Raw genomic sequence first — 55493 nt, forward strand, 5'->3', positions numbered from 1 at the left:
ACAAGGACGGCGAGCGCGACCCGGAGATGCATCAGACCAAGAAGGGCAACCAGTATTACTTCGGCATGAAGGCTCACATCGGCGTCGATGCCGAGTCGGGCCTGGTGCACAGCGTGGTCGGGACGGCTGCCAACGTTGCAGACGTTACTCAGGTCGACAAACTGCTGCATGGCGAGGAAAACATGGTCGGTGCCGACGCGGGTTACACCGGTGTCGAGAAGCGTCCCGAGCATGAGGGCCGGGAAGTCATCTGGCAGATCGCCGCCCGCCGCAGTACCTACAAGAAGCTGGACAAGAGCAGCCCGCTGTACGAAGCCAAGCGCAAGATCGAGAAGGCCAAGGCGCAGGTTCGGGCTAAGGTCGAGCATCCGTTCCGGGTGATCAAGCGCCAGTTCGGCTACACCAAGGTGCGCTTCCGTGGCTTGGCCAAGAACACCGCGCAACTGGTGACGTTGTTTGCGCTATCGAACCTGTGGATGGTGCGCAAACATTTACTGACCACTGCAGGAGAGGTGCACCCGTAATATGGGCAATAGCCGCCGCGAGGTGCTTGCGGCGGCTAAAAACACAAAAATAAGTGGGTGATCTGATCGATTTTGATCGATTTTCCGCTTTCAAAATCAGCGGAGGCTGAAGTCAGCCAGAAATGCATGGCTACTTCAGAGGATCCTTAATTTCACGTTATGCACAACGAATTAGTCACAAGAACAAAACCATGAAAAATATTTTTTTTCTCCTCTTGATTTATGTGGCTTCAAATGCAGTCGCAATGGCATCCGAACTTGAAAGTCTTGCTGAACTTGTACCAGGCAGACTACTAGAAAACTCCCACCTTAAAGATACAGAATACGGAGTTTATATTGAAAATCCGAACAAAGAGTTGCGCTGGTATAGAAGCAAGTTTCCATCACATGAAAGAGAATATCTACTTGCCAGCAAAGAAGAAGGTGTGTATTACATAATAGGACTCAGCAGGGAAAAATCACCACCATCCAAAGACAGCATGGAAAAGATGATCAAAGGAGTCAGAGAAGAGGCGAGTCAAAATGGATTGACATTAGATGTTCTAAGTATTGAACGTACAAAGATACACCATAAAAATAGCTTTCTCTTTTCATCAGATTTCACGTCGAAATCTGGCGAGCTAGCGTATACAGCAAACTTCCACGTCACATATTCAAATGGCCTACTTATTTCAATTATTCAGTACCCACGAAAGCAACATGGGATAAGTGAGTTAAAAAGATTTACCCGCAACATTGCTTTTATTGAGTCCAGCCCCAAAATTACACAAAAAGCTGGCGAGAGCTATTACTTTAATCTTGGTCGATCCTTTGCAAAGTTTCTAATTGTTATCCTATTAATAGCCAGCCCAATACTGCTTGTCATCATAATTCTCAAGAGTCGCAGATAAATATTATCCGCTGAAAAATATTTAAACGTAGAGATTGCAGCACTCAATGCGGCGACAGTCATTTGATAAAATGCTTCATCCTGTCGTTGCTCTTTCAATGCAAGCAGAAGCGTAATAACTATTAAACTTTCTGCAGCCCAAATTGCTTTGATTGTAGGTCCTAAAAATCATAGCAATTGTGGCGCAAAGAGAAATTTAAAATAACTGGGGCTTACGCATAACAATTGTACATGGACTCTCCCCACAAGCAGTGAGGGCAGCTTTTTTCGATTCTGCCGTCAGCGCGGTTGCATTCGTATATCCGGCCTGTCACTGGGCATCGCCCTGGCCATCCTGTAGTTCGCGCAGCGGGGGCCAAGCGTTCAAGCGATCACGTAGATCATCATAGTTATCGGCCTTGTTCCGCTGCCGGATCGGCTATCCATCAGGTCCGCTCCTGGCCGTTATGTTCCAGTCAGGGCCACGAAGCATGCTGGGCAAATACGATGCAAGTGACTGGTCAGGTCGAATGCAAATGAGTGGGCAAGTCTGTGCAATTACTCAAGATGTATGGCGGCTTACCTTGGCGCGGCCCCGTTGGGCTTCGTCGCTGCGCTCTTCAGGCTGCGCGCACTGGCGCAATCTGCGGAGTTTCGGCGGCCAGCCGGCACGAGTGTCGTCATCGCAAATCATCTCTCTGCCGACCGTGCAGACTGGTGCCCTAAGCCTCGAACCGGTTAGGCTCAGCCCGCGCGGCAACGTGGCGCGTCCCATCGGGTCCATAGAATCCGAGGGTAAGGACTATCGGCGGGGGATATGCCATGAAACTGATTCTGGGGTTGGGCAAGGTGGTCGCCTTGCTGTTCTGGCTGGCACTGCTGGCCAATCTGTTCGCACCGTTCGCACGTCCTTTCGCACTGGTGCTCAATCTGCTGGGTGGGCTGATCCTGGTCGTTCACCTGATGGAACTGGCCTGGTTCACCGAGCGCCTCCGGGGGCGTCCACGGCCCTGGCTGGATCGTCTGCAACTGTTGCTGTTCGGCATCTTCCACGTACTCGCCCTGCCCAAACCGCGCCGCAAGTCGGCCGCGAAATCCAAGAAGCCAGCTGCCAAGCCGGCCGTGAAGGGGACCAAACATGCGTAACCTCGTACTGTTGCTGGCGCTGGCCAGCCCGCTGGCCCTGGCTGAATCGCTGCAGGTCGACTCCAACACCCTGGTGCGCCTGCCCAGCGGCACCGATGCATGGCATCTGGAGCGCCTGGACATCGCCGATCATGGGACCCTGTCCATTCCGGCAACGGTCACCGAACTGCACATCGACCGGCTGCACCTGGGCCGTGAGGCACGCCTTGAGGTCGCCCCCGGCGAGCAACCGCTGCGCCTGGTGGTGAACGACGGCCGGATCGATGCCGGCAGCCGCCTCGTCGCGCGCGGCGCGCCGGGGCAGGTGGGCCGGTCGGCCAGCGCGGGGCGTGATCTTGCCCTGCGTCTGGAGCGGGTCGAGGTCGCCGAACTCGTCGTGGATGTGCGCGGCGGTCGCGGTGCACCGGGGCATGAGGGGCTGCACGGTGCCGATGGTGCGGTCGGCGGTTGCCTGTGGGGCCAGTCCGAACCCGGTCAACCGGGCCTGGCCGGTGGCGACGGGGAAGATGGCGCGGCGGGTGGCCGGGTGCGGCTGGAAGTCCCGACGGGCTTCCCGCTCGAACGCATCCAGGTGCGCCTGGAAGGCGGCGCAGCCGGCCCGGCTGGAGCAGGCGGACAGGGTGGTGTAGGCGGGCGGGCCAAGGGCTGCCTGATGTACAAGGTCGAGGGCGCTTCGGGCGGTGCGTCCGGCCAGCCCGGTGCAGCGGGTGAGCCGGGAGCGGCGGGCAGCCTGGATATCCGGCAGTTCTGACTCAGCGAGCGGTCGTCTCGGGACGAGGCGACCCGTCGTCCACGGCCAGGCGGTTACGCCCCGAGCGCTTGGCGGTGTACATCGCGGCGTCGGCGCGCTGCAGCAATGCATCAAGGTCGGTGTCTTCGCGATAGGCGGCCAGACCGATGCTGACGGTGACGTGCAGGCCGGACCCATCCGGCAAGCGCACGCGCTTCGTCTCCACGGTCGAACGCAGGCGCTCGATCACCTCGGTGGCTTCCGGCAGATCGGCTCCGACCAGCAGGATGCCGAACTCTTCCCCGCCCAGCCGGCCGATGACATCCACTTCGCGCACCTGCTCACCGATGGTTTCGGCAATCTGTCGGATCACCTGATCCCCGGTGTGATGGCCGTGCTCGTCGTTGATCTGCTTGAAGCGGTCGATGTCCAGCAGCGCGCAGCACAACGGCTGGGGAAAGCGCCGGCAGCGCGCGAATTCGCGCTGACCCAGTTCGAAGAAGCGCCCGCGGTTGTTCAAGCCGGTGAGGTCATCATGGCTGGCGAGATACGACAGCCTGCGCTCCAGCTCGAACTCGCGACGGGCCAGGCGATAGAGCAGCCAGCCGAAGCCCAGCTGCAAGCCGAACATGGCCAGCAGGAAGATATTGGTATTGACGACTTCGTTGGCGGGGGTGCCACTCAACCACATCACCAGATTCGGCAGCAGGACGTAGGCCAGGCAACTGAGCAGGTACAGGTCGAACAGCGGGGCGAAGGCCATCATCGCCATGCCGCTGAGCATCAGCCCCGGCAGGCCATACAGAAAGCCCTGATCCAATTGCGCCAGCAGCCTTGACACCACCAGCACGCCGCACCACTGGGTCAGGGGAATGGCGAAGAACAGCCAGCGGCGCAGCGCATCCACATAGGTCAACCCCAGCGCCAGCGCCGAAAGCAGGCTGAAGCCCAGGCGCAGCCAAAGGCTTTCCGCCGGTGGTGTCGCGTCGACGAACTGGTCCCAGTAGTGAAACAGCGGTGTGGCCACCAGGCCGACCAGCAGGAAGGCGCGGATCAGCCAGAGCGAACGGGTGAGGCGAACTTCAGCGAAGACGGGATCGATGCGCAATGGGGGCATGGAGGCTCCAGGGACTGCGGGAGTGCCTGCTTAGAGCATAGTTCGCCGAGCATCCCGGTCCCTGTCCGATAGTCGTACTGCCCGCCGGGGGGCTCAGAGTCCCGGTCGCATAGCGGCGATCGCCACCAGGCTCAAGCCCAGCAACAGATTGATCCCGACCAACCGGCGGATGCCGCCCAGCACGCTGCCGCCGGTCGGCCAGTCCTGGGCCGTCACCGCGCGGCGCAGCGCCGGCAGCTGCAGCGCCTGGATGCGCAGGAAGATCGCCAGCATGGCGATGTACAGGCCGATCATCACATGCACGTAACGCGGCGCCTGGGCGAACGCGGCGAAGCGCAGATGCAGCAGCCCCAGGCCGCTGATCGGCAGGATCAAGACCGCGACCCATACCCAGAGGAAGAAGCGGCGGAACACCTCGACCCACAGCGTCAGCCGCGCCGGTGCTTCGAGCACGGCGACGGCGGCGGGACGCAGGATCATCCAGGCGAAGAACATGCCGCCGACCCAGACCAGGGCAGCGAGCAGGTGCAGGGCATAGAGCGGGGCGAAAACGGTCATTCGGCAATCTCCGGTGGCGGTCGGCGAAACGCGGGGTATCATAGCCAGCCATTCGAAATACTGAAAATTTATCCAGCCCTGCGCATGCTCAGCACCGAACTCAAGTCCCAGATTCAGGGCGCCTATTCCCGCTTTCTCGAAGCCAAGGGCCTCAAGGCCCGTTATGGCCAGCGGCTGATGATCGCCGAAGTGGCCAAGGTGCTCGGCACCATCAAGCACAACGACGAAGGCCAGCGCGACGGCGAGCCGGCGGTGGTTGCGGTGGAGGCTGGCACCGGCACCGGCAAGACCGTCGCCTACAGCCTGGCGGCGATTCCCGCGGCCAAGGCCGCTGGCAAGCGCCTGGTGATCGCCACCGCCACCGTCGCCCTGCAAGAGCAGATCGTGCACAAGGATCTGCCGGACCTGATGCGCAACTCGGGCCTCAACTTCAGCTTCGCCCTGGCCAAGGGCCGCGGCCGCTACCTGTGCCTGTCCAAGCTGGACATGCTGTTGCAGGAAGGCCAGGCGCAGAGCGCCACCGCCCAGCTGTTCGAGGAAGAGGGCTTCAAGCTGGACGTGGACGAGCGCAGCCAGAAGCTGTTCACCCAGATGATCGAGAAGCTGGCCGGCAATCGCTGGGACGGCGATCGCGACGCCTGGCCGGAGGCGCTGGAAGACGCCGACTGGGCGCGGCTGACCACCGACCACAGCCAGTGCACCAACCGCCATTGCCCGAACTTCGGCCAGTGCGCCTTCTACAAGGCGCGCGAGGGCATGACCAAGGTCGATGTCATCGTCACCAACCACGACATGGTGCTGGCCGACCTGGCGCTGGGCGGCGGCGCGGTGCTGCCTGATCCGCGGGAAACCCTCTACGTGTTCGACGAGGGGCATCACCTGCCGGACAAGGCCATCGGCCACTTCGCCCATTTCACCCGCTTGCGCAGTACCGCCGACTGGCTCGCCCAGGTGGAGAAAAATCTCACCAAGCTGCTCGCCCAGCATCCGTTGCCGGGCGACCTCGGCCGCTTGATCGAGGGCGTGCCGGAACTGGCGCGCGAGCTGCGCGCGCAGCAGCAGTTCATGTTCAGCGCTTGCGAGGAGATCGCCGACTTCCGCGCCGGCGAGGACATGGAAGGCCGCGAACGGCCGCGCCACCGCTTCGTCGGCGGCCTGGTGCCGGAGCACCTGCGGGAGATGGGCATCGAGCTGAAGAAGGGCTTCGCCAAGCTCACCGACCTGTTCACCCGCCTGACCGAGTTGCTCAAGGAGGCCATGGACGGCGAGGCCGGCGTCGGCATCGCCAGCCACCAGGCCGAGGAGTGGTACCCGCTGTTCGGCAGCCTGCTGGCCCGTGCCCAGGGCAACTGGGAGCTGTGGACGGCATTCACCGTCGAGGACCCGGAAGACAGCCCGCCGATGGCGCGCTGGTTGACCCTGGCCGAGAGTGGCGCGCTCTACGACATCGAGGTCAACGCCAGCCCGATCCTTGCCGCCGAGACCCTGCGCCGCAATCTGTGGAACGTGGCCTACGGCGCCTTGGTGACCTCCGCCACGCTGACCGCGTTGGGTACCTTCGACCGCTTCCGCATGCGTGCCGGGCTGCCCAAGGCGGCGGTCACCGCCGTGGTGCCCAGCCCGTTCCACCATGCCGACGCCGGCCTGCTGCGGGTGCCCGACCTGAAGGCCGACCCGCGCGACGCTGCCGCCCACACCGCCGCCATCGTGCGCGAGCTGCCGACGCTGGTGGAGGGCGCGCGCGGCACCCTGGTGCTGTTCTCCTCGCGCAAGCAGATGCAGGACGTGTTCGATGGCCTCGACCGCGACTGGCGCAAGCGCGTGTTCATCCAGGGCAACCTGTCCAAGCAGGAAACCCTGAACAAGCACAAGGCGCGGGTCGACGACGGTGAAGCCAGCGTACTGTTCGGCCTGGCCAGCTTCGCCGAAGGGGTGGACCTGCCCGGTGCCTACTGCGAGCACGTGGTGATCGCCAAGATTCCCTTCGCCGTGCCGGACGATCCGGTGGAGGCGGCGCTCTCGGAATGGATCGAAGCGCGCGGCGGCAACCCGTTCATGGAGATCGCCGTGCCGGATGCTTCGCTACGGCTGATCCAGGCCTGTGGCCGCCTGCTGCGCACCGAGGCCGACCGCGGCACCATCACCTTGCTGGATCGCCGCGTGGTGACCCAGCGCTACGGCAAGGCCATTCTCAACGCCTTGCCACCGTTCCGTCGCGAAATCGCCTGATTCAACCACCAGGGAGCTGGTTCATGCGCACCATCCTGATCACCGGCTGTTCCTCGGGCATCGGCCATGCCACGGCGCAGGCCTGCCGCACCGCCGGCTGGCGGGTTTTCGCCAGTGCGCGCAAGGCAGCCGACGTCGAGCGCCTGCAGGCCGAGGGCTTCGAGGCGGTACAGCTCGACCTGGATGACTCCGCCAGCATTGCCGCGGCATTGGCCTGGGTCCTGGAGCGTAGCGGCGGCACCCTCGACGCACTGTTCAACAACGCCGGCTACGGCCAGCCCGGCGCCATCGAGGACCTGCCCCGTGCGGCTTGGCGCGAGCAGTTCGAGAGCAACCTGTTCGGCCCCATCGAGCTGACCGCTGCGGTGCTGCCGGTCATGCGCCGCCAGGGTCATGGCCGTCTCCTGTTCAACAGCTCGGTGCTCGGCTACGCCGCGCTGCCGCTGCGCGGTGCCTACAACGCCTCCAAGTTCGCCCTGGAGGGACTGGTCGACACCCTGCGCCTGGAGCTGGAAGGCAGCGGCATCGAGGCCGTATTGCTCGAACCGGGCCCGATCATCGCGCGCTTTCGCGCCAACAGCCTGCTGGCCTTGCGCAAGCATGTGGACACCGGTCGCGGCGTCCATGCGGCCCGCTATGCGCTGATGGAAGAGCGCCTGGCCAAGGAGGGCGCGGCGGTGAAATACACGCTGCCGGCCGCCGCGGTGGCCGAGGCCGTACTGCATGCCCTGAACAGCCGCGTGCCGCGCACCCGCTATCCGGTCACGGTGCCGGCCAAGCTGTTCCGCGTGCTCAACCGCCTGCTGCCGGACCGCCTGCTCGATCGCATGAAGGCTGGCACCGTCTAATATCGCTGTGCGCTGGCGCAAGCCGGCGCGGCTGGCGGCCTGCTAGGCTGCCGCCAACGCTCATGGACTGGACAGAGGAACACGGATGACGCTTCACGATCTGGCCGCACGCACGGCCTTGGTACTGGAAACCAACAACCTGCGCGGCGGGGCCGATCTGGACAAGGTGGCCGGCAGCCTCGCCCGCCTGTTCGAACACCTCAAGGGCCAAAGCCTGGCGCTGGGCCACCTGGCCCAGGTGGTGGTGACCCACGACGGCTTGCCGGAACAGGTCTGCGCCGAGCTGCGAAACAGCGCCGGGCTGGCACTGCAGTTCGTGCTCATCGACGCCAGCACTGGCTACTACGCGGCGAAGAACCTCGGCTTCGCCGCTACCGACGCGGCGCGCTGCGACTACGTGGCGTTCGCCGACGCCGACTGCATTCCCGCCGCCGACTGGCTGGAGCACCTGCTGCTGCCGCTGTGCGCCGAGCAGCCACCCGCCGTAGTGGCCGGGCGTACCAGCTACAGCACCAGCCTGGCCGGCACGGCGCTGACCACCCTGGACTTCATGTATTTCCCCAGCCCATTGCAGCCGGGGGCTACCCGTAACTTCTATGCCAACAATGTGGTGTTCCGCCGCGAGGTGTTCGCCGAGCATGCCTACCAGGCGCTGGACGGGGTCTACCGTGCCCACTGCCAGGTGCTCGGCTTGCGCCTGCAGGCAGCCGGCATCGCCCTGCACTATGCCGCTGCCGCGCACACCGAGCACCGCCTGCCGGACAGCCGCGCCGAGGCGATCAAGCTGCGCTGGATGCGTGGCCAGGATTCGGTCGGCCTGACCCCCTACCTGGTGCGCGCCTACCTGCCGTCCCGGCTGCATTGGCTGGCTCGCAGCGGCCCGCTGGCGCCGCTGTGCATTCTCTGCGCCCGCCTGGGTTTCAGCCTGCGCGCGCTCAACCGGCAGGACCTGCCGCCGCTGCGTGGCTTGCGCCGGCTCGGCGCCCTGGGGCTGATCGTCGCTTTCTCCGCCATCGATATGGGCGGCGCCCTGGCCCGTGGCCTCGGCATCAACACCCTGGGCCGCACCGCGGCCGACGCCCAGGCGCTGTCCTACCACAAGCCCGCTACCCACTGAGGAACGACCATGGACGTGTCGAGCGCTCTACCGCGCTGCGCTTTGCTGCTGAGCCTGAGCCTGAGCGGCCTGGCGCAGGCCGAAACCGTCGACGGCCGCGGCGTGCATGCCTTTGCCAGTGGCAGCGGCTGCCCACTGGCGACCCTGACCGACTGCAACCGCATCGCCCTGGACGATGCCCACAGCCGCGTTGAACTGGACCGTGCCGCTGGCCGTATCCGTTTCCGCAACACCCAGGACTACGCCGACGACGCGGTGATCGGCGACGTGCTGCTGCATGGCCAGGCCAAGGCGGCGGATGGCCGCAGGGTGCCGGTCAGCCTGCACCTGCTGGTCAGCAAGGACGGCCAGCAGTGGAGCCACAGTGTGCATGCCCACGCGCCGGTGCGCGGCGACCTGACCGAGGTGAAGCTGGACGCCTACCACATCGAGGTCGAGGTCGGCGGCCAGCTTCAGACCCTGCTGACCCCCGAGCAAGCGTTGCAGACGCTGGCCTCACCGTCCACCGCTGCCAGGCTGGCCAAGCAGTTCGTGCAGGTGCGCGAAAACCCTGCCGGTGCGGAGAAGACCGACATCACCATCGCCCTCGGCCTGAAGAAGGCCGCCTTGCCGGCGGTCCGCGCCAGCCTGTACCTGCCGGACGGCCAGAGCGATCTGGCCAAGGCGCTGGAGGAGGGCAACTGGACCCTGGAGCTGCAGGCCCTGCGCAGCCGCCTGCCGCTGTCGGTGATCCGCCGCGACCTGTTCCTCTTCGGCATGGAGCAGGTCGAGCTGCTGCAGCCGCTGCGCGAAACGGGCTTCGCCAAGCACGACACGCTGCAGCTCGGCGCCCGCGACGGCAAGGGCTACCTCGGCTTTCGCGGCCAGCGGATCGACTATCCGCAGGCCGCGGCGGCAGCCCGCGACTTCCTGCAGGACAGCTTCATCGGCCTGGTGCTCAGCGGCCGGTGGCGCGCGACGCCATGACCGCCGTGCAGCTGGCGGCCTTCGCCGCACCGCGTCTTCGCGGCTGGCCGCGCCTGCAGGCCTGGTTGGTGGACCGCATCAAGCGTGCCGCCCTGCGCCATTTGCACGCCAGTCGGGAGGGCGAACTGCTGTTGCTGCGCGTCTACCTGATCGGCGAAGAGGCCACCGAGAAGTCCTTGCAGCATGAGCTGATGCCGACTGCCCCGGCCTGGCTGGAGCGGCAGGTCGACCAGCACCTGCGCGAGGAACAGGAGCACAGCGAGCTGTTCGCTGCCGCCCTGCGCGAGCGCGGCATGCAGCCGCCCGCCGAGCTGCGTCCGGACTGGCTGAGCCGGGCCAAGATCCGCCGTTGGCAGCGCATCGCCCGGCGCTATGCCCCGCATTTCCAGCAGGGCGTGTTGGTGCCGGCCTACGCCATCGGCCTGTGTGCCGAGCAGATGGCCGAGCGGGTGCTGACGCGTCATTGCGCCGTGCTGGCTGCCGACCACCCCTTGCAGCCGCTGCTGGCCCGCGTGCTGCACGACGAGCGCAAGCATGTGCGCCTGTGCATGCGCACCCTCGGCCTCAGCGTGGGCGAGGCGGAAATGCCGCACCTGCAGCGCCTGCTGGCCGAGGCGCGGGCAGTGGACCGCGCCTTCGGCGTCAGCGGCGCCCTGGGCATGTACCTGGCTGGTGCCTGGCTGCGGGCGAGGGCGTGCCTCGCCCGATGAAGACACGGATTCTCTACCTCGCCACCGCCGACGCCCGCGGCCATCTGATGCGTGCCCAGTTGCTGGCCCACGCCCTGGCCGAGCGCGGCGCCGAGGTGCAGGTGCTGACCACCTCGGATGAAGGGGCGGCCTTTCTCGGCGAGTTCGGCATTGCCGCCGAGGTGTTGTCGCGGCACTACGCGGTGCAGTTCGACGAGCGGCAGAACATGCAGCGCGGCGCCACCGACCGCAACGTCGCGCGCTATCTGTTCGACCCGCGGCATATGCTGCGGGACATCGGCCGCCTGCGTCGGCGGCTGGCCGACGTCGATCTGCTGGTCAACGACTCCTTCCATCCGGCGCTGCTGGTAATGGGTTGCCTACCCGGTTGGCGGCGCAAGATCGTGCACATCTATGGCGCCAGCCTGCGCCGGGCATTGCTGGAGAACTTCAGCGGGCGACTGCCGGACTGGCTGGCGCGGGCCTTCGCGGCGGCCATCCGCTTCGAGCTGGGGCGAGCCTGGGCCCGTCTGCAGCATGACTTCGCCTACGTCGAGGTCGAGTGCACCGGACTGCGCAGCTTCAACCTGCCGACGCCCGTGGCCCTGGCCACCCGCGCGCCAGGGGAGCAGGCGGCGCGGGCGGCCGTCTACCTCAATCCGCACTTTCGCGACCCGCGCCTGGCTGAGGGGCTGGAGCGGGGCCTGGCGGCGCTCGGCCTGGACAGCCTGAGAGTCGGCGAAGGTTATACCGGTCGCCCTGGCTGGCTGGCCCGTGATGCGCAGTGGATCGAAGCGGCGGCGAGCAGCGCCCTGATCGTCTCGGCGCCGGGCATGGCCGCGCTGTCCATCGCCAAGGTGTACGACCGGCCAATCCTGCTGCTGGTCACCGATCAGCCGGAGCAGCGCAGCAATGCGCAGCGCGCCGCCGAGCTGGGCCTGCGCCATGAAGTGCTGTGCTGGCAGGATGACGCGGAGGGCTTTGCCGCGCAGTTGCAGGGCGCGGTCCGGCGGCTGCTGGCGGGCGGGGACGCCGCCTCGGGCGATGGCACGGCCCGCGCCAGGCGGCGACTGGATGCCTGGGGCGATTGCCTGATGGAGCTGGCCAGGGAGCCGAAATAGCGCTGTTCCGGATGGCATTTTCGGGGCGGCCGGGTGTCTACCTGGCCATCTTCCGGAGTAGAAGTTCGATGATTCGCCGTTTTCTCCCGCTCGTTCTAGCCCTCCAGTTCTCCGTATCGGCTTTGGCCGCGCCCGAGGGCCGCCAGACCCTGTTCAGTTTCGTCAAACCCACCGATGTGGTGACGGTCGAGAGCCGGGCCGCCAGCTTTCCCGAGCTGACCGCCGAGCCCGCGAGCGACGGCGAGGTGCTGCGCCGCTTCACCTTCCATGCCGCCGACCGCCCGAGCCTACGCCTGAGCCCGCAGAGCGGCGACTGGGACTGGTCCCAGGCCAGCGCCCTGAGCCTGCGCCTGCAGAACGCCATGGACTGGGCCATCACCCTCGAGGTGCGTATCGAGAGCAGCGACAGCAAGGCGCTGACCAGCCATATCGCCCTGCCGGCCGGTCCGGCGCAGACCCTGCTGGTGCCGCTGGCCGCGACCTCGCCACGGACCCATGGCATGCGCGCCGCACCGCCCATGCCGGTGGACGTCGAGGGCCGTCGCGTGTTGCTGGCCGAGGCAGTGGAGGGCGAGCTGACGGCCGCTCAGGTCAGCGCCGTGACCCTGAGCATGAGCAAGCTCGACGTGCCGCAGAGCATCCTGCTCGGCCGTTTCGGCGTGCAGATCGGCGACGCTGTACAGACGGCGGTCTACACCGGCCTTGTCGATGCCTTTGGCCAGTACGGTCGCGGCCAATGGCCGGAGAAGGTCGATACGGATCGGCAACTGCGCGAGGCGGCTGCCCGCGAGCAGAAGCAACTCGAGGGCTGGCTGGCGGAGCGGCCGCCGCGCGACCGGTTCGGCGGCCTGCTGGGCGGGCCCACGTTCCAGGCCAAAGGCTTCTTCCGCCGCGAGAAATTCGGCGGCCGCTGGTACCTGGTGACGCCCGAGGGGCATCCGTTCTTTTCACTGGGCGTGAACGCGGTCACCGCGCAGCACAGCCAGACCTACACCGAAGGGCGCGAGTGGATGTTCGCCCAATTGCCCGCGGCGCAGGACCCGCTGGCCGTGCACTATGGGCAGGGCGACAATCGCCAGGCCATCGGTGCCAACCGGGGGCGCGGCTATGCCCATGGTCGCTGGTTCGATTTCTACGGCGCCAACCTGCAGCGCACCTACGGCACGCCCCCCTGCCAGACGAGCGAGTCCGACCCGCCGGCCTCCGCGCCTCAGGCCGGGGCAACTGCTCCCTGTGTGCCGCAGGCCATCGACCTGCCACGCTGGCGCCGGCACAGCCTGGATCGCCTGCAGGCCTGGGGCTTCAACACCCTCGGCAACTGGAGCAGCCCGGCCCTGATAGCCGAAGGGCGCATGGCCTACACCGTCGGGCTGGACATCCAGGGTGATTTCGCCACCATCAACAGCGGCTTCGACTGGTGGGGCGGCATGCCCGACCCGTTCGACCCGCGCTTCGCCATGGCCGCCGAGCGCGCCATTGCCATCGCCACCCGCGATCACCGCAACGACCCCTGGCTGATCGGCTATTTCGCCGGCAACGAGCTGGCCTGGGCCGGCCCCGGCAGCGATCCACAGAACCGCTACGGGCTGGCCTATGGCACCCTGCGCCTGAGTACCGACGTGCCGGCCAAGCGTGCCTTTCTCAAGCAGTTGCGCGACCGCTATCGCAACCACAAGCGCCTGTCCGATGCCTGGGGCATCGACCTCCAGGCCTGGGAATTGATGGAAGACCCCGGCTTCGAGGCGCCGCTGCCGAGTGCCGAACACCCGGCCATCGAAGAGGATTTGCAGCGCTTCCTGCGCCTCTACGCCGATACCTACTTCCAGACCATCGTCGATGCTTTGAAGTGGCATGCGCCCAACCACCTGCTGCTGGGTGGCCGCTTCGCTGTCAGCACGCCGGAAGCGGTGGCTTCCTGCGCACAGTACTGCGATGTGCTGAGTTTCAACTTCTATACCCCGGAACCACAGCAGGGCTACGACTTCGCCGCCTTGCGCAAGATCGACAAGCCGGTGCTGATCGGCGAATTCAGCGTCGGCTCGCGGGACCGCGGGCCGTTCTGGGCAGGCCCGATCGACGCGGGGAGCGAGCAGGCGCGGGGACCGGCCTATGCGCACTTCCTCGAGCAAGCGCTGAGCGAGCCGTTGATCGTCGGGGTGCATTGGTTCCAGTACCTCGACCAGCCGGCGACCGGGCGCCTGCTGGACGGCGAGAACGGCCACCTGGGTTTGGTGGGCATTACCGATCGGCCGTTCCAGGGGTTTGTCGAGGCGGTGCGTGCGGCCAACCTGAAGGTGGCGCAGCGTTGGCTGCCGGTTGCCGCCAGAGCGCCGCGGCCGTGGTCGGGCGCTTTCTCGAAAAAGCCCGCCGACGTAGTGGTGGCGGCCCCCGGAAGGTCGGATGAGTCGCCGATGGTTCCCATCCCGGTGCTGGACTGAAACAATGCCGACACGCCACGTCATCACCAAGGAGTCAGTGTGCAGATCCAGGGCTATTTCGATCTGAAGTTCGAAACCGTGCGCGATGCCTTTGCCGCGCTGTTCGACAGTCCCCAGGAGCGCGGCGCCGCGCTCTGCATCCAGATCGGTGGGGAAACCGTGCTCGACCTCTGGGCCGGCACCGCCGACAAGGATGGGCAGCAGGCCTGGGCCAGCGACACCATTCTCAACCTGTTTTCCTGCACCAAGCCATTCGCCGCCGTCACCGCGCTGCAGTTGGTGGGTGAGGGCAAGCTGGAGCTGGATGCCCCGGTCGCGCGTCTGTGGCCCGAGTTCGCCGCCGCCGGCAAGGAACGGGTTACCCTGCGTCAGTTGCTCAGCCACCGCGCCGGCCTGCCGGCCCTGCATGAGCTGCTGCCGCCCGAAGCGCTCTACGACTGGCAGGCGATGACCACGGCGCTGGCCGCCGAACGGCCTTGGTGGACGCCTGGCGAGACCCATGGCTATGCGCCCATCACTTACGGATGGTTGATCGGTGAAATGCTGCGTCGCGCCGACGGTCGCGGCCCTGGCGAGGCTATCGTGGCACGCGTCGCCAGGCCGCTCGCGCTGGATTTCCATGTCGGTCTGGACGACAGTGAGTTTTCTCGGGTCGCGCATATTTCCCGCGCCAAGGGCAACCTCGGCGACGCGGCTGCCCAGCGCCTGCTTACCTGCATGATGACCGAGCCTACCGCCCTGAGTACCCGCGCCTTCACCAATCCGCCGTCGATCATGACCAGCACCAACAAGCCCGAATGGCGGCGCATGCAGCAGCCGGCGGCTAACGGCCACGGCAATGCCCGTGCCCTGGCCGGCTTCTATGCCGGTTTGCTGGACGGCAGCCTGCTGGATGCCGAGCTGCTCAACGAGCTGACCCGCGAGCACAGCGTCGGCGAAGACAGAACCCTGCTCACTTCCACCCGCCTTGGTCTCGGCTGCATGCTCGACCAACCGCAGGTGGCCAATGCCACCTATGGCCTCGGCGCGAAGGCCTTCGGCCATCCCGGCGCCGGTGGCTCCAGCGGATTCGCCGATCCCGAGCGCGAGGTTGCCTTCGGCTTCGTCACCAATACCCTCGGCCCCTACGTGCTGATGGACCCCAGGGCGCAGAAGCTGGCGCGAGTGCTGGGCGAATGCCTGTAACGGCTAGTCCCCGTAGGGCGGGTGCAACCCGCCTCAAGCTCTTCAACTGCGCAAGAACGATCAAATCGGGCCAGACCGTCGTCGCCATAATCCCACCAGCTTCGTGAGGAAACGCCATGGACCCCGTCGGCAAGGCACTCTGGTACATCGAAACTGAACTGGGCGGCGAGCTGGATCTGGACCGGGTCGCCCGCTTCGGCGGCCTGTCCCGTTTCGGCATGGCGCGGGCCTTCGCCATAGGTACTGGCTGGCCGGTGATGCGCTATGTGCGGGCGCGCCGGTTGAGCGAGGCGGCGCGGCTGCTGGCCAGAGGCGCGCCGGACATCCTCGATGTGGCGCTGGATGTCGGCTATGGCTCCCACGAGGCTTTCACGCGCGCCTTCCGCGAGCAGTTCGGCGTCACGCCGGAGCGGGTCCGGGCGCAGCGATCACTGGATGGTCTAGTGCTTATGGAGCCTCTGAACATGAAACAGACGACACTCATCGATCTCCCCCAGCCGCGCTTCGAAGATGGCCGGGACCTGCTCATCGCCGGCCTTGGCGAGCGCTATACATTCGACAAGACGGATGGTATCGCCGCGCTCTGGAGCCGGTTCGTGCCGCATATCGGCAACCTGCCCGGCCAGGTCGGCTGGATGACCTACGGGGTGTGCAGTGAGGAGGATGCCGAAGGCAGCTTCGACTATATCGCCGGCGTCGAGGTGAAGTCCTTCGACGACCTGCCGGCGGGCTTCGCGCGCTTGCGCATTCCCGCCCACCGCTATGTGGTGTTCGAGCATCGGGGGCATGTCTCCAGCCTTCCGCAGACCTTTTACAGCGTCTACAGCCACTGGCTGCCGCAGTCGGGCCTGGAGGCGGCGAATGCGCCGGTCTTCGAGCGCTACAGCGCGGATTTCAATCCGATGCAGGGCACCGGCACCGTGGAAGTGTGGGTGCCGATCAAGTCGGCGGCAGAATAGCCGGCGCGGCGGCAACCAGACGAACCGTAGCCCGGACTTCGAACGACGAGTCCGGCTACGTGGGCCAGGGCGCATGGATGTAGGGGCGAATTCGTTCGCCTATCCCAGTCTCGCCAGGCGAATGAATTCGCCCCTACATGTCCATAGCCCAGCCTGCTGCCTGGCTCAGGGAACGCGCGGCGGCAATTGCTTGCGGTAGCGCCCGGCGAGGGTTCGTTGCGTGCTGCTCTGGTGTCCAGGCAGCTGTAGACGGGCGTGATGCGCGGGCCTGGGCCATGCTGTAGGGGCGAATTCATTCGCCTATCCCGGTCTCGCCAGGCGAATGAATTCGTCCCTAAATGTCCTTGGTCCAGCGGGCTGCCTGGCTCAGGGAAAGCGTGCCGGCAATTGCTTGTGGTAGCGATCGGCGAGCGTCTGCGGCGCGCCGCCCTGATTGCTGAGGCTGGTGTCCAGGTAGGTATAGACGGGGGTCAGCCGGGTCAGGCGGTCGCCGATGTTGGGGTGCACCTTGAGGAAGGTGACCAGCGCGGCGTCGTCCTGCTTGGTCACCGCCAGCCCTTGCAGCATGCTGGCCAGCCCGTAGGGGTCATACCCGGCGCGTGCCGCCAGCACCACGCCCATGGCGTCTGCCTCGTACTCGTCGCCACGGTCGAGGCCGCGGGCATAGAGGTCGGTCACCGCATTGCTGAAGCGTTCGGCGGCGGCCGCGTTGTTTTGCCCGCTGCCGCCGTTGCGTGCGGCGTTGGCCTGCAGGGCGAGCTGGCCGAGGTCGCTGAGCAGACCGGTCTGCGCCTGTTTCTGGATCGCCTTCAGATGGTGCTGGCGCACCACGTGGGCCACCTCATGGGCAAGCACGCCCGCCAGTTCGGCTTCGCTCTCCATGCGCGCCAGCATGCCGGTGGTGATGAATACATACCCGCCGGGTGCCGCATAGGCGCCTACCGCACGGTTGTTCACCACGCCGAAACGCCAGGGCAGCTCCGGCCGCTCGCTGTGCTGGGCCACCCACAGCCCGACGCGATTGACGTAGGTTTGCACCGCCGGGTTATCCAAGAGCGGCGCCTGGGTCAGCAGTTGCGCGGCGGTGTTCTGGCCGATCACGCGTTCCTCGTCCTCGCTCTTCTGGCCCATGTTGACCAGGTGCTGGCCGGCACTGGCCAGGCGTCCGAGATCGACCCCTTGCACGTTCAGGCCCTCGCAGCCGCTCAGGGCGAGCGCGGCGAGCAGAGGCAGGCAGCAGCGGAAATTCAGATTCATGACGTGCTCTCCGACTCAGTTGGGCGAATAGGCCACGACGTGGCTGCGCAGGCCGCCGGAGCGGGCGAAGGCCTCGGCGTCGTTGACGGACACGGCGAAGCGGTCGAGCTGCTGCAGGCTGGGGTCCGTCGCACCGCCACCGCCACCGCCACCGCCGGCCAGTTGCTCGTCGGTGACGCCGCGCACGCCGGTTGCCACGCCGCTGCCGGGGGCGGCCGAAGGGGTGCTCTTGAGCAGGTTGGCCAAGCTGCTGGACTGCGCCCCGGCGTTGGTATCGAAGCGCACTGCCAACAACGGTAGCCAGCCGCGCTTGCCGTTGGCGGTCTGTACCAGATACCAGCCGCCCTGGCGTTCCAGCACGCTCAAGCGGGTCTGCGCCGGCAGCTCTGCCACCGCCGCCGCGCCACTGGCGCCGCTTTCCCGCAAGGTCGCGGCCTGCACAGTGCTACCGCTGCGTTGCTCTGCCAGCGCGGCGCTGCACCATAACCAAGCGCCCAGTACGGTCAGGGCGAGGGTGAGGGTCTTGTTCACTGTTGTTTCCTCCTGGGCTCATACACCGTGACCGGCTCCGCCCGCCCCTTGACCTGGAAGTCACCGTGGGGGACGAAGTCGAATTGCTCGGCACAGGCGTGCATGGTGGCAGCGGACACCAAGAGTCGCGCGCGGCCCTTGGTCAGGCCCTCGATGCGGCTGGCGAGGTTTACCGTGTCGCCTATTGCAGTGTAGTCGTAGCGCTGGCGGGCACCGACCATGCCGACCACGGCGTTGCCGCTGTGGATGCCGATGCCGATATCGAATTCCGGATGGTCGAATTCGCGGCGGAACAACTCGACGTTGTCGAGCATGTCCAGCGCCGCATTGATCGCGTCCACCGCCTGGTTCGGGTTGTCCTGCGGTGCGCCCCAGAAGGCCATCACGGCATCGCCGATGAACTTGTCGAGGGTCGCATGGTGCTGGAACAACACGCCCACCTGGCGGCTGAAATAGCCCTCCAGCAGGCGCATGACTTCCGGTGCGCTATGCCGCTCGGACAGGGTGGTGAAATTGCGGATATCCGAGAACAGCACGGTGATCGCGCACTCGCGGCTGGCCAGCAGTGCTTCAGGGTCTTCGCGGGCCACCAGCTGGGCGACCACGTGCGGGTCCATGAAGCGGCTGAACAGGGTGATGGTGTTCTGCAATTGGCGCCGCCGGCGCAGGTAGAAGAGCACCAGTGCCAGGGCCAGCAGGGTCCAGAGCACGGTCAGCGTCGGTATCACCGTCAGCAGGTAGCCGCGCAGAGCCAGCAGGTAGCTGCCGCCGAGCAGCGTGGCCGTTACCGCGCACATCGCCAGCAGCGCCAGCGACAGTTTCTCCCGCAGCAGCACGCCGGCCAAAGCCAGTATCAGGGCGATTCCCATGGCCAAGGTCAGGAGCGTGTCCACCGGGTGCAATTGCTGGCCGTTGAGCAGGTTGTCGATGGCCGTGGTGAGAATGAACGGCGCCGGGTAGAAGTGATCCAGCGGCGTGCGGCGCAGGTCGTAGAGCCCGGCGGCGGTGGTGCCGATCACCACGATCTTGCCGGCGAGCTGATCCGGCGGCAGCACGTTTTCCACGCCGCGCGCCTGGCCCAGCACGCTGGCGTAGGACAGCCGCGGGTAGGGCAAGCGGGAGATGCCCCGCCAGTCGAGCATGAAATTGTTGCCGGCCGGCAACCGGGCGCCCAGGTCGGAGGCCACCCGAGCGGGCAGCGAGGGCAACTGCCAACCACCGAAGTGACGGTAAAGGTCGTAGCGACGACCGACACCGTCCGCATCGGCGGTGAAGTTGATGCTGCCGAGCTTCCAGGCGGCCGGCGGAATGGCATTGGGCAGCAGGATCAGCCCACGCTGTTCGCTCAGGCCGTTCATCCCTCGGCGAAGGCCGGTTTGCGCAGGATAGTCGATCATCAGCGGCGGCTGGCTGCCCTCGGCGGGTTGCTGCACCAGGGCGGCCAGGTAGACCCGGTCGGAGCTTGCGATGACCTCGGCCAGGTAGGCGTCGTCATCCGGCCGATAGCGATCCGGCTCGCTGAACAGCACATCGAACACCACTGCGCGCACCTCCTGCGCCAGCAGGTACTCCAGCAATTCGGCATGCAGCGAACGGGGCCATGGCCACTTGCCGGCCTCGCCCGCCAGGGCTTGCAGGCTGAAGTCATCGATATCGATCAGCAGCAAGCGGGGATCGGGCGCCTGTTGCGCCGCGCGCTGGCGGATCAGCCAGTCCTGGTGGGCGTTGCTCCAATTCTGCAGCGGGGCCCAGAGATGCAACAACGGCAACAGCAGCAACGCGAGCAGGCGCAACGCCGACAGGGCGAGGCGAAAGACGCGGGGCGAGGCCGACTGCTGCATGGAAATCCTCGACGGGACGAACCGGAGCCGCATTGCACTGGCTGAAAATGACTGTAGCAGGTGGCCAAGTAATGGCTAACCCGGATGGGCTGGAGCTGCCGAAAGGCTGTTTCGGACCCTGACCTGCGTCGGGGTGACGGGGCTGAGGAGGGATCGGGATGCGAAGCGGTGCCGCCGGATACCTCGAGGTCTTGGCTTGGGATGTGTGCCAAGTCCCGGAAACAGGCACAGCATGCGACTCCGACGTCTCCCCAGTCACGTCTTCCCGGCGCAGGCCGGTATCCAGAGGGCAGGCAACCCGGAGTTTTCTGAAGCACCGCCTGGGTCCCGGCCTTCGCCGGGAAGACGGGCTTGAAGGAGTGTGCGCAGGGTGCACGGCGGTGTTGCCTGATGCCTTGTTGCTCCGCGCAGGCGCGAAACAACCGAAGCGGTCGCGGCATGCGGCACCGATAGTTCGACCCATCGGCGCTTTCCCGTTTACGTCATACCGGCGCAGGCCGATATCCAGAAGGCAGGCAACCCGGAGTTTTCTGAAGCGCCGCCTGGGTCCCGGCCTTCGCCGGGAAGACGGGCTTGAAGGAGTGTGTGCAGAGCGTACGGAGGCGTTGCCTGATGCCTGTTGTTCCGCGCAGGCGCGAAACAACCGAAGCGGTCGCGGCGCGCGGGGCCGATAGTTCGACCCATCGGCGCTTTCCCGTTTACGTCATACCGGCGCAGGCCGGTATCCAGTTGGCAGGCAACCCGGAGTTTCCCGAAGCGCCGCCTGGGTCCCGGCCTTCGCCGGGAAGACGGGCTTGAAGGAATGTGTGCAGGGTGCACGGCGGTGTTGCCTGATGCCTTGCTGTTCCGGGCTGGCGTGAACGACCGAAGCGGTCGCGGCATGCGGCACCGATGGTTCGACCCATCGACGACTCCCCCAATCACGTCATACCGGCGCAGGCCGGTATCCAGGGGCCGGCAGCCCGAAGTTTCCCGAAGCACTTCCTGGGTCCCGGCCTTCGCCGGGAAGACGGGCTTGAAGGAGTGTGCGCAGGGTGCACGGCGGTGTTGCCTGATGCCTTGTTGCTCCGCGCAGGCGCGAAACAACCGAAGCGGTCGCAGCACGAGGCGCCGATGGCTGGACCCATCGGCGCTTTCCCGGTTACGTCATACCGGCGCAGGCCGGTATCCAGTTGGCAGGCAACCCGGAGTTTCCCGAAGCGCCGTCTGGACCCCGGTATTCGCCGGGGCAACGGGAAGGGGGAGGCCGGGTCGCGTGTGGCTCCTGCCTCAGCCGGCTACCAGCACGCGAATCGCTTCCAGGCGCAGGGCGGCCTTGTCGAGCATTTCCAGGCCATCGTGGCGCTGCTTGCGCAGGGCTTCGATCTCGCTGTCGCGCACGCTGGGGTTGACCGCTTGCAGGGCGGTCAGGCGTGCCAGCTCTTCGTCCAGCTCGGCCGCCAGGCGGTGCTTGGCCTCTGCCACGCGCTGGGTATGGCGCGGCTCGATCTTGGCCTCGGCGGTATTGAATAGCGCGGTGAGCTGCTCGCGCTGGGCCTGGACGAACTTGCTGGCGCTGGCCCGCGGTACGCTTTCCAGTTGGTCGCTGAGGGTGTCGAAGGACACCTTGGCAGCCAGGTCGTTGCCGTTGGCATCGAGCAGGCAGCGCAATGCCGCCGGCGGCAGGTAGCGGCCGAGTTGCAGCGCCTTGGGCGCCACCACTTCGCTGACGAAAAGCAGTTCCAGCAGCAGGGTGCCGGGCTTGAGGGCTTTGTTCTTGATCAGTGCCACCGCGGTGTTGCCCATCGAGCCGGACAGCACCAGGTCCATGCCGCCCTGCACCATGGGATGTTCCCAGGTGAGGAATTGCATGTCCTCGCGGGCCAGTGCCTGTTCGCGGTCGTAGGTGATGGTCACCGCCTCGTCGTCGCCGAGCGGGAAGCTGGCGTCCAGCATCTTCTCGCTGGGGCGCAACACCAGAGCGTTGTCGGAGTGGTCCTCGCTGTCGATGCCGAAGGCGTTGAACAGTTCTTCCATATAGATGGGCAGGGCGTACTGGTCGTCCTGCTCGCGGATCGCCTCGACCAGCTCATCGCCTTCGCCGGCACCGCCGGAGTTGAGTTCCAGCAGACGGTCGCGGCCGCTGTGCAGTTCGGCTTCCAGGCGCTCGCGCTCGGCCTTGGCCTCGGCCACCAGCTTGTCCCACTCGCCGTCGTCACCGCCTTCCAGCAGCGGCAGCAGGCGTGGGCCGAACTGGTGCTGCAGCGCGTTGCCGGTCGGGCAGGTATTGAGGAAGGCATTGAGTGCCTGGTGATACCAGTCGAACAGGCGCTCCTGGGCGCTGTTTTCCAAGTATGGCACGTGCAGCTGGATAACGTGCTTCTGGCCGATCCGGTCGAGGCGGCCGATGCGCTGTTCCAGCAGGTCCGGGTGGGCCGGCAGGTCGAACAGCACCAGGTGATGGGCGAACTGGAAGTTGCGGCCTTCGGAGCCGATTTCCGAGCAGATCAGCACCTGGGCGCCGAATTCCTCATCGGCGAAATAGGCGGCGGCACGGTCGCGCTCGAGAATGCTCATGCCCTCGTGGAATACCGTGGCCGGGATACCGGAGCGCACGCGCAGGGCGTCTTCCAGGTCCAAGGCGGTTTCGGCATGAGCACAGATCACCAGCACCTTGAATTTCTTCAGCATCTTCAGCGTGTCGATCAGCCATTCGACGCGCGGGTCGATGCGCCACCAGCGCTGCTCGTCGCTGCTGTCCTGCTGCGCCTGGTAGTGAAGCTCCGGGTACAGGTCGGCGTGCTCGCCGATTGGCAGCTCCAGGTATTCGTCCGGGCTCGGCAGCGGGTAAGGGTGCAACTGGCGCTCCGGGAAGCCCTGCACCGCCGCGCGGGTGTTGCGGAACAGCACGCGGCCGGTGCCGTGGCGGTCGAGCAGCTCGCGCACCAGGCGACCGCTAGCGTCGATGTCGCCATCGCTGACCGCCGCCAGCAGCGCCTCGCCTTCGGCGCCGAGGAAGCGGGCGATGGTGGCGTGGGATTGTTCCGACAGGCGGCCCTGATCGAGCAGTTCGCGCACGGCTTCGGCCACTGGCCGGTAGTGCTCGCTCTCGGCGCGGAAGGCTTCGAGGTCGTGGAAGCGGCTCGGATCGAGCAGGCGCAGACGGGCGAAGTGGCTGTCCTGGCCCAACTGTTCCGGGGTGGCAGTCAGCAGCAGCACGCCGGGAATGACTTCGGCCAGTTGTTCGACCAGCGTGTATTCCGGGCTGGCCTTTTCAGGATGCCAGACCAGGTGATGGGCTTCGTCCACCACCAGCAGGTCCCAGCCGGCGGCGAAGGCGGCGTCCTGGGCCTTTTCGTCGCCGACCAGCCATTCCAGCGAAACCAGCGCCAGTTGCGCGTCTTCGAAGGGATTGCTGGCGTCGCTCTCGGCGAAGCGCTCGGCGTCGAACAGGGCGACCTGCAGGTTGAAACGTCGGCGCATTTCCACCAGCCACTGGTGCTGGAGGTTTTCCGGAACCAGGATCAGCACCCGGCCGGCGCGGCCAGAGAGCAGTTGGCGATGGATCACCAGGCCGGCTTCGATGGTCTTGCCCAGGCCCACTTCGTCGGCCAGCAGCACGCGTGGGGCGATGCGGTCCGCCACTTGGCGGGCGATGTGCAACTGATGCGGAATCGGTTGGGCACGGGCGCCGCCAAGGCCCCAGAGCGAGGATTGCAGCAGGCGGCTCTGGTGCTCCAGGCTGTGGTAGCGCAGGGCGAACCAGTTCAGCGGGTCGACCTGGCCGGCGAACAGGCGATCGCTGGCCAGGCGGAACTGGATGAAGTTGGACAGCTGGGTTTCCGGCAGGGTGCAGGGTTCGTGCTCAGCATTCAGGCCGTGGTAGACCAGCAGCCCGTCGATGTCCTCGACCTCGCGCACGGTCAGCTTCCAGCCCTCGAAGTGGGTGATCTCGTCACCGGGGGCGAAGCGCACGCGAGTCAGGGGGGCATTGCGCAGGGAGTACTGGCGGGTTTCGCCGGTCGCCGGGTAGAGGACTGTGAGCAGACGGCCATCCTGTGCCAGGATAGTGCCCAAACCCAGTTCCGCTTCGCTGTCGCTGATCCAGCGTTGCCCCGGTTGATACTGCGCCATGCGTGACTCTCCAGCCGTGAAAAAGCCGGCTATGGTAACGGAATGCCGAGCACAGGGCGACGGCAGTGGCCGACGGATCTTCGCTGAAAGTGTAGCGAGCGCGGAGGCCGTCGCCTCAAGTCGCGTCGCCCGCGGCCGACAGTGAAGACGTGAGGGGCCTTTCAAGGAGGGGCCATATATGTTGCCGCCTATTCCCCAAGGCATGATGCCGGTGGTCGCCCAGCAGGATGTGGTCAAGCCTCGGCCGGATATCCCGCCGGTTACCCCGGTTCAGCAGGCTTCCCAGGAGAGCGCCGTCAGCCTGGACAAGCGTCATCCGCAAGAGGCGGAGGAATTGCTGCGCGAAGAGCAGCGCCGCCGCCAGCGACGTGGCTACACACCGCTGGAGCTGGCCAAGGGCGAGATCGAGGAGGCCGACGAGGCCGCCATCGACGATTTGCCGCGGCAGGGGCTGTGGGTGGATGTCGAGGTCTAACGCCGAGTCCACCCCAGGTATTTCATTGCTTACTGACAGAAGCCGCTCGTGACTCTTTTCGCTGAAACCGATCTCCTCCTTCCCGACGCCGAACTGCACTATTTACCCGACTGGGTAGAGGCCGGGCGTGCCGACCGCTGGCTCGCCGAGTTGCTCGAGCAGACGCCCTGGGAGCAGCCGAAGGTCCACGTGCATGGCCGCTACCATCCGGTACCCCGGTTGTTGGCCTGGTATGGCGATCCTGGGGTGAACTATCGCTATTCCGGAATCAATCATCAGCCGCTGGCCTGGACGCCCTTGCTGGCGGAGATCCGCGAGTGGGTCCAGGCCGCCGTCGGCCAGCCGGTCAACGGCGCGCTGCTGAATTACTACCGCGATGGCCAGGACTCTATGGGCTGGCATAGCGACGACGAAGTGGTGCTCGGGCGTAATCCGTTGGTCGCCTCGCTGAGCCTGGGCGGTGTCCGGCGCTTCGATCTGCGGCGCAAGGGGACCAGCCGTATCGGTCACTCCCTGGAACTGAGGCATGGTTCGTTGCTGGTCATGAGCGGGCCGACGCAGCATCATTGGCAGCACCAAGTGGCGAAAACGCGCAAAGCCTGCGCACCGCGCCTGAACCTCACCTTCCGCCAGATCCAGCAGCCATGAGCGACGACGACAAGCTGATCGACTTCAGCGCCGAGCGCGGCAAGCGCATCCACGACCTGCATGAGAAGCGCCTGTATGAGGTACGCCAGGCCTTCGAGCAGGCGCTGCCGCTGCCCAAGGGCAAGAAGAAGCCCAAGGGCAAGAAGAAGCGCTGATCGACCCGCGACGAGCGGCGAGTGAGGACGCCAGATCACTGGCCAACGGTGGTATGACAGGCTGGCGGTGGCCCGATTGCCCTGGTTGAACCATGAGCCGTGAACGCGCCGCCTATTGCTTCCCTCGAAAGCCAGAGGGGGCGCCTCCGTCGAAAATCCTGGGCGGACGTTGTTCCCGGTTGCCTGATCCTGGATACCGGCCTGCGCCGGTATGACGTGGTTAGGGGAGTCGGCCGCATGCAAGTACCTACACCTGAGTCCGGTATGCACGTCAGCTCATGGACATGAACTGTCAGGCAGCACCGTCGCGCCCCCGAGCATCCATTCACAAGCCCGTCTCCCCGGCGAAGGCCGGGGTCCAGTCGACGTTCGAGTGACGCCGGACTGCTTGCCCCTGGATACCGGCATGCGCCGGTATGACGTGATTGAGGGAGGTGTCGATGCCGTATCACCGGGTCGCATGCAAGCACCTACTCCTGGGTCCGGGAGCACTCAGCTCAAGAGTTTTGGGGTGTCAGACAGCACCGTTGAGGCCCTGAGCATCCATTCACAAGCCCGTCTCCCCGGCGAAGGCCGGGGTCCAGTCGACGTTCGAGTGACGCCGGACTGCTTGCCCCTGGATACCTGACTGCGCCGGTATGACGTCATTGGGAGCGGGGGCGATAGCCACATCACCGGGGCCGCATGCAAGCACCTACTCCTGGGTCCGGGAGCACTCAGCTCAAGGATATGAGCTGTCAGGCAGCACCGTCGCGCCCCCGAGCATCCATCCACAAGCCCGTCTCCCCCGGCGAAGGCCGGGGTCCAGCCGGAGTCATGGAGGCACCGGGAGCCGGTGAGTCTTGCGGGCAGAACAGGGAATCATGTCGTTGCGGCTCGACCATGGTGCCCTGCACCACTGCCAAAAATTGATCCAGATCAGCGCTTGCTCACTGCGAGCAGTGGCTTACCGGCGCTATTGATCCCGGTCAATTTTCCACAGCTTCGGCATGGGTATCTTGGCCTCATTCCCTGACAGCGCCCCATCGCAGGAGGCTCCCCCCATGTTTATCGACGAAGTCGTTTTGGCCGGCATCATCATCGTCGGGCTCACCATCGCCTTTTGCGCCGGGGTCGGCATCTTCATCTGGAAGGACGCCCAGAAAGGCAAGCACTAGTTCCTTCCAGACAACGAGCACGCAAGGCATTTGGGCGACTTCGGTCGCCCTTTTTTTCGTGCGGGAAATCGTGGGGAGGCGCGCAGCCAAGCGGCACGCCTGGGCGGGATCAGCCGATGGTGATCGGTGGCAGTTCCGGCAGTTCGACGGTCAGCGCCTGCTTGGGAGCAAGCACCTCGGCATCGCCGTCGACGACCTGTTCGTCGTTCTGGTTGAACACCCGAGTTGCCAGCTTGACGCGATTCTTCGGCAGTTTCTCCAGCACTTCCAGCTCCACTCGCAAGGTGTCGCCCAGCTTGACCGGGCGGGTGAAGCGCAGGTTCTGCCCCAGGTAGATGGTGCCCGGACCGGGCAGCTCGCAGGCGATCGCCGCACTGATCAGCGCACCGCTGAACATGCCGTGGGCGATGCGTTCCTTGAACATCGTGCCGGCGGCGTACTCGGCGTCAAGGTGCACAGGGTTGCGGTCGCCGGAGACGGCGGCGAACAGCTGGATGTCGCGCTCTTCCACGGTCTTGCTGTAGTCGGCGCGCTGGCCGACCTCCAGGGCGTCGTAGGGAAAGTTGCTGACTTGGCTCATGCGGTCTCCTTGGTTTGCGATTGACGCTGGCTGGCGCCCAGGGTCTGGTTCAGCCAGTCGATCAGGAAGCGGGTCACCTCGTCGCGGTTGCTCTCATTGAGCAACTCATGGCGGGCATCGGGATAAAGCTGCAGGTGCACGTTCTTGACGCCAGCCTGGCGCAGCACGTTGGCCAGGTCGGACTGGCGCTTGCCGTCGCTGACCGGGTCGCGTTCGCCGCCGATCACCAGTACCGGCAATTGCGGGTCGATCTGCGCCAGGTTCTCCACTTTGGATATCTGCTGAAGGCCACCCATCAAGTCGACCCAGTACTGATTGGTGCAAAGGAAGCCGCAGAGCGGGTCCTGCACGTATTTATCGACTTCCGCCGAATCGCGGCTCAGCCAGTCGAATCCCGTACGGCACGGCTTGAACGCCTTGTTGAACGAGCCGAAGGAGAGGAAGTCGATCAGCTTGCTGCGGCCGGTCGGGCCCTGGCGCCAGCGCTCGAAGCGGGCGATCAGCTCGGCCATGCGGTAGAGGCCGGGCTGCTGGTAGTTGGAGCCGGAAAGAATGGCGCCCTGAAGACTGCTGCTGTGGCGCATCAGGTACGCCTGGGCGATGTAGCTGCCCATGCTGTGCGCAAATAGAAAGATGGGTGTTTCCGGATGCTGCTGGCGGATATGGTGGTTGAGGTTCGCCAGGTCGTTGATCACCATCTGCCAGCCATTGGTATCGGCGAAGTGGCCGAGCACACCGCGCTGGGCGGTCTGGCCATGGCCGCGCTGATCGTGGGCATAGAGTTCGAAGCCGGCATTCACCAGGGCTTCGCCCAGGCGCGCATAGCGGGCGCTGTGTTCGGCCATGCCATGGGCGAGCATGACCACGCCCTTGGGCGGCTGCTCGCCGAACCAGTGGTTGACATAGAGCGGGGCGGCGTCGCTGGCGGTCAGCCAAAAAGCATCGTGGCGCATGGCGGGTCCTTATGCCCGTAGGGTTGCGGCATTGTAGAGGCAGTGCCGGGCGTTTCCCAGCATGTCCAAGGTTGGGCAGCGTGACCAGAGATTCACGCAATTGATGAAGCAAACGTAAGTATTTGCGCGGGAAGGCTTAACTGCTAAGTTCCCGACAGCTCCGCGCGTGCGCGGTCGGATCATGTTCAGGTAGAAGGGGATAAAAACAATGCAACCTGATTTCTGGAGCGACAAACGCGCTGCCGGGGTACCCAACGACATCGACTATGGCGCCTTCAAGTCGGTCGTCGAGGTGTTCGAGCGCTCGTGCAAGAAGTTTGCGGACCGCCCGGCCTACACCAACATGGGCGTGACCCTGACCTACGCCGAGCTGGACCGTCTCTCCGCCGCCTTCGCCGCCTACCTGCAGAAGCATACCGACCTCGAGCCTGGCGATCGTATCGCCGTGCAGATGCCGAACATCCTGCAATACCCCATCGCCGTGTTCGGCGCCATGCGCGCCGGGCTGATCGTGGTCAATACCAACCCGCTGTACACCGCCCGCGAGATGCGCCACCAGTTCAAGGATGCCGGCGTACGCGCGCTGGTCTACCTGAACATGTTCGGCCACCTAGTGCAGGAAGTGCTGCCCGATACCGGTATCGAATACCTCATCGAAGCGCGCATGGGCGATCTGCAGCCGGCGCTGAAAGGCTGGCTGGTCAATACCGTGGTGAAGCACGTCAAGAAGATGGTGCCGAACTACCGCCTACCCCAGGCGGTTGCCTTCAAGGATGCGTTGCGCAAGGGCCATGGCCACGACCTCAAGCCCCATGAGGCCAGCCTGGAGCAGATCGCCGTGCTGCAGTACACCGGCGGCACCACCGGGGTGGCCAAGGGCGCGATGCTGACCCATGGCAACCTGGTGGCCAACATGCAGCAGGTGCATGCCTGCGTCTCCCAGCAGGGGCCGGATGGCCAGCCGCTGCTCAAGGAAGGCCAGGAGGTGATGATCGCGCCGCTGCCGCTGTACCACATCTACGCCTTCACCATTAACTGCATGTGCATGATGGTCAGCGGTAACCACAACGTGCTGATCACCAATCCGCGCGACATTCCCGGTTTCGTCAAGGAACTGAAGAACTGGCGCTTCTCCGCGTTGGCCGGCCTGAATACGCTTTTCGTCGCATTGATGGACCATCCGGAATTCAAGAACCTGGACTTTTCTAACCTGAAGGTCACCAACTCCGGCGGCACCGCGCTGGTCAAGGCTACCGCCGAGCGCTGGAAGAGCATGACCGGCTGCGACGTGGTGGAGGGCTACGGCCTCACCGAGACCTCGCCGGTGGCCAGTGCCAACCCCTATGGCGGCCTGTCGCGACTGGGTACCGTGGGCGTGCCGGTGCCGGGCACCGTCTTCAAAGTGATCGACGACGACGGCAACGAACTGGGCGTGGGCGAGCGCGGCGAGCTGTGCGTCAAGGGCCCTCAGGTCATGAAGGGCTACTGGCAGCGTCCGGAAGCCACCGCCGAAGTACTGGACGAACAGGGCTGGCTGAAGACCGGCGACGTGGCGGTCATCGACCCCGATGGTTTCGTGCGCATCGTCGACCGCAAGAAAGATCTGATCATCGTCTCCGGTTTCAACGTCTATCCCAACGAGATCGAGGACGTGATCATGGCCCACCCGAAAGTGGCCAGTTGCGCGGCGGTCGGCGTGCCGGACGAGCGTTCCGGCGAGGCGGTCAAGCTGTTCGTGGTGGCGCGCGAGGCAGGCTTGTCGGTGGAAGAGTTGAAGGCGTACTGCAAAGAGAACTTCACCGGATACAAGGTGCCTAAACACATCGTGCTGAAGGACGCCTTGCCGATGACGCCGGTGGGCAAGATTCTCCGTCGCGAGTTGCGCGACATCGCCTGATGCCGCATTGGCGGCTTCCTTGCTCGAAGTTTTGAAAATGACCGGAAGCATTGCTTCCGGTCATTTTTTTGACTGGGTGGGCCAGGTTTGGTGCTAGGCGGTCTTTGGCAAAGCTGCTACTCTCGGCGCGCTTTTTTGCCGATCAGTCGGCACAAAACAGGGAAAAACACAATAAACGGCCGCAGCTAACGCGGTACAGATCAGCTGTTGCTTAGGAGTGGGCGTCCATGACCGAAAACTTCTGGAACGACAAGTACCCTGCCGGGATAGTCTCCGAAATCAATCCTGACCAATATCCGAACATCCAAGCGGTATTGAAGGAATCCTGCCACCGTTTCGCTGACAAGCCCGCTTTCAGTAGTCTCGGCAAGACCCTCACCTACGGCGATCTCTACGAATTGTCCGGCGCTTTCGCCGCCTACCTGCAACAACACACCGGCCTGCAACCCGGCGATCGCATCGCCGTGCAATTGCCCAATGTCCTGCAGTATCCGGTTGCCGTGTTCGGCGCCATTCGCGCCGGCTTGATCGTGGTCAATACCAACCCGCTGTATACCGCGCGGGAGATGGAGCACCAATTCAACGACTCCGGCGCGAAGGCGCTGGTGTGCCTGGCCAACATGGCCCACCTGGCCGAAGAAGTGCTGCCCAAGACCGGCGTCAAATATGTGGTCGTCACCGAAGTCGGCGACATGCTGCCGCCGCTCAAGCGCCTGCTGGTCAACAGCGTGATCAAGCATGTGAAGAAGATGGTGCCGGCCTATAACCTGCCGCAAGCCGTCAAGCTCACCCAGGCGCTGGCCAAGGGGCGTGGCCAGGCGGTGCAGGAGGCTAACCCAGCCAGCAGCGAGGTCGCCGTGCTGCAATACACCGGCGGCACTACCGGCGTTGCCAAGGGGGCGATGCTGACCCACCGCAACCTGATTGCCAACATGCTGCAGAGCAAGGCACTGATGGGTTCCAACCTTAAAGAAGGTTGCGAGACGCTGATCACGCCGCTGCCGCTCTATCACATCTACGCCTTCACCTTCCATTGCATGGCGATGATGCTGCTTGGCAACCACAACGTGCTGATCGCCAACCCGCGTGACCTGCCAGGCATGATCAAGGACCTGGCGCGCTACAAGTTCACCGGCTTCGTCGGTCTCAACACCTTGTTCGTCGCGCTGTGCAACAACGAGGACTTCCGCCGTCTGGATTTCTCCGGGCTGAAGGTCACCCTGTCCGGCGGTATGGCCCTGCAGCTGGCTACCGCCGAACGCTGGAAGGAAGTCACTGGCTGTGCCATCTGCGAGGGCTACGGCATGACCGAGACCAGCCCGGTGGTGTCGGTGAACCCGTACCAGAACATCCAGGTCGGTACCATCGGCATCCCGATGCCGTCGACCCAGTGCAAGGTGATCGACGACGAGGGCAATGACCTACCGCTCGGTGCCATCGGTGAGCTCTGCGTCAAGGGTCCGCAGGTGATGAAAGGCTACTGGCAGCGCCAGGAAGCCACCGACGAGATTCTCAGCGCCGACGGCTGGCTGAAGACCGGCGACATCGCCCTGATCCAGGAAGACGGCTACATGCGTATCGTTGACCGCAAGAAGGACATGATTCTGGTCTCCGGCTTCAACGTCTATCCGAACGAGCTGGAAGACGTGCTGGCCACCCTGCCGGGCGTGCTGCAGTGTGCCGCCATCGGTATTCCGGACGAGAAGTCCGGCGAAGCGATCAAGATCTTCGTAGTGGTCAAGCCGGGCGCGACCCTGACCAAGGAGCAGGTGATGGACCACATGCGTGCCAACGTCACCGGCTACAAGGTGCCCAAGGCCGTCGAGTTCCGCGAGGCGCTGCCGACCACCAACGTCGGCAAGATCCTGCGTCGCGAGCTGCGCGACGAAGAACTGCGGAAAATGGGCAAGAAGTAAGCGCCCGGCTCCTCGCAAAGCCCCGCCCCGGCGGGGCTTTGTCGTTTCCGGGTGGTGCGGTCGTGTTCGATGGTCAAAATCTGCGACAATCCCGCGCTTCCGTGCATTGCCCCCCGGCTGTCTGATGACCGATTCGATACCCGCCGTCGACCACCTGCTGAAGAACCTCGACCAGGCCCTGCTCGCCGACCGCCATCGCCTGCGTCGGCAACTGCATGAGCTGCGCAAGCAGCCCGACAAGGCCAGGCTCGCCCAGTGGCTGGAGCGCTTCCAGGCCTCCTGTGCCAAGGTCCAGGCGCGCCGCGCCAGCGTGCCGCTCATGCGCTACGACGATGCCTTGCCGATCGCCGCCAAGCGCGAGGAAATCAAGGCGGCCATTGCCGGGCATCAGGTGGTGGTGATCGCCGGCGAAACCGGTTCCGGCAAGACCACCCAGTTGCCGAAGATCTGCCTGGAGCTGGGTCGCGGCATCCATGGCCTGATCGGCCATACCCAGCCGCGGCGGCTGGCGGCGCGCAGCGTGGCCACGCGGGTGGCGGAGGAGATCGGTTCGCCGCTGGGCGAACTGGTGGGCTACCAGGTGCGCTTCGAGGATCAGTCCAACGAGCGCAGCCTGATCAAGCTGATGACCGACGGCATTCTGCTGGCCGAGACCCAGCATGATCGTTTTCTGGAGAAGTACGACACGCTCATCGTCGACGAAGCCCATGAGCGCAGCCTGAACATCGACTTCCTGCTCGGCTACTTGAAGACCTTGCTGCCGCGGCGCCCGGATCTCAAGCTGATCATCACCTCGGCGACCATCGATCTGGAGCGCTTCTCCCGGCATTTCAACGATGCGCCGATCATCGAAGTGTCCGGTCGTACCTATCCGGTGGAGACCTGGTATCGCCCACTGGCGGCCGAGGTGGACGAGCAGGGCGAGCGCCTGCTCGACGACCTCACCGTCGACCAGGGCATTCTCGCCGCGCTGGATGAATTCGCCGCCTTTGAGCGCAGCGAGGGCAAGCGCCCCGGCGACGTGCTGGTGTTCCTGCCCGGCGAGCGGGAAATCCGCGAGGCGGCCGAGGTATTGCGCAAGGCCAACCTCAAGCACACCGAGGTACTGCCCCTGTACGCTCGGCTGACCCCGGCCGAGCAGCAGAAAATCTTCCAGCCGATGCCGGGACGCAAGGTGGTACTGGCCACCAACGTCGCCGAGACCTCGCTCACCGTGCCGGGCATTCGCTACGTGATCGACAGCGGTACCGCGCGCATCAGCCGCTACAGCTACCGTGCCAAGGTGCAGCGCCTGCCCATCGAGGCGGTGTCCCAGGCCAGCGCCAACCAGCGCAAGGGCCGCTGCGGGCGGGTCGAGCCGGGCATCTGCATTCGCCTGTACAGCGAAGAGGACTTCCTCTCCCGGCCGGCATTCACCGATCCCGAGATACTGCGCACCAACCTCGCCGCGGTGATCCTGCAGATGCTGCATTTGCGCCTGGGCGAGATCGAAGACTTCCCCTTCATCGAGCCGCCGGACGGCAAGGCGATCAAGGATGGCTTCACCCTGTTGCAGGAGCTGTCGGCGGTCAACCGGGAAGGCCAGCTCACTCCCATCGGACGCCAATTGGCGCGCCTGCCGGTGGACCCGCGGCTGGGCCGCATGATTCTCGAAGCGGCCCGGCTGGGCAGCCTCGACGAAGTGCTGATCGTCGCCAGCGCGCTGTCCGTACAGGACCCGCGCGAGCGCCCGGCCGACCGCCAGCAGGCTGCCGATCAGGCCCATGGGCAATGGAAGGATATCGACTCCGACTTCGCCGCGCTGATCAATCTCTGGCGCGGCTTCGAGGAGAAACGCCAGGAGCTGGGCAGCAACCCGCTGCGCTCCTGGTGCAAGAAGAACTTCCTGAACTACCTGCGCCTGCGCGAATGGCGCGATGCCCACCGGCAATTGGTGCTGATCGTCCGCGAGCTGCAACTCGGCGAGTCAGGCAAGGGGCGTCGGGGGGACAACGCCGCAGGCGGGTCCGCGAGGGCGGGTGGCGCCGAGAAGGGCCGGGCTGATGCACGGCCACGACCCAGCACCGACGCCAAGGACAACCTCGTCGTTCGCGAGCAGGACGAAGCCAGCGCGGCGGCGCAACGGGCCAAGGGCTATGCCGCCGTGCACCAGGCGATTCTCGCTGGCCTGCTCAGCCAGATCGGCCAGAAGACCGAGGATGGCGACTACCTCGGTGCGCGCCAGCGGCGTTTCTGGATTCACCCGTCTTCGGTGATCGGCCGCAAGAAGCCGAACTGGGTCATGACCGCCGAGCTGATGGAAACCACCAAGCTGTTCGCCCGCATGGTCGCCAAAATCGAGCCGGACTGGATCGAACCGCTGGCTGGGCATCTGGTGAAGAAGAATCACCTGGAACCGCACTGGGAGAAGAAGCGCGGCCAGGTGGTGGCCTATGAGCAGGTCAGCCTCTATGGGCTGATCGTGGTTGGCCGGCGGCCGGTGCACTACGGCCCCATCGATCCGGAAGCCTCCCGCGAGCTGTTCATCCGCGAGGGCCTGGTGCGCGGCGAGATGCACAGCCGCGCCCGATGCCTGGCCGCCAATCGCCAGTTGCTCGAGCGTCTCGACGAACTGGAGGCCAAGGCGCGCCGGCGCGACATTCTGGCCGACGAGGAAACCCTGTACGCCTACTACGCCGCGCGCCTGCCGCAGGACATCTACCAGGCGGCGACCTTCGAGAGCTGGTACAAGCGCGAGAGCGAGAAGACCCCGCAACTGCTGATCATGCGCGAGGAAGACGTGCTGGCCCGCGAGGCCAAGGAAGTCACCGCCGCGCAATACCCCGATACCCTGCACCTGGGCGAGTTGCAGCTACCGTTGTCCTACCACTTCGAGCCCGGCCATCCGCGCGATGGCGTGACCCTGCGGGTACCGGCGCCGCTGTTGCCGCAGTTGCCAGCGGAGCGCCTGGAGTGGCTGGTACCCGGCCTGCTGGAGGCCAAGTGCGTGGCGCTGGTGCGCAACCTGCCCAAGGCGATGCGCAAGAACTTCGTGCCGGTGCCGGACTTCGTCGGCGCGGCCCTGAGCAAGATCGCCTTCGGCCAGGGATCCTTGCCCCTGGCCCTTGGCCAGGAGCTGCTGCGCATGACTGGCGCCCGTGTGCCGGAAGATGCCTGGACGGATGCCGCCGCCCAGCTGGAAGGCCACCTGCGGATGAACATCGAAGTGGTCGACGCCAAGGGCAAGTTCCTCGGCGAGGGCCGCGACCTGGCCGAGCTGACCGCGCGCTTCAGCGAGGCCAGCCAGGCAGCCCTGCTGCCGCCGCAGCAGAAGGCCGAGCGCAAGGCGGTCGAGGCCAAGGCATTCGCCGAGGTGGCGGAAAAGACCCAGCAGAAGGTCGCCGGGCTGTCGCTGACGGTCTATCCGGCGCTGGTGGAAGAGGGCGGGGTGGTCAAGGAAGGGCGCTTCCCGACCCAGGCGGAGGCCGAGTTCCAGCATCGTCGCGCCCTGCAGCGCCTGCTGTTGCAGCAACTGGCCGAGCCGGCCAAATACCTGCGCAACAAGCTGCCGGGGCTGACCGAACTGGGGCTGCTCTATCGCGACATGGGGCGGGTCGATGCGTTGCTGGAAGACATCCTGTTGGCCAGCCTGGACAGCTGTATCCTCGACGGCGAGCCCAGCCTGCCGCGCGACGGCGCGGCGCTGGCCACCCTGGCGGAGAAAAAGCGCGGTGGCTGGAGCGAGCACGCCGAACGCCTGGCGCGCCTGGTGCTGGAGATCCTCAAGCTCTGGCACGGCCTGCAGAAACGCTTCAAGGGCAAGATCGACCTGGCCCAGGCCATGGCGATGAACGATATCAAGCAGCAATTGGCCAACCTGGTTTATCCCGGCTTCGTCCGCGAGACGCCGGCCGAGTGGCTGAAGGAATACCCGCGCTACCTCAAGGCCATCGAACAGCGCCTGGACAAGATCGGCGCCCAGGTCCAGCGTGACCGCGTGTGGAGCGGCGAGCTGGCCGGCTACTGGGAGCAGTATCAGGCGCGCCTGGCCAAGCACGGCCAGGAGGGCAAGCGCGATGCGAACCTGCTGCTCTACCGCTGGATGCTGGAGGAGTACCGTGTCTCGCTGTTCGCCCAGCAGTTGGGCACGCGCCTGCCGGTATCGGACAAGCGGTTGGGCAAGCAATGGGGGCTGGTGGAGGCCTGAGCATGGCGCATGGGCGGCGTCGCACCGCGGTTGATTTCTTTCGCCTCCGGGCCCGCATCGTGCGCGCGGCGATCTGCGTCTAGGCTTGAAGTTCACCGTCGAGATTGTGAGGGCCATGAGAACGTATCTGATCATCGCCTGGCTGCTGTTGCTGGGCAGCCCCATGGCCCTGGCCGACGAACCCCGCTCGATCACGCTTTTCGTCTATCACCTGAAGCCGCCGTTCATTGTCGACCTGCCGAGCGAGCAGGGCCTCTACTACGACTTTGCCGATTTCCTCAACGGCAAGGGCGGCGCCTTCCACTTCCGCACCGTATTCCTGCCGCGCAATCGCATCGATCACGATCTCGCGAGGGGCACGTTCGACGGCCTGTTGCTCGGCGTCAGCCCTGCCTGGTTCCGTGACTCGGCGGAGGAGAAATTCCTCTGGACGCCGCCGATGTACCAAGACCAGGACGAGATCGTTTCCCGCGCGTCGACGCACTTCGACTATGACGGCCCCCAGTCGCTGGTCGGCATGACCGTGGGCGGCGTCCTGGGTTTTTCCTACTTCGGCATCGACGAGCGGGTGGCAGCGGGCGAGATCGAGCGCAAGAACACCGTGGGCGAACGCGAGGTGCTGCAGATGGTGATCAAGGGGCGGGTCGACGTCGGCATCGTCAGCCGGTCGACCCTGGACTACCTGCAGGCCCACGAAGGTCTGGGCGGCGATATCTACCGCTCTGCGCGGCCCCACGACCGCTACGCCCGGCGCGTGCTGGTGCCGCGGAACGAGGGCGCGGTGCATGACTATCTGACGATGATTCTCGATGGCCTGGAGGACGACCGTGACTGGCAGGCGATCCTGGCGCGGTACCAGTGAGCGCCACGTTGCGCCGCCGCTACCGGCGCTGCGTTTCGGGCTAGAGTTAGCTCTACCTGATCCACAGAGGCCGCGCGATGTTCGTCACGTTGAAGAGGGGCGAGGTCTGGCGGCGGTTCGCGCTGGCCTGGCTGGTGCTGCTGGGGGCGTTGCCGCTGCTGGTTAGTGCCTGCGAAAAGTCGCTGCGTTGGGAGGACGACCCGCCGTTCAGCATGGCCGATGCAGTCGGTGAAGTGGTCGGCATCGACATCGACCTCAATCGCGCCGTGTTGGAGCGTCTCGGTTGCCGGGTGAAGTTGGTCAGGTTGCCCTGGGCGCGGGCGCTCAAGGAGCTGGAGCTGGGCCGGCTGGACATCCTGCCCGGCGCCTTCGCCACACCGGAGCGGCAGGCTTACGCGTACTTTTCCGGCCCGGTGCTCAAGCCGTCGCGCAATGTGCTGTTCATGCACGAGGAGGCGTTGGCCCGTTGGCCGGTCCGCAGCCTGGGCGAACTCAAGGACACGCCGTTCCGCCTGGGGGCGCAGATCAACGTGTCCTACGGGCGCGACTACCAGCAACTGATGAGCGACCCGGCTTTCGCCTCCCGGGTGTCGTTCAGCGCCAACCGCTCCAACCTCTGGCGCATGATCGACCGGCGGCGAATCGACGGCGCCATCGCCGATGAGAAGACCGGCCTCTACGAGATCCACACGCTCGGGCTCGGCGACCGGATCCAGCTGACGCCCGTGGTGGTGTCGACCGAATCGGCGGAGGTGGCCTTCAGCAAAAGGAGCAATCCACCCGAATTCGTCGCGCGTTATGCCAAGATGCTCGAAACCCTGGTCGACGACGGCCATTACCAGCGTATCGTGCAGACCTATCTGCACGAGTGAGCGCCCCGTTCGCCACGTCGCTCTGCGCTTTTTCCGGACGCTACCGATGCCTTCCATGCTCGAAATCCTGGCGAATCTCGTTTACCTGGTCGCCGTACTGCTCGCCGCGCGCAACAGCGCGCACACCTGGACCACTGGCATTCTTGGCTGCCTGCTGATGGGCTGGTTGTTCTTCGAGGCGCAGCTGTATGCCGATCTCACCTTGCAAGGCTTCTTCATCGCCACCAGCGTCATCGGCTGGTGGAGCTGGCGGCATGGGCGACAGGGCGCGGAAATGCCGATTGGCCGGGCGCCCTGGGCCACCCTGCTGGGCCTGGCGCTGTTGGCGATCCTGGTGGCCGTCGGCTATGGCGCGCTGTTGCACTTTTTCACCGATGCCTATGCGCCCTTCGTCGATTCCCTGGTACTCACCTTCAGCGTGCTGGCGCAGCTCTTGCTGATGCGCCGCAAGCTGGAAAGCTGGTACGTCTGGCTGCTGGTCAACACCCTGTCGGTACCGCTGTTCGCTTCCCGTGAGTTGTATCTGACCGCTGGCGTTTACTGCCTGTTCTGGCTGAACGCCTGGTACGGGCTGTATCGCTGGCGCAAGGAATGGCAGCAGCGGGTGCCGCAGGACGACTTCCTGGGCCAGCGGGCCTGAGCCATGGCCAGCCGCTTTCGCGCCGGCCTGGTGGTCGGCAAGTTCTCCCCCCTGCACCTGGGGCATGAATGGCTGATCCGCCAGGCCCAGGCGCAATGCCAGACCCTGTACCTGCTCAGCTATTCGCAACCGGAACTGCCCGGCTGTCCGGCCGAACGGCGCGAGGCCTGGCTGGCCGCGCGCTTTCCCGAACTGGCGCACTGGGCGATCACTCAGGAGCGCATCGAGCAGTGGCGCGCCGAGGGGCGGCGCCTGCCCGACCTGCCGCACAACGACGCCGCGGAAGACCGGCAGCGCCAGTTCGTCGCTGAATTTTGCCGCGAGGTGATCGGCACCACGGTGCAGGCGGTCTTCACCAGCGAGGACTACGGGGAGGGTTTCGCTGCGCACCTGGCTGGTTGTTTCGGCCATCCGGTGGCCCATGTGGCGGTCGACCGACCACGCCAACGGGTACCGATTTCGGCGACGCGCCTGCGTGACGACGTGCATGGTCTGCGGCAGTTCCTCGCGCCGGAGGTCTATGCCGATTTCGTCGAGCGCATCTGCCTGCTCGGCGGCGAGTCGACCGGCAAGAGCACCCTGAGCGAGGCGCTGGCCGCTGCGCTGGATACCCCCTGCGTGGCCGAGTACGGTCGCACCCATTGGCTGGCCAAGGGCGGAGAACTGGTGTTCGACGACCTGCTGTACATCGGCCGGACCCAGGTCGAGCATGAGCGGCTCGCGGCGCGGCGGGCCAAGCGCTACCTGGTCTGCGACACCTCGCCACTGACCACGCTGTTCTACAGCCGGCATCTGTTCGACGGCGCCGTGGCGGAACTGGAGCAGTTGGCGGAGCGGCACTATCACCACCTGTTCCTCTGCGCCGACGATTTCGCCTTCGTGCAGGACGGCACCCGCCAGGGCGTGGTCCTGCGCAGCCACCAGCAGGCCTGGTATCGCACCGAGCTGGCCCGTCGGGGCTGGGCGTACACGCTGCTTACGGGCAGCCTGGAGCAACGGGTGCAGCAGGTGCTGGCCACGCTCGCCGGGCGATAACCCCAGGGCATCGCCGACATGAGCAACCGTGCTTTTACTTGCCGGCAGGCGCCGTTTAGCGTTGCTCGGGTCCTGATCGGGTGGGAGCCTGCAGCCATGTACGACGACGAGCGCAAGATCGCCCTCTATCGGCGAGTGAACGGCTTTACCGGCCCGCTGGCCCGGACCGGCTGGCACTGGCGCACGCGATGGATCGCTCGGGTCCTGGCGCAGTGGATCTGGTGGAAGAATGGCGGCCATGCGCAACGGCATACGCTGGCCATCGCCGAGGAGTGGCGGCGCCTGTTCGGCCTGCCCGCGTTCTGGCACATCGAGCGGCTGGAAGACGATACCGCCTACTGCGAAATCCGCTTTCCGTGTTCCCTGGAGGGCAGCGGCGATATCGCCGCCTGCCACCGCCTGATGGAGTACGACCGCGCCTTGCTGAAGAAGATCGGCGGGCAGATGGTGGTGCTGCAATCGCGGGCCGATCCCGGCGTGCAGAGGGCCTGCCGGGTCGCCATCCGGCGACTGCAGGATCGCCGCGCCGACCTCATTCCGGCGCGCCTGCTCGATTGAGCCTTGCTGCCCGGCAGGGCGGCGGCGAAGATGCCGCCAGATCGGGAACGGGAGCGCCCAACGTGCGTCTGGAAATGAAACACCTGCGTCTGGTGCGCTGCATCAGCGAGACCGGCAACCTGACCCGCGCCGCCGAATTGCTGTTCGTCTCCCAGCCGGCGCTGAGCAAACAGTTGGCCGAACTGGAGGAGCGCCTCGGCTTCGCCCTGTTCCATCGAACGCGCAAGGCGATGCTGCCTACCGAAGCGGGTGCGGCATTCAACAGCCATGCACGGCGCATCCTCGACGATGTAGCCGTGCTGGAGGAGTACCTGGCCCGCTACGGCAAGGGCGACTCCGGGCGGCTGCGGCTGAGCGTCGATCGGCTGCACCGTGCCGACTGGTTGCCCGCCTGGTTGCAGCAGATGCGCCGGCGCTTTCCCCAGGTAGACGTGCAGGTGCGGCAGGTGCCGGACCTGTTGCTGAGCCTGCGGCAGCGGGACAGTGACCTGGTCGTCATCGGTGAAACCAGCCCGGTGCCGGAGGTGCACTTCCAGCCGCTGGCGGGCGACGAAATGGTTGTCATCCTGCCGCCGGAGCATGTGCTGGCGACCAGGGACTGGCTGGATGTCGCCGACCTGGCGGGCGTGGACCTGCTCTACCACTTCGAGCTGGAGCAGTCCTACCTGTACCGCCGCTACCTGCATCCGCAGAAGATCCAGCTTGCCTCCCTGCAGCACATCCAGGACGTGCCGGCCATTATCGACCTGGTACGCGCGGGCGTCGGCCTGAGCCTGCTGCCGCGCCGTCTACTGAATGGCGACGAGCGCGGCCTCAAGGTGTTGCCCATCGGCGAGGGCGGCTTTCATTTCCACTGGTACCTGGCGCTGCTCCGTGACGAGTCGCGGGGCTTGGTGCACGGGGCTGCGCAGTTGCTGCGGGATATCGCGCTCGCCTAGCCTCGCTCAGCGGGTCAGCGGGTCAGCGGGTCAGCGGGTCAGCGGGTCAGCGGGTCAGCGGCAGCGCCGCGCCCATGGCGGCGAACAGCCCGCCGCAGCAGCGGTTGAAGCCTTTGCCGCTGCGCTCCAGCCACGGCCGGATGCGGTGGGCGAGGCGGGCCAACAGGTATTCCACCAGGCCTTCGACCATGGCGAAGGTCAGCGCCATCACCGTGAACTGCGGCCAGAGTGCGCGCTGCGGATCGAGGAACTGCGGCAGGAAGGCGCCGAAGAACAGGATCACCTTGGGGTTGGAGAGTGCGGAGAACAGCCCCTGGCGGAACAGCGCCGAGGCGCTGCGGAGCGGCGCCTGGCTGGTGGCGGAAAGATGCGGCGTCGGGCTGCGCCAGAGCTGGATGCCCAGCCAGACCAGGTAAGCCCCGCCGATCCACTTGAGCGCCGTAAGGGCGTGGGCGGAGGCTTGCAGCAAGGCGCCGATGCCGAACATCGACAGCGCCATCAACACCACGAAGCCCACCACGCCGCCCGTCACCGTGAACAGCGTGCGGCGATGACCATAGAGCACGCCGTGGGAGAGGGCGAGCAGGCCATTGGGGCCGGGCGTCAGCGACAGGCCGATCACCGCGGTGAGGTAAAGCAGCCAGGTATGCACGGCCATGGTCGGGGCTCCGCAGGCAAAGTCGATCCGGATCGGTGGATAGTGCCTGAATATTCGCCCGCCGGGAGCGGTGCCGTGGCGACGCGCTCAATGCAGGTTGTGGCGTAGGCGCTCCAGGCCGGCGCGCTCCTGCTGGATCTCGCCGGTGGTGCGGTAGCCCAGCCGGCGCAGCACCGGCAGCGGCGGGCACCAGCCCTGCAGGGCGTGCTGCAGCAGGAAGCCGCCTACCACCAGGGGCACCGCCAGGAACTTGCGGCTGACCGTGAGGCCCAGCAGGGTGCTGGTGAACACCAGGGCGGAAGCGTTGGTTTCCAGCACGCGTTCGATATCCCATTCGGCGTCCAGTGCATGCAGGCGCTGGTCGATTTCCTCCGGATGCTGGCGGAAGTATTCGATCGAGTGTTCGGTGTTTTCCCGAATCCGGCGGTTGATGTGCGCGGCGGTGTGCAGGGGCACGCGTTGTCCGGTGGTCGGCAAGGCCATGGCAGTTCTCCTCTGGCGGGGCCGCCCACGCACCGATTGCCGGGCGGCTGGAGGGTGTCGATAGTCTTTAGGTGTGTTGTCCGTGGCGTCGTTCCCGCGCGCGGTCGCCGCCGGACGAGCGCCGCAGCGGCCGGGCGATGAACTCGCGGGCCGCGCGAGGCTCTACCCGATAGAAGCAGGCTCTCGCACAGGCCCCCGTATGCCTAGCCATGATGACGAGTTCACCAGCCGTCGCTATCCGATCCAGGAAGACATTCCCCTGCAGCTCAAGCACTGGCGCATGGAGCGGACCGGTTGGTGCGTGCTCGCGGCGTTGGTGCTCGCCGCGCTGCTCGGGGTATTCGCCAATGGTCCGCTGAGCGCCTCGCAGGTGCAGACTGCGGATGGCTCCATCCGCGTGCAATACCAGCGCTTCGAGCGGCGCAGCGCGCCCTCGCAGCTACGCGTGCAGGCTCGGGCAGGCCCCGAGGGGGTGGTCCGGGTCAGCCTGGATGGGGATTTTCTCAGTCGCTTCAGTATCCAGGGCATTCAACCCCGACCGTCCTCGTCGCGCAGCCATGGGCGCGGTTTGCAAGTCACTTTCCTGCCGGATGCAGAGGGGCGGGTCGCGGTGTATTTCAGCGTGCGTCCGGACGGCCTGGGTCTGGCCCGCAGCCGGCTGACGGTCAACGGCTGGTCGGTTTCGCTCACCCAGTTGCTCTATCCCTGAGGGCTCGCCATGGAATCCGTACTGCGCGCCGCCGCCATTTACTTCGGCATCCTCATCCTGTTCCGCATCGCCGGCAGACGCATGCTTTCGCAAATCACCACCTTCGATTTCGTCCTGCTGCTGATCATCGGCGAGGCGACCCAGCAGGCATTGCTCGGCGATGACTTTTCCATCACCAACGCGTTGTTGGTTATCGCTTCGCTGGTGGTGTTCGACGTGGGACTTTCGCTGGTGAAGCGGCATTCGCTGCGGCTGGAGAAACTGATCGACGGCGAGCCGATGATCGTCGTGGAATACGGCCGCTTGCTGGAGAAGCGGGCGAAGCACGCGCGGGTGGACGAAGGCGACATCCTCGAGGCTGCCCGGCATGCCCAGGGGCTTGAGCGCATCGAGCAGATCAAGTTCGCCATCCTGGAGAAGAACGGCAGTATTTCCATCATTCCCAACGAGCGGTAGCGGAGCGCCCGCTGGCGGGCGCTCGCTCGAGCCTACTGGCCGACATCCTCGCCCGCGGTTTCCGATGCGCCCAGGTTGCCATTGGTGCGGAACGCGTTGGACCGATGCTGTACGCCGAACAGCACGAAATCCTCGTCGCCGCCGACGAACTTGATTTCGTCGAGACCGAGATCGACGCTCGCATTCGGCCCGACCAGCAGGCGGAACGACAGGAAATGATGCAGGTCGACGCCCCGTGCGGTGAAGTCGGCGAGCGGGACTTCCACCTTGGTCCAGTCGCTGCCGACCGTCGCGTAGTCCCCCAGGTTCACCCCGTAGTCCTTGTTGTTCACGCTGTCGCTCAGGTGGATGCTCAGCTTGGCCAAGGGCAGCGCATCGAAGTTCTTCAGATGCAGCACCAGCTTCTGCTGCCCCTGGGCGGGCAGGTCGAAATCGCCGGTCCACAGGTCGTCCTTGAACAGGCGGTACTGGTTCCAGTTGATGTCGGTGCCGAACAGGCGAACGTACCGGCCATCACCGACCGACGGGCCGCCGTCGCCCTGTTCCACGGTCACGGTGACGGCGAGATCGTCGGAGCCGCCGTTGCTGTCGGTGGCCCGCAGCACCAGGGGATAGCTGCCCTGGCTGCCGGCGGCGGGACTGAGGGCCAGGGTGCCGGTGCTGTCGTGGTGGTCGGTGAAAGTCGCGATGCCGGACGGATTCTGTACCAGCTCCAGGGTCAGGGGGTCGCGTTCCGGGTCCACCGCCGAGACGTCGAGGCTGAGGGCTTCGCCTTCCTTGAGGGTAACGTCGTCGAGGCTGTTGAAGACCGGCGGTTGGTTCGGTCCTTGCGCCGCGGGCTTGGTGAAGCTCAGCAGCCAGCGGTAGAGCACGTATCGGCCGAATTCGTTGTAGTGGTAGTAGTAGCCATCGCCGCCGAAGTTGCCGGCGGCGTCGACGTTGGGATCGCGGTGATCGTAGGCCAGTTCGAGGTAGTAGTGCTTCTTGGTGCCGTCGGGCAGGGTGAAGTAGGTTTGCACGCCATAGGCCCCATCCCAGGAGTTGTGGGGCACCTCGGCGAAGCTGGTGAGCTTGGCCGGATGTTGCAGCGGCGTAGCGGAGTTCAGGCAGTTGTTGAGTTTGTCGATGGTGCCTTTGCCCCAGTTGTAGTCGACGGTCCCGTCCTTGTCGCCATGGAAGGACCACACGCCGATATCGCTGATGGCGGCGCAGTTGAAGTCTTTCGGGTACCAACCGGCGACGGCGGCTACCGCGGCGACGGTGTCGGGACGATCGGTCATGACGGTGTAGGCGCCGTTGCCGCCCTGGCTCAGGCCGGTGATGTAGACCTTGTTCAGGTCGACGTTGAAGTTCTTGATCGCGTGCGCGTAGACCATCTCGTAGCGATCTTTGTAGATCCCGCACTTGTCGCCGGCCTTGTTGGGCGGTAGCTGGGGCGCCAGCACGATGAAGGGCAGGGTGTTGTCCCACAGCCCGTCGCGGATCATCTTCGGCGCGCCTTCCGAAATCGCCCGCTTGAGAATGTCCGGGTCCAGCGAATAGGTGCCGTCGGCGTTCCTGATGCTGGCATCGCCGCATTTGCCGTTGCCGTGCAGGGCGATCAGCAGCGGATAGCCTTGCGGGCGACTCGCGTCGTAGCCCTGGGGCAAGTGGACCATGGCATTGAGGGTTTTCGGGGTGGCCATCTTGCCGTTGATGGGCGTGAAGTCCGCGAAGGCAAGGGGCGAGAAGAGGAGGGCGGCCGCAAAAAGACCGGATAAGCGGGACGTATTCATGATGCTTCCTTGGCAGGTGGAGGTTGGACCATAGCAAGTGGCCTGGCCGGTATTTGGTCCTCCCGTCACGGATCGGAACGAGGGTTAGACCGAATTCTCATCCTCTGTACGAGCGTTCCAACTTCAAGGAATTAGCCCTTCGATGCCCGTCGATTTCTTCGTCTTTTGTCCCCCTGGGGTGGCAATTGAACATCATAAATCTGGGCTGCTTTGCGGTTTTTCCCCGGAATCGACGTTATCCTTGCCGCGCTTCCGGCGCCGTGCGGCGACGCACGTGGCCGAAGCCAGGTGGCGCGGGCCTGGTCGCCCCCACCCAATCCCCTTTCCAACATCGGAAGTTATCGAGTCTTTCTCTATGAAAAAATCAGTAGGAATCGCTGCCGGCGTGATCGTCGTGGCGGGCGCCGTGTCGACCGTTGGTGCCTGGTATACCGGCAAGCAGCTCAAGGACGTCCTCAACCACTCGCTGGCCGAGGCCAACGAACAGCTGGCCACCGCCACGCTGGGCTCCGGCATGAACATCACCGTCGAGCTGGATTCGCTGGAGCAGCGCCTGTTCACCAGTACCGCGCGCTACCGCCTGAAAGTCGATGGCCAGCTTGGCGAAAGGCCTCTGGACAACGTCGAGTTCACCGTGCTGGACGAGATCGAGCATGGCCCGTTCCCGCTGTCGCGCCTCAAGCGCTTCAAGCTGATGCCGGTCATGGTGGCCAGCCAGTTCCAGCTGGAAGAGACCCCGGCCCTGAGCGCCTGGTTCGCCGCTGCCAAGGGTCAGGCACCGCTCTACGGCAACGTCGCCGTCGGCTACAACGAGGACGTGGACGGCACCATCAGCCTGCGCCCGCTGGATTTCGCGCCGGACGAGAACAGCCACCTGACGTTCTCCGGCATGGACCTGAACGTCCAGGCCGAGGACAAGGGCAGCTCCGTCCAGGTCAGCGGCGGTGCCGACGAGCTGACGTTCAAGGCCAATCCCGCCAGCGGCAACGCGATCAACCTGCGTATCCAGGGCCTGACCCTCGACAGCGAGCAAGCCAAGGGCGAGTCCGGTCTGTTCCTCGGTAACGAGCAGTACGGCATCAAGCGCATCGAGTTCAACGCCGAAGGCCAGCCGACCTTCGCCCTGAACGACATCGTGCAGCGCGGCACCAGCAGCGAAGCCAACCAGCGGGTAAGCGCGCGTACGGTCGGCGAGATCGGCAGCCTGACCCTGGACGACAAGGTCATCGGCAGCAGCGAGCTGGTGTTCAGCGTCGACAACCTGGACGCCACTGCCATCCAGCCGCTGGCCGACCTGTACACCAGCATCCTCTCCCGCAACCAGGCCGCCGAGGATCTGCAGGCGCTGGACATCAGCGACGAGGAAAAGGACAAGATGCTCGCGCTGGTCAACACCTTGCTGGCGGCCAAGCCGTCGCTGGCGCTGGAGAAACTCTCCTTCAAGACCGCCAGTGGCGAGAGCAGCTTCAGCCTCAAGCTGACCCTGGACAAGCCGGAGTCCTTCGAGCAGGCGCCGGACGCGATGGTCAAGCAGATCCTCAGCCAGCTGCAGGCCAACCTGCAGGTTTCCAAGCCGATGATCCGCGACCTTTCCGTGCTGGTCGCCCAGCTCAAGGATGGCGCCGACCAGGCCCAGGCCGAAATGCAGGCCGGCATGATGGCGGAAATGGCCGGCGGCCTGGCGGTGGCCAGCGGCATGGCGACGGTGGAAGGCGACAACATCCTTTCCAGCCTGCAGTACGCCGACAACCAGGTGGACTTCAATGGCAAGAAGATGGCGCCCGAAGAGTTCGCCATGCTGGTCGTCGGCAGCGCCATGGGCATGGGTGCCGGTGCGGCCCAGCCGTCGGCGGACTACGACATGCCGGATGACGCGCAACTGGACGACGAAGCCGACCAGGAATAATCGAGCCGCGTGAACAAGGAGCCCGCCCCTCGCACGAGGGGCGGGCTTTTTCATGGCTGGCCGTTGGCGCGCTCAGTCGTTCCAGGCCCGGCTCGCCGACATCAGGAAATCGACAAAGACCCGCACCCGGATCGGAATGTGCCGGCCATGGGGATAGAGCAGGTTGAATGGCCGCGAGCGTCCTCGGTAGGGTTGCAGCACCTCTGTCAGCCGGCCCTCGGCGAGATCTTCCTCGACGATGAAGCGATAGGTCTGGAACAGCCCGGCGGCGCTCTTTGCCAGCGTCACCCCACCGAGTACGTCGTCCGCACAGCTGTAGCTGCCCTCCGTGAGTATTTCCCGGTCATTGCCGTTTTCTCGGAACAGCCAGGTGATATGCCGGCCGTTGCTCGGCAGTTCGAACTGAATGCATTCATGGCGATGCAGATCGTCCGGGGTCGTCGGCGTGCCCGCCCGTTGCAGATAGGCCGGTGCGGCCACCAGCACCAGGTCGGCGTCCTCCAGGAGCCGGACGATCATTCCGGAATCCGGCTGGGCACGCACGCGGATCGCCAGGTCGTAGCCTTCGTCGACGAAATCGATATTGCGGTTGCTCAGGTGCACCTCCACCTTCACGCCGGGATAGCGTTCGCGAAAGGACGGCAGCAGCGGCAGGATGCGGTAGTGCCCGTAGGTGGTCGAGACGCTGATGCGCAGCGTGCCGGCCGCTTCGAGTTGCTGGCCGGTGACCTCGCGCTCGGCCTCGACCAGTTGGCTCAACGCCTGCCGGCATTGCTCGAAATAGCCCCGGCCGCCGTCGGTCAGGCGGATATGCCGGGTCGTGCGGACGAACAGTCGAACCCCCAGGCGCGCTTCCAGGCGCGAGACCGAGCGGCTGACCGCCGCCGGCGTCACTCCGGCGATCGCCGCCGCCGCGGTGAAGCTGCCCTGTTCCGCCGCCAGGCAGAACAGTTCAATGCTGCCTAGCTGAATGTCGTCGAACTGCCGCTGCATTGATTACACCATGTATCAACTGAAGTGAGTGACGGCTAATTTATTCGCTCTCGACGCATGAATACAGTTCGCCTCACCGCCGATACGGCAGATTTCGAGGAGAACCAACATGCACAACCAGACCGTAGTGATCACCGGCGCCTCCAGCGGCATTGGCCTGGCCCTGGCCGAGGCCTACCTGGAGCGCGGTTGCAACGTAGTGGGCAATGCCCGCGACCCGCAGCGCCTCCAGGCGGCGGCCGAGCAACTTGGGCATTCGCCGCGCTTTCTCGGCGTGGCCGGGGATATCGGCGATCCGGCGACCTCTGTGGCGCTTTTCCAACGTGCCATCGAGCGCTTCGGCCAGGTGGATGTCCTGGTCAACAACGCCGGCATATTCATCGCCAAACCTTTCACCGAATACAGCGTCGAGGATCTGGAGCGGCTGATCGAGACCAACCTCAAGGGTGTGGTCTATGCCTCCCAGGCCGCCGCCAGGCATATGGTGCCGCGACGGAGCGGGCATATCGTCAACGTCACCGCGAGCATTGCCCTGCAACCGCTGCTGAATGTGCCAGCGGTGCTGCCGGTACTGATCAAGGGCGGTATCAACCAGGCGACCCGTGCCCTGGCGCTGGAGCTGTCGCCGCACAATGTCCAGGTTTGCGCCGTGGCGCCGGGCATCGTCGATACGCCGATGTACAGCCCTGGCGATCATGCCTTTCTGAATACCCTGCAGCCGGCCGGACGCATGGCCAAGGCCAGCGACATCGCCGATGCCGTGCTCTATCTCACCAGCGCCACGTTCGCCACCGGCGTCGTGCTGCCGGTGGATGGCGGCATGAGCGCCGGCAGGTGGTAGCCACCCCTTCTTCACCCCAGCGAAAACATCAGGAGAACCGCAATGCCCTTCGTCAACGTACGTATCACCAAGGATGGCGTGACCCGCGAGCAGAAAGCCCAGGTCATCGCTGAAATCACCGAAACCCTGCAACGGGTGCTGAACAAGGACCCGGCGCTGACCCATATCGTCATCGAGGAGGTGGATACCGACAACTGGGGATTCGCCGGCCAGACCACCACCGAGTACCGCCGCCAGCGGGCGGCGCAAGGCTGAAGGGGAGGGCACGCCGACCGGCGTGCCCTCAACCGACGCTGCGCAGCCGCTCCAGATCGCGCAGCGGCGGGGCGCCGAACAGCCGGCTGTATTCGCGACTGAACTGCGAGGGGCTGTCGTAGCCCACGCGGTGGCCGGCGGTGCTGGCATTCAAGCCTTCCAGCATCAGCCGGCGCGCCTCCTGCAGGCGCAGGTGCTTCTGGTATTGCAACGGGCTCATGCTGGTCACCGCCTTGAAGCGATGGTGCAATGCCGACGGGCTGAGCCGTGCCACCTGGGCCAGTTCATCGATGCGCAAGGGCTGGCCATAGTGCTCGTTGAGCCATTCGATGGCGCGGTTGATTCGATGCGTCTGGCTGTCCACCCGGGCGATTTCCAGCAGCCGGTGGCCTTGCTTGTCCAGCAGCCGATAGAAGATCTCCTGGATCGCCAGCGGCGCCAGCACGCCGATGTCCCGTGGTGTGTCCAGCAGGCGCATCAACCGAAGTACGGCATCCAGCAGCGAGGTATCCAGGCGCTCTACATACAGCGCGCGTTCGGCCGGCCGGCTCGGCACCGCCAGCGGGCCGGCGTCGGCGATCAGCTTGGCCAACTGCTGCGGGTCGACATCCAGGCGCAGGCACAGGTAGGGCAGCTCCGGCGAAGCCTCGATCACCCGCCCGCGCACCGGCAGGGTGACCGATACCACCAGGTAATGCAGCGGGTCGTAGCGGTAGTGCTGCTCGTTCAGCCAGACATCCTTGTGGCCCTGGGCGATGATGCACAGCGCCGGCTTGTGCACGCCGTGCTGGATCTCGGTGGGCGTGTCGCAACGCACCAGCGACAGCGGCCCGATGGCGGTCTGGTGCACGCCTTCGCCCGGGGCCTGACGCAGGATCAGCGCCGCCAGCTCGGCCTGGGCCTGCCTGAGCGTGTCGATGGGAAGGGAGTCGAGCGCTGCCATGCCGGGAGCTGCCTGTATCGATAGTTGCGCAGAGCTTACTCCGCTCCCGCCTGCGCGGAGCCAGATCGGTCGAGCAAATGGCAGGATCGTGCAATCGCAGGGGAGAAATAGGCAATCCAGCAGCCGGAAGGCTTGCGCAGTATCGGCTGGGCCTGGTGGGTTTTCACGGTGCCATGCAGGATCGTGCAAGGTCGTGGCAGGAACCGCCTAACGCCGCGGAGCGCCGGTTGCGTACCGTTGCAGCAACGGCACCACCCCGATGCCGGGTCCGTTCTCGTCCAAGGAGCCTGCGCCATGAGCCGCGAACAACCGATCGTCAGCCACCTGCGCATTCGTCCCCATCCCCAACGGGAAGAAGCCCTCGACGCGCGCCTCGGCCAGTTACTGCAGCGCACCCGCCAAGCCAGGGGCTGCCGGGCCAGTTCGTTGGAGCGCCTGCCCGCGCCCGACGATCACTGGCTGCTCAGAGGGCTTTGGCAGTCCGAGCGGGAATTCCGAGCCTACTGCGAGGCCGCTTCGCAACGGGACTTCGCGCCCTTGCTTGGCAGCGGGCTGGTGCGCGAGATGGGCTTTGCGCTGCTGCCCGGCGACCTCGAGGCATAGCCCTGCACCGATTCCGGGCCAGGCCTCGAAGGTTGGGCTTCGTACCTCAACTCAACCTACGACTGCGCACGGGCGGTAGCTTGGCGCTGAGCGAAGCCCAACGGGGAGCGCATAGCACCGCCCAGCAAAAAGCCCCGGCGGGCAGAGGGCACGTCGGGGCTTTGCCTGTCGCTTTTTTATAGCGGCCGGCGGATCAACTCTTCAGCCGCTTCTGCCGAACCAGTCTCCTGCTTCAGCATCATGGGCGGCACGCTCGGCTTCACGCCGGTCCATTGTTCCAGCATGGCGAAGGCCAGCTCCTGCTCCGCTCCGCTGAGGGCGAGGATGTTGGAGCCATGGTTGCCACCGGGAATCATGAACTTCTTGGTGCTGCGCCGGTAGGAATCCGGTAGGAAGAACGCGGCGGCGGTCCAGGGGTCGATGTCGCCGTAGATCATCATCACGTTCTTGCTCTGCAGGCCGACGAACTTGGCCACGTCCCACATCGCCAGCTTGTCGAACGGCTGGCTCGGCCACTCGCTGACGTAGGCGCTGTAGTCGTTCGGGTCGTACTTCAGCAGGCCGCGCAGGTGCTGGGTGAGCAGGCGCGGGTAACCCAGCTGGGTGATCGCCTGGTAGAAGTACGGCTCGTACTGCTCGATGCCCTCGTCGGTGACGAAGGTCAGCGGGCCCCAGGCGAGCATGAAGTCGAACAGTTCCTGATCGCTCGCGGCGGTGCTCGGAATGGTGTCGCAGTTATCCAGCGAGCCGTATTGGAAGAACTGGAAATACAGCTCGCCAATGGTCAGGTCCAGCACGCGGTCCAGGCCGCCTTCCAGGTTGAACTGCAGGTCGTTTTCCTGCGCGTAGCTCTGGATGTAGGCCTTCATGGTTTCCCGGCGCTTCAGCACCTCTTGCTGATAGGCCTTCAGGTCAGCACGGCAGGACTCCGGGCCGACATGGTTCTGGAAGGTCACGTAGCGGCGGTCCAGCCGACCGAAGCTCTGCGGCGCCACATCGGCCACGGTGCCGTCCACGTCGTCCGGATAGAAGCGGCGGTGATACATGGCGGTCATGCCGCCCTTGCTGGCGCCGTTGGATACCCACTTGCCGCTGTAGAACGGACGGATGGCCTCGACGATGCGGTGATGATCGGTCGCTGCCTGCTTGATGGTCAGGTACTGCCAGTCCAGCGGGTCGGGCCGCGATTCAGCGAAATAACGGTGCTCCACCTTCAACTGGCTGGCGCCGAGCACGCGGGTCAGCGGATAGCGGTAGGTGCTGACGGCAATGTCGTAGCCATTGGTGGACAGCACCATCGGCGCCTCGGTGGACTTGTGCAGCAGCACCATGCGCTGTTTGAAGGTACCCATCGCCGGGTTCTCGTGATCCACCGGCTGCTCGTAGCGCAGCAGGAAGTAGCGATAGCCCTCGGGCGGATTGTTCAGTTCCTGCGCTTCCATACCCGGTACGGATTGCAGGTACGCGAGAATGTCCTGCCCCTGCTTGGCATAGCCGAAGCCGGAATAGAGCAGGGCAATGAAGAATGCAAACAACAACGAATGCGGTAATTTTCTTGTCATGTCCGTTGTAGCCTCTGATCGGTAAGGTCCATTCCCAGGCGCGAAACAGCATGCTTAAACAGATACCAGCGCGATAAGTCGCGCTCTTGCAAAGTGGCTAATTGCTATTGGCTGACAACAATCATCCAAGCCGATCCATGCCCGGCACTATTGTTAGGTGAGTGACTGAGAGTGTCTGGGTTGCCATCGTCCTTCAGCGAAGCGATGGGGGATGGACCCAGGTGGTCGTCGGAAGTTTCCCCGCCGTCGACCGCCATGTCGGGGGCTGAAGTAATTGTCGCAAATCTAACTTTTTATCAATGACAGGGTATCAATTGAGGGTAATAGCGCTGGATCGCGCCCTGAACGATTGAGCACTGGGTTATCGGAAGCCCGCAGGCTTGGCGCTGCTCACAGGGCCGGATCGTCAGGGGGGACCGGCTTTAGGCGTGGCGTCAGCAAGACCAGCAAGATGGGCAAGAAGATCAGCGCCGCCAGAAACTTCCAGATCGGTTTTTCCCGGTGCCAAAGTTTCAGGGCGATAAAGCCGCAAGCAACTTGCAGGCAATAGCCAAGCACTCCCGCCCCGGTTATCAGGAACAGCGTGCCGAAACTACCGAGCAATAAAAGCCCGGCGCTGAGGTGCAGCTTGTTGTTATCCATGGTGTGGGTGAGGCCTATCCTTGAATTGTCAATGTCCCACTGGTAGCGATCTATTGGGCTTCGAAAGGGCTCCAGGGGCGGGAATACTTCCAGATTGGATAAGTTGAGAGCGGTGAAACGTGGCCGTTCCCTGCATTGGCGGTATATGCCTATTTCGGGCTTGAGTCCGTGAGCGCGCCTAGTAGCTGACGTGCTTCTTCGATTTCGGCCGCGCACACGTTTGGGCTGGTAATCACCTTTTCCAGAGACTCCATGGTCTTTGCCCGTTCCTTGACGGTCACCATGTAGAGCTTTGCCAGTTCGAGCGCGCCGCTGTCGTCTCCTGCATCCAGCGCCTTTTCAAACCACTGCTTGGCCTGGCGCATGTCGCCTTTGATCCTGTAGGAAATTCCGATGTTGAGCAGGGCGCTGGCATCTCCACCGGCGATGGCCTTCAGTTCCCACTCGATCGCTTTGTCGTAGTCGCAACGCACGCCTTCACCGCAGGTATACATGGAGGCCACGCGCGTCATGCATGCGGTATCGCCCTTTTGCGCCGCGTCCATGAACGTTGCGAAAGCGCCGACGAGGTCGCCCTTCTCGTAGAGTGCATCGCCCGCCAAAAACAATTCCTGGGTATCCATGGTGTGCTCCTTTCTTTTGCCCGGTGAATCCATTGGCTGCTACAGCCGCCTGGACAGCCATATGGCAAGCGTGGTGCTCGACGTAACGAGCATCCATATCAGTCGGTAGGCGCCGGCAGACCCGCCCCCTTGTCCAAGCGCATGGGCGAGATGGCATTGCTCATCCTGCTCGATGGCTTGAACGGCCTGCAAGGCAAGCGGGTCATGCCGTTTCAGGAAGGTGATCTGTGCCTGAAGGTGCAGGCAGACCGTGTGCTCGACCGCTGCGGTGCAGGCCCAGATGGCTCTGGGGCCCAGCAATGCGGTGGCCAGTCCGAGCACGGTGCCGCCCCAGCTCCAGAGCCTCAGCGCATGGCAAGTGCGGGCGTTTCGGCTGGCGAGTGCTGCTTCGAAAATCTCCAGGTGCGATTGCTCGTGGGCGAGCATTGCCTCCAGCGCCGGGACCTCCTTCGGCCATAGGCGCCTGGCAATGGCGATCTGGGATCGGTAGATGCTCACCGCACCGCGTTCGCCAGCATGGTCGACCCGCAGGATGCGTTCGACTTCGAGCGTAATGGACATCGGTTACCTATGGGCCAGGCGCGTTCAGGTTGGGTTTCAGGGCGATCAGCATGCATGCGCTCTACAGGCTCTCGGCGATGAACGCGCCCAGCCTGCGCTCGTAGGCGTCGCCGGCAAAGCGGTGCATATCCACATGCCCTGCGCCTTCGACGATCCACAGCGACTTCGGGGTTGGTGCCGAATCGTACATGGCCTTGGTTTCGGAAGGGGGAGTGCTTCTGTCGACGCCGCCGCCGATGATCAGCACAGGGCATTGCACCCGGGCGATGGCTTCAAGGGGGCGGAGCTCGGAAAGCGGGATGCCGATGCGCAAGGGAATCTGCTCGTACAGCAGCGGCGACAGTGCTCGGCCAAGAATACCCAGCCGAGTCTGCAGACGATTGGCGACTGCATCTTCAATGGCGGGATAGACCGATTCGAGCACCAGCGCCTCCACCGCGAGCGGCCCGTCGCCCAGAAGGGCGGCAGCGCCGCCGAGCGATTGGCCGATGGCGACAATCTTCGAGCAGCCCCTGACCTCTCTCAGGTACGCCACCCCATTGGCAGCGTCCTTGGATTCCCGGTAGCCAAAGGTTATGCGTTCGCCCCCGGTTTCACCGTGGGCCTGCATATCGATCAGCAGGGAGGAAATGCCTTGCCGTTTCAGGTACTCGGCGCGTGCCTCCATGCTGGTCCGGTTGGCGCGTATCCCGTGAAGCAGCAATGCACAGCGCTCGCCTGGCCGTGCCTCGACGAACCATCCGCGGGTGCGTCCGTACGCCATCCCCTCAGCCTCCATTTTCGGCGCCGGTAACGCCTGGTTCGCTGTGCGTGTCAGGCGTTCGCCCATCAACCAGGCGAATGCAAGCCCGGACGCCAGCAAAATCAACAACCCCAGGAGGCTTCGTTGCGGTACGGACACGTGGATGGACCAGGCAGGGATGGGGGCGCAAGTCTAGAGCAAGCGCTGCATCGCCGACATGGCCCGTTCAGGCGCGTGGCGAGCAGGTCAGATCCATACATCGTTCCGCGCCGTGCGCTCGCCGCCTTGCTCGCCGGTATTCAGCACCCCACGCGGTTCGATCAGCATGATGTGCACCTCGTGCTCGGCATAGGGCTTGTGCTCTACACCCTTGGGCACCACGAAGAGTTCGCCGGGGCCGAGGTGGACGGCACCGTCGTGGAAGTCGATGCGCAGATTGCCGCTGAGTACGAGGAAGGTTTCGTCGGTGTCGGCGTGGCTGTGCCAGATGAAATCGCCTTCGATCTTCGCCAGTTTGAACTGGTAGTCGTTCATCTCGGCGATGACCCTCGGCTGCCAGCGCTCGTGGATGAGGTCGAGCTTGCCGCTGAGGTTGATCGCTTGGTAGTCGGTCATGGCTGTGCTCCTGGCTA

Annotated in this window: 51 protein-coding genes; 32 read left to right on the forward strand and 19 right to left on the reverse strand. The window is 65.0% G+C overall.

Annotated elements, in window-relative coordinates:
• From ACWKV7_RS21230 to ACWKV7_RS21245, 4 genes are all read left to right on the forward strand, one after another.
• Nucleotides 1-524 (forward strand): IS5 family transposase (locus ACWKV7_RS21230; RefSeq protein WP_483859695.1); only part of this gene is annotated, 524 nt, incomplete at its 5' end.
• Between the two features lie 191 nt (nucleotides 525-715).
• A complete protein-coding gene (locus ACWKV7_RS21235) occupies nucleotides 716-1414 on the forward strand; it encodes a hypothetical protein (protein WP_483859696.1) in 699 nt (232 codons plus the stop codon).
• Between the two features lie 800 nt (nucleotides 1415-2214).
• On the forward strand, nucleotides 2215-2538 hold the full coding sequence (locus tag ACWKV7_RS21240) for a DUF1145 domain-containing protein (protein WP_483859697.1): 324 nt from the start codon (nucleotides 2215-2217) through the stop codon (nucleotides 2536-2538).
• Nucleotides 2531-3289, forward strand: coding sequence for a collagen-like protein (locus ACWKV7_RS21245; protein WP_483859698.1), 759 nt, complete (start codon nucleotides 2531-2533; stop codon nucleotides 3287-3289). The genes ACWKV7_RS21240 and ACWKV7_RS21245 overlap by 8 nt, the downstream gene beginning before the upstream one ends.
• A 1-nt stretch (nucleotide 3290) precedes the next feature.
• Here the strand turns inward: ACWKV7_RS21245 and ACWKV7_RS21250 are convergent, their stop codons facing one another.
• Nucleotides 3291-4385, reverse strand: a complete 1095-nt coding sequence (locus ACWKV7_RS21250; RefSeq protein ID WP_483859699.1) for a GGDEF domain-containing protein — start codon at nucleotides 4383-4385, stop codon at nucleotides 3291-3293.
• A 93-nt stretch (nucleotides 4386-4478) separates the two neighbouring features.
• The gene (locus ACWKV7_RS21255; RefSeq protein ID WP_483859700.1) at nucleotides 4479-4943 is read right to left on the reverse strand and encodes a CopD family protein; all 465 of its coding nucleotides are present in this window, start codon (nucleotides 4941-4943) and stop codon (nucleotides 4479-4481) included.
• Nucleotides 4944-5027: 84 nt separating this feature from the next.
• On the opposite strand from ACWKV7_RS21255, the gene dinG reads away from it, so the two are divergent.
• The 9 genes from dinG to ACWKV7_RS21300 all read left to right on the forward strand — a co-directional run bounded on the left by dinG (nucleotide 5028) and on the right by ACWKV7_RS21300 (nucleotide 16495).
• Entirely contained in the window at nucleotides 5028-7172 is a 2145-nt protein-coding gene (dinG, locus tag ACWKV7_RS21260) for an ATP-dependent DNA helicase DinG (RefSeq protein WP_483859701.1), read from the forward strand.
• A 23-nt stretch (nucleotides 7173-7195) separates the two neighbouring features.
• The gene (locus ACWKV7_RS21265) at nucleotides 7196-8020 is read left to right on the forward strand and encodes an SDR family NAD(P)-dependent oxidoreductase (RefSeq protein ID WP_483859702.1); all 825 of its coding nucleotides are present in this window, start codon (nucleotides 7196-7198) and stop codon (nucleotides 8018-8020) included.
• Between the two features lie 85 nt (nucleotides 8021-8105).
• A complete protein-coding gene (locus ACWKV7_RS21270) occupies nucleotides 8106-9137 on the forward strand; it encodes a glycosyltransferase family 2 protein (RefSeq protein ID WP_483859703.1) in 1032 nt (343 codons plus the stop codon).
• 9 nt (nucleotides 9138-9146) lie between these two features.
• A complete protein-coding gene (locus ACWKV7_RS21275) occupies nucleotides 9147-10103 on the forward strand; it encodes a hypothetical protein (RefSeq protein WP_483859704.1) in 957 nt (318 codons plus the stop codon).
• A complete protein-coding gene (locus tag ACWKV7_RS21280; protein WP_483859705.1) occupies nucleotides 10100-10813 on the forward strand; it encodes a hypothetical protein in 714 nt (237 codons plus the stop codon). The genes ACWKV7_RS21275 and ACWKV7_RS21280 overlap by 4 nt, the downstream gene beginning before the upstream one ends.
• Nucleotides 10810-11913, forward strand: coding sequence for a glycosyltransferase family protein (locus ACWKV7_RS21285; protein ID WP_483859706.1), 1104 nt, complete (start codon nucleotides 10810-10812; stop codon nucleotides 11911-11913). The genes ACWKV7_RS21280 and ACWKV7_RS21285 overlap by 4 nt, the downstream gene beginning before the upstream one ends.
• A 68-nt stretch (nucleotides 11914-11981) precedes the next feature.
• Nucleotides 11982-14351, forward strand: coding sequence for a beta-agarase (locus ACWKV7_RS21290; protein WP_483859707.1), 2370 nt, complete (start codon nucleotides 11982-11984; stop codon nucleotides 14349-14351).
• Between the two features lie 39 nt (nucleotides 14352-14390).
• Nucleotides 14391-15536, forward strand: coding sequence for a serine hydrolase domain-containing protein (locus ACWKV7_RS21295; RefSeq protein ID WP_483859708.1), 1146 nt, complete (start codon nucleotides 14391-14393; stop codon nucleotides 15534-15536).
• A 116-nt stretch (nucleotides 15537-15652) separates the two neighbouring features.
• Complete coding sequence (locus ACWKV7_RS21300; protein ID WP_483859709.1) at nucleotides 15653-16495, forward strand: AraC family transcriptional regulator; 843 nt, start codon at nucleotides 15653-15655, stop codon at nucleotides 16493-16495.
• A gap of 366 nt (nucleotides 16496-16861) precedes the next feature.
• Here ACWKV7_RS21300 and ACWKV7_RS21305 read toward each other — a convergent pair whose 3' ends face one another.
• From ACWKV7_RS21305 to rapA, 4 genes are all read right to left on the reverse strand, one after another.
• Nucleotides 16862-17752: a M48 family metallopeptidase gene (locus ACWKV7_RS21305; protein WP_483859710.1), complete on the reverse strand. Its 891-nt coding sequence runs from the start codon at nucleotides 17750-17752 to the stop codon at nucleotides 16862-16864.
• Between the two features lie 15 nt (nucleotides 17753-17767).
• Complete coding sequence (locus ACWKV7_RS21310) at nucleotides 17768-18283, reverse strand: SH3 domain-containing protein (RefSeq protein WP_483859711.1); 516 nt, start codon at nucleotides 18281-18283, stop codon at nucleotides 17768-17770.
• Nucleotides 18280-20124, reverse strand: a complete 1845-nt coding sequence (locus tag ACWKV7_RS21315; protein ID WP_483859712.1) for a CHASE2 domain-containing protein — start codon at nucleotides 20122-20124, stop codon at nucleotides 18280-18282. The genes ACWKV7_RS21310 and ACWKV7_RS21315 overlap by 4 nt, the downstream gene beginning before the upstream one ends.
• Nucleotides 20125-21393: 1269 nt before the next feature.
• Nucleotides 21394-24237 (reverse strand): RNA polymerase-associated protein RapA, encoded by a 2844-nt coding sequence (gene rapA, locus ACWKV7_RS21320; protein ID WP_483859713.1) that lies wholly within the window; start codon nucleotides 24235-24237, stop codon nucleotides 21394-21396.
• A gap of 178 nt (nucleotides 24238-24415) precedes the next feature.
• On the opposite strand from rapA, the gene ACWKV7_RS21325 reads away from it, so the two are divergent.
• The 4 genes from ACWKV7_RS21325 (at nucleotide 24416) to ccoM (ending at nucleotide 26672) form a co-directional block, all read left to right on the forward strand.
• Nucleotides 24416-24712 carry an aspartate-semialdehyde dehydrogenase gene (locus ACWKV7_RS21325; protein WP_483859714.1) on the forward strand — a complete coding sequence of 99 codons (297 nt, stop codon included), beginning with the start codon at nucleotides 24416-24418 and terminating at the stop codon, nucleotides 24710-24712.
• A gap of 48 nt (nucleotides 24713-24760) precedes the next feature.
• A complete protein-coding gene (locus ACWKV7_RS21330) occupies nucleotides 24761-25360 on the forward strand; it encodes an alpha-ketoglutarate-dependent dioxygenase AlkB family protein (protein WP_483859715.1) in 600 nt (199 codons plus the stop codon).
• A complete protein-coding gene (locus tag ACWKV7_RS21335; protein ID WP_483859716.1) occupies nucleotides 25357-25515 on the forward strand; it encodes a hypothetical protein in 159 nt (52 codons plus the stop codon). The genes ACWKV7_RS21330 and ACWKV7_RS21335 overlap by 4 nt, the downstream gene beginning before the upstream one ends.
• 1043 nt (nucleotides 25516-26558) lie before the next feature.
• On the forward strand, nucleotides 26559-26672 hold the full coding sequence (gene ccoM / locus ACWKV7_RS21340; protein WP_483859717.1) for a cytochrome c oxidase subunit CcoM: 114 nt from the start codon (nucleotides 26559-26561) through the stop codon (nucleotides 26670-26672).
• Between the two features lie 109 nt (nucleotides 26673-26781).
• On the opposite strand, the gene ACWKV7_RS21345 is transcribed toward ccoM, so the two are convergent.
• Both ACWKV7_RS21345 and ACWKV7_RS21350 read right to left on the reverse strand, forming a co-directional pair.
• Nucleotides 26782-27252, reverse strand: coding sequence for a MaoC family dehydratase (locus ACWKV7_RS21345; RefSeq protein ID WP_483859718.1), 471 nt, complete (start codon nucleotides 27250-27252; stop codon nucleotides 26782-26784).
• Nucleotides 27249-28205 carry a lysophospholipase gene (locus ACWKV7_RS21350; protein WP_483859719.1) on the reverse strand — a complete coding sequence of 319 codons (957 nt, stop codon included), beginning with the start codon at nucleotides 28203-28205 and terminating at the stop codon, nucleotides 27249-27251. The genes ACWKV7_RS21345 and ACWKV7_RS21350 overlap by 4 nt, the downstream gene beginning before the upstream one ends.
• Nucleotides 28206-28413: 208 nt before the next feature.
• Between ACWKV7_RS21350 and fadD2 the strand changes: the two genes are divergently transcribed.
• From fadD2 to ACWKV7_RS21395, 9 genes are all read left to right on the forward strand, one after another.
• Complete coding sequence (gene fadD2, locus ACWKV7_RS21355) at nucleotides 28414-30102, forward strand: long-chain-fatty-acid--CoA ligase FadD2 (protein ID WP_483859720.1); 1689 nt, start codon at nucleotides 28414-28416, stop codon at nucleotides 30100-30102.
• 227 nt (nucleotides 30103-30329) lie between these two features.
• A complete protein-coding gene (gene fadD1 / locus ACWKV7_RS21360; RefSeq protein ID WP_483859721.1) occupies nucleotides 30330-32018 on the forward strand; it encodes a long-chain-fatty-acid--CoA ligase FadD1 in 1689 nt (562 codons plus the stop codon).
• A gap of 124 nt (nucleotides 32019-32142) precedes the next feature.
• The gene (hrpA, locus tag ACWKV7_RS21365) at nucleotides 32143-36204 is read left to right on the forward strand and encodes an ATP-dependent RNA helicase HrpA (RefSeq protein WP_483859722.1); all 4062 of its coding nucleotides are present in this window, start codon (nucleotides 32143-32145) and stop codon (nucleotides 36202-36204) included.
• A 115-nt stretch (nucleotides 36205-36319) separates the two neighbouring features.
• The gene (locus tag ACWKV7_RS21370; protein WP_483859723.1) at nucleotides 36320-37066 is read left to right on the forward strand and encodes a substrate-binding periplasmic protein; all 747 of its coding nucleotides are present in this window, start codon (nucleotides 36320-36322) and stop codon (nucleotides 37064-37066) included.
• 77 nt (nucleotides 37067-37143) lie between these two features.
• Nucleotides 37144-37938: a substrate-binding periplasmic protein gene (locus ACWKV7_RS21375; protein WP_483859724.1), complete on the forward strand. Its 795-nt coding sequence runs from the start codon at nucleotides 37144-37146 to the stop codon at nucleotides 37936-37938.
• Between the two features lie 55 nt (nucleotides 37939-37993).
• Entirely contained in the window at nucleotides 37994-38578 is a 585-nt protein-coding gene (gene pnuC, locus ACWKV7_RS21380; protein ID WP_483859725.1) for a nicotinamide riboside transporter PnuC, read from the forward strand.
• A 3-nt stretch (nucleotides 38579-38581) separates the two neighbouring features.
• Nucleotides 38582-39613, forward strand: a complete 1032-nt coding sequence (locus tag ACWKV7_RS21385; protein WP_483859726.1) for an AAA family ATPase — start codon at nucleotides 38582-38584, stop codon at nucleotides 39611-39613.
• Between the two features lie 96 nt (nucleotides 39614-39709).
• Complete coding sequence (locus tag ACWKV7_RS21390) at nucleotides 39710-40171, forward strand: hypothetical protein (RefSeq protein WP_483859727.1); 462 nt, start codon at nucleotides 39710-39712, stop codon at nucleotides 40169-40171.
• A gap of 74 nt (nucleotides 40172-40245) precedes the next feature.
• Nucleotides 40246-41109: a LysR family transcriptional regulator gene (locus tag ACWKV7_RS21395; RefSeq protein ID WP_483859728.1), complete on the forward strand. Its 864-nt coding sequence runs from the start codon at nucleotides 40246-40248 to the stop codon at nucleotides 41107-41109.
• 46 nt (nucleotides 41110-41155) lie between these two features.
• On the opposite strand, the gene ACWKV7_RS21400 is transcribed toward ACWKV7_RS21395, so the two are convergent.
• Together ACWKV7_RS21400 and ACWKV7_RS21405 are read right to left on the reverse strand one after the other, a co-directional pair.
• The gene (locus tag ACWKV7_RS21400) at nucleotides 41156-41767 is read right to left on the reverse strand and encodes a LysE family translocator (protein WP_483859729.1); all 612 of its coding nucleotides are present in this window, start codon (nucleotides 41765-41767) and stop codon (nucleotides 41156-41158) included.
• A gap of 87 nt (nucleotides 41768-41854) precedes the next feature.
• Entirely contained in the window at nucleotides 41855-42250 is a 396-nt protein-coding gene (locus ACWKV7_RS21405) for a YgaP family membrane protein (RefSeq protein ID WP_483859730.1), read from the reverse strand.
• A gap of 199 nt (nucleotides 42251-42449) precedes the next feature.
• On the opposite strand from ACWKV7_RS21405, the gene ACWKV7_RS21410 reads away from it, so the two are divergent.
• Together ACWKV7_RS21410 and ACWKV7_RS21415 are read left to right on the forward strand one after the other, a co-directional pair.
• The gene (locus ACWKV7_RS21410; protein ID WP_483859731.1) at nucleotides 42450-42959 is read left to right on the forward strand and encodes a hypothetical protein; all 510 of its coding nucleotides are present in this window, start codon (nucleotides 42450-42452) and stop codon (nucleotides 42957-42959) included.
• Between the two features lie 9 nt (nucleotides 42960-42968).
• Nucleotides 42969-43415 (forward strand): DUF421 domain-containing protein, encoded by a 447-nt coding sequence (locus ACWKV7_RS21415; RefSeq protein WP_483859732.1) that lies wholly within the window; start codon nucleotides 42969-42971, stop codon nucleotides 43413-43415.
• 32 nt (nucleotides 43416-43447) lie between these two features.
• Here the strand turns inward: ACWKV7_RS21415 and ACWKV7_RS21420 are convergent, their stop codons facing one another.
• A complete protein-coding gene (locus tag ACWKV7_RS21420; protein ID WP_483859733.1) occupies nucleotides 43448-45190 on the reverse strand; it encodes a carboxylesterase family protein in 1743 nt (580 codons plus the stop codon).
• Nucleotides 45191-45545: 355 nt separating this feature from the next.
• On the opposite strand from ACWKV7_RS21420, the gene ACWKV7_RS21425 reads away from it, so the two are divergent.
• Nucleotides 45546-47096 (forward strand): YdgA family protein, encoded by a 1551-nt coding sequence (locus tag ACWKV7_RS21425; protein ID WP_483859734.1) that lies wholly within the window; start codon nucleotides 45546-45548, stop codon nucleotides 47094-47096.
• A 72-nt stretch (nucleotides 47097-47168) separates the two neighbouring features.
• On the opposite strand, the gene ACWKV7_RS21430 is transcribed toward ACWKV7_RS21425, so the two are convergent.
• Nucleotides 47169-48089 (reverse strand): LysR family transcriptional regulator, encoded by a 921-nt coding sequence (locus ACWKV7_RS21430; protein ID WP_483859735.1) that lies wholly within the window; start codon nucleotides 48087-48089, stop codon nucleotides 47169-47171.
• A 109-nt stretch (nucleotides 48090-48198) separates the two neighbouring features.
• Here ACWKV7_RS21430 and ACWKV7_RS21435 point away from each other — a divergent pair, with 109 nt between their 5' ends.
• Complete coding sequence (locus ACWKV7_RS21435; protein WP_483859736.1) at nucleotides 48199-48930, forward strand: SDR family NAD(P)-dependent oxidoreductase; 732 nt, start codon at nucleotides 48199-48201, stop codon at nucleotides 48928-48930.
• 42 nt (nucleotides 48931-48972) lie between these two features.
• Complete coding sequence (locus ACWKV7_RS21440) at nucleotides 48973-49185, forward strand: tautomerase family protein (protein ID WP_483859737.1); 213 nt, start codon at nucleotides 48973-48975, stop codon at nucleotides 49183-49185.
• A gap of 28 nt (nucleotides 49186-49213) precedes the next feature.
• On the opposite strand, the gene ACWKV7_RS21445 is transcribed toward ACWKV7_RS21440, so the two are convergent.
• Nucleotides 49214-50128: an AraC family transcriptional regulator gene (locus tag ACWKV7_RS21445; RefSeq protein ID WP_483859738.1), complete on the reverse strand. Its 915-nt coding sequence runs from the start codon at nucleotides 50126-50128 to the stop codon at nucleotides 49214-49216.
• Nucleotides 50129-50422: 294 nt separating this feature from the next.
• On the opposite strand from ACWKV7_RS21445, the gene ACWKV7_RS21450 reads away from it, so the two are divergent.
• Nucleotides 50423-50731 carry an antibiotic biosynthesis monooxygenase gene (locus ACWKV7_RS21450; RefSeq protein WP_483859739.1) on the forward strand — a complete coding sequence of 103 codons (309 nt, stop codon included), beginning with the start codon at nucleotides 50423-50425 and terminating at the stop codon, nucleotides 50729-50731.
• 176 nt (nucleotides 50732-50907) lie between these two features.
• Here the strand turns inward: ACWKV7_RS21450 and ACWKV7_RS21455 are convergent, their stop codons facing one another.
• From ACWKV7_RS21455 to ACWKV7_RS21480, 6 genes are all read right to left on the reverse strand, one after another.
• Nucleotides 50908-52293, reverse strand: a complete 1386-nt coding sequence (locus ACWKV7_RS21455) for a S28 family serine protease (protein ID WP_483859740.1) — start codon at nucleotides 52291-52293, stop codon at nucleotides 50908-50910.
• A 390-nt stretch (nucleotides 52294-52683) separates the two neighbouring features.
• Complete coding sequence (locus tag ACWKV7_RS21460) at nucleotides 52684-52935, reverse strand: hypothetical protein (RefSeq protein ID WP_483859741.1); 252 nt, start codon at nucleotides 52933-52935, stop codon at nucleotides 52684-52686.
• A gap of 149 nt (nucleotides 52936-53084) precedes the next feature.
• Entirely contained in the window at nucleotides 53085-53558 is a 474-nt protein-coding gene (locus tag ACWKV7_RS21465; protein ID WP_483859742.1) for a tetratricopeptide repeat protein, read from the reverse strand.
• Between the two features lie 39 nt (nucleotides 53559-53597).
• Nucleotides 53598-54119, reverse strand: coding sequence for a demethoxyubiquinone hydroxylase family protein (locus tag ACWKV7_RS21470; protein WP_483859743.1), 522 nt, complete (start codon nucleotides 54117-54119; stop codon nucleotides 53598-53600).
• A 61-nt stretch (nucleotides 54120-54180) separates the two neighbouring features.
• Entirely contained in the window at nucleotides 54181-55020 is an 840-nt protein-coding gene (locus ACWKV7_RS21475; protein ID WP_483859744.1) for an alpha/beta hydrolase, read from the reverse strand.
• Between the two features lie 87 nt (nucleotides 55021-55107).
• Complete coding sequence (locus tag ACWKV7_RS21480; protein ID WP_483859745.1) at nucleotides 55108-55476, reverse strand: cupin domain-containing protein; 369 nt, start codon at nucleotides 55474-55476, stop codon at nucleotides 55108-55110.
• Nucleotides 55477-55493: the final 17 nt, after the last annotated feature.

This window comes from Zestomonas ipomoeae, from assembly GCF_057128665.1.

What these genes read in the sequence shown, in the direction of transcription:
- ACWKV7_RS21240 (WP_483859697.1), top strand. Translation starts at nt 2,215, where the DNA reads ATGAAACTGATTCTGGGGTTGGGCAAGGTGGTCGCCTTGCTGTTCTGG.
- ACWKV7_RS21350 (WP_483859719.1), bottom strand. Translation starts at nt 28,205, where the DNA reads ATGCGCCACGATGCTTTTTGGCTGACCGCCAGCGACGCCGCCCCGCTC.
- ACWKV7_RS21450 (WP_483859739.1), top strand. Translation starts at nt 50,423, where the DNA reads ATGAGCCGCGAACAACCGATCGTCAGCCACCTGCGCATTCGTCCCCAT.
- ACWKV7_RS21400 (WP_483859729.1), bottom strand. Translation starts at nt 41,767, where the DNA reads ATGGCCGTGCATACCTGGCTGCTTTACCTCACCGCGGTGATCGGCCTG.
- ACWKV7_RS21280 (WP_483859705.1), top strand. Translation starts at nt 10,100, where the DNA reads ATGACCGCCGTGCAGCTGGCGGCCTTCGCCGCACCGCGTCTTCGCGGC.
- ACWKV7_RS21315 (WP_483859712.1), bottom strand. Translation starts at nt 20,124, where the DNA reads ATGCAGCAGTCGGCCTCGCCCCGCGTCTTTCGCCTCGCCCTGTCGGCG.
- ACWKV7_RS21275 (WP_483859704.1), top strand. Translation starts at nt 9,147, where the DNA reads ATGGACGTGTCGAGCGCTCTACCGCGCTGCGCTTTGCTGCTGAGCCTG.
- ACWKV7_RS21325 (WP_483859714.1), top strand. Translation starts at nt 24,416, where the DNA reads ATGTTGCCGCCTATTCCCCAAGGCATGATGCCGGTGGTCGCCCAGCAG.
- ACWKV7_RS21445 (WP_483859738.1), bottom strand. Translation starts at nt 50,128, where the DNA reads ATGGCAGCGCTCGACTCCCTTCCCATCGACACGCTCAGGCAGGCCCAG.
- fadD1 (WP_483859721.1), top strand. Translation starts at nt 30,330, where the DNA reads ATGACCGAAAACTTCTGGAACGACAAGTACCCTGCCGGGATAGTCTCC.
- ACWKV7_RS21435 (WP_483859736.1), top strand. Translation starts at nt 48,199, where the DNA reads ATGCACAACCAGACCGTAGTGATCACCGGCGCCTCCAGCGGCATTGGC.
- ACWKV7_RS21265 (WP_483859702.1), top strand. Translation starts at nt 7,196, where the DNA reads ATGCGCACCATCCTGATCACCGGCTGTTCCTCGGGCATCGGCCATGCC.
- ccoM (WP_483859717.1), top strand. Translation starts at nt 26,559, where the DNA reads ATGTTTATCGACGAAGTCGTTTTGGCCGGCATCATCATCGTCGGGCTC.
- ACWKV7_RS21440 (WP_483859737.1), top strand. Translation starts at nt 48,973, where the DNA reads ATGCCCTTCGTCAACGTACGTATCACCAAGGATGGCGTGACCCGCGAG.
- ACWKV7_RS21270 (WP_483859703.1), top strand. Translation starts at nt 8,106, where the DNA reads ATGACGCTTCACGATCTGGCCGCACGCACGGCCTTGGTACTGGAAACC.
- ACWKV7_RS21290 (WP_483859707.1), top strand. Translation starts at nt 11,982, where the DNA reads ATGATTCGCCGTTTTCTCCCGCTCGTTCTAGCCCTCCAGTTCTCCGTA.
- ACWKV7_RS21235 (WP_483859696.1), top strand. Translation starts at nt 716, where the DNA reads ATGAAAAATATTTTTTTTCTCCTCTTGATTTATGTGGCTTCAAATGCA.
- ACWKV7_RS21470 (WP_483859743.1), bottom strand. Translation starts at nt 54,119, where the DNA reads ATGTCCATTACGCTCGAAGTCGAACGCATCCTGCGGGTCGACCATGCT.
- ACWKV7_RS21300 (WP_483859709.1), top strand. Translation starts at nt 15,653, where the DNA reads ATGGACCCCGTCGGCAAGGCACTCTGGTACATCGAAACTGAACTGGGC.
- ACWKV7_RS21430 (WP_483859735.1), bottom strand. Translation starts at nt 48,089, where the DNA reads ATGCAGCGGCAGTTCGACGACATTCAGCTAGGCAGCATTGAACTGTTC.
- ACWKV7_RS21375 (WP_483859724.1), top strand. Translation starts at nt 37,144, where the DNA reads ATGTTCGTCACGTTGAAGAGGGGCGAGGTCTGGCGGCGGTTCGCGCTG.
- ACWKV7_RS21415 (WP_483859732.1), top strand. Translation starts at nt 42,969, where the DNA reads ATGGAATCCGTACTGCGCGCCGCCGCCATTTACTTCGGCATCCTCATC.
- ACWKV7_RS21255 (WP_483859700.1), bottom strand. Translation starts at nt 4,943, where the DNA reads ATGACCGTTTTCGCCCCGCTCTATGCCCTGCACCTGCTCGCTGCCCTG.
- ACWKV7_RS21460 (WP_483859741.1), bottom strand. Translation starts at nt 52,935, where the DNA reads ATGGATAACAACAAGCTGCACCTCAGCGCCGGGCTTTTATTGCTCGGT.
- ACWKV7_RS21305 (WP_483859710.1), bottom strand. Translation starts at nt 17,752, where the DNA reads ATGAATCTGAATTTCCGCTGCTGCCTGCCTCTGCTCGCCGCGCTCGCC.
- ACWKV7_RS21335 (WP_483859716.1), top strand. Translation starts at nt 25,357, where the DNA reads ATGAGCGACGACGACAAGCTGATCGACTTCAGCGCCGAGCGCGGCAAG.
- ACWKV7_RS21465 (WP_483859742.1), bottom strand. Translation starts at nt 53,558, where the DNA reads ATGGATACCCAGGAATTGTTTTTGGCGGGCGATGCACTCTACGAGAAG.
- ACWKV7_RS21405 (WP_483859730.1), bottom strand. Translation starts at nt 42,250, where the DNA reads ATGGCCTTGCCGACCACCGGACAACGCGTGCCCCTGCACACCGCCGCG.
- ACWKV7_RS21345 (WP_483859718.1), bottom strand. Translation starts at nt 27,252, where the DNA reads ATGAGCCAAGTCAGCAACTTTCCCTACGACGCCCTGGAGGTCGGCCAG.
- ACWKV7_RS21250 (WP_483859699.1), bottom strand. Translation starts at nt 4,385, where the DNA reads ATGCCCCCATTGCGCATCGATCCCGTCTTCGCTGAAGTTCGCCTCACC.
- rapA (WP_483859713.1), bottom strand. Translation starts at nt 24,237, where the DNA reads ATGGCGCAGTATCAACCGGGGCAACGCTGGATCAGCGACAGCGAAGCG.
- ACWKV7_RS21480 (WP_483859745.1), bottom strand. Translation starts at nt 55,476, where the DNA reads ATGACCGACTACCAAGCGATCAACCTCAGCGGCAAGCTCGACCTCATC.
- ACWKV7_RS21420 (WP_483859733.1), bottom strand. Translation starts at nt 45,190, where the DNA reads ATGAATACGTCCCGCTTATCCGGTCTTTTTGCGGCCGCCCTCCTCTTC.
- pnuC (WP_483859725.1), top strand. Translation starts at nt 37,994, where the DNA reads ATGCTCGAAATCCTGGCGAATCTCGTTTACCTGGTCGCCGTACTGCTC.
- ACWKV7_RS21370 (WP_483859723.1), top strand. Translation starts at nt 36,320, where the DNA reads ATGAGAACGTATCTGATCATCGCCTGGCTGCTGTTGCTGGGCAGCCCC.
- fadD2 (WP_483859720.1), top strand. Translation starts at nt 28,414, where the DNA reads ATGCAACCTGATTTCTGGAGCGACAAACGCGCTGCCGGGGTACCCAAC.
- ACWKV7_RS21385 (WP_483859726.1), top strand. Translation starts at nt 38,582, where the DNA reads ATGGCCAGCCGCTTTCGCGCCGGCCTGGTGGTCGGCAAGTTCTCCCCC.
- ACWKV7_RS21455 (WP_483859740.1), bottom strand. Translation starts at nt 52,293, where the DNA reads ATGACAAGAAAATTACCGCATTCGTTGTTGTTTGCATTCTTCATTGCC.
- ACWKV7_RS21285 (WP_483859706.1), top strand. Translation starts at nt 10,810, where the DNA reads ATGAAGACACGGATTCTCTACCTCGCCACCGCCGACGCCCGCGGCCAT.
- ACWKV7_RS21245 (WP_483859698.1), top strand. Translation starts at nt 2,531, where the DNA reads ATGCGTAACCTCGTACTGTTGCTGGCGCTGGCCAGCCCGCTGGCCCTG.
- ACWKV7_RS21410 (WP_483859731.1), top strand. Translation starts at nt 42,450, where the DNA reads ATGCCTAGCCATGATGACGAGTTCACCAGCCGTCGCTATCCGATCCAG.
- ACWKV7_RS21395 (WP_483859728.1), top strand. Translation starts at nt 40,246, where the DNA reads ATGAAACACCTGCGTCTGGTGCGCTGCATCAGCGAGACCGGCAACCTG.
- ACWKV7_RS21425 (WP_483859734.1), top strand. Translation starts at nt 45,546, where the DNA reads ATGAAAAAATCAGTAGGAATCGCTGCCGGCGTGATCGTCGTGGCGGGC.
- ACWKV7_RS21390 (WP_483859727.1), top strand. Translation starts at nt 39,710, where the DNA reads ATGTACGACGACGAGCGCAAGATCGCCCTCTATCGGCGAGTGAACGGC.
- hrpA (WP_483859722.1), top strand. Translation starts at nt 32,143, where the DNA reads ATGACCGATTCGATACCCGCCGTCGACCACCTGCTGAAGAACCTCGAC.
- dinG (WP_483859701.1), top strand. Translation starts at nt 5,028, where the DNA reads ATGCTCAGCACCGAACTCAAGTCCCAGATTCAGGGCGCCTATTCCCGC.